Annotated in this window: 52 protein-coding genes (2 of these 52 only partly in view); 30 read left to right on the top strand and 22 right to left on the bottom strand. The window is 64.2% G+C overall.

Features of this window, described 5'->3' with window-relative positions:
* The 16 genes from AC6H0N_RS12765 to grxD form a co-directional block, all read left to right on the top strand.
* Positions 1–580: the final stretch of an ABC transporter ATP-binding protein gene (locus AC6H0N_RS12765; protein WP_497574491.1), read on the top strand. The gene continues 671 nt to the left of window position 1, outside the view; 580 of the gene's 1,251 nt are visible here — the last part of the coding sequence; its start codon lies off the left edge, out of view; the stop codon is at positions 578–580.
* Between the two features lie 9 nt (positions 581–589).
* The gene (locus AC6H0N_RS12760; RefSeq protein ID WP_497574490.1) at positions 590–1,198 is read left to right on the top strand and encodes a sulfotransferase family 2 domain-containing protein; all 609 of its coding nucleotides are present in this window, start codon (positions 590–592) and stop codon (positions 1,196–1,198) included.
* A 28-nt stretch (positions 1,199–1,226) separates the two neighbouring features.
* The gene (locus tag AC6H0N_RS12755; RefSeq protein WP_497574489.1) at positions 1,227–2,603 is read left to right on the top strand and encodes a hypothetical protein; all 1,377 of its coding nucleotides are present in this window, start codon (positions 1,227–1,229) and stop codon (positions 2,601–2,603) included.
* Entirely contained in the window at positions 2,600–5,842 is a 3,243-nt protein-coding gene (locus AC6H0N_RS12750) for a glycosyltransferase (RefSeq protein ID WP_497574488.1), read from the top strand. The genes AC6H0N_RS12755 and AC6H0N_RS12750 overlap by 4 nt, the downstream gene beginning before the upstream one ends.
* 74 nt (positions 5,843–5,916) lie before the next feature.
* The gene (locus AC6H0N_RS12745) at positions 5,917–6,780 is read left to right on the top strand and encodes an NAD-dependent epimerase/dehydratase family protein (RefSeq protein WP_497574487.1); all 864 of its coding nucleotides are present in this window, start codon (positions 5,917–5,919) and stop codon (positions 6,778–6,780) included.
* Between the two features lie 57 nt (positions 6,781–6,837).
* Positions 6,838–7,869: a GDP-mannose 4,6-dehydratase gene (locus tag AC6H0N_RS12740; RefSeq protein WP_497574486.1), complete on the top strand. Its 1,032-nt coding sequence runs from the start codon at positions 6,838–6,840 to the stop codon at positions 7,867–7,869.
* 42 nt (positions 7,870–7,911) lie between these two features.
* The gene (locus AC6H0N_RS12735; RefSeq protein ID WP_497574485.1) at positions 7,912–8,943 is read left to right on the top strand and encodes a GHMP family kinase ATP-binding protein; all 1,032 of its coding nucleotides are present in this window, start codon (positions 7,912–7,914) and stop codon (positions 8,941–8,943) included.
* 50 nt (positions 8,944–8,993) lie between these two features.
* Positions 8,994–9,524, top strand: a complete 531-nt coding sequence (locus AC6H0N_RS12730) for a D-sedoheptulose 7-phosphate isomerase (RefSeq protein WP_497574484.1) — start codon at positions 8,994–8,996, stop codon at positions 9,522–9,524.
* Positions 9,524–10,216, top strand: coding sequence for a nucleotidyltransferase family protein (locus AC6H0N_RS12725; RefSeq protein ID WP_497574483.1), 693 nt, complete (start codon positions 9,524–9,526; stop codon positions 10,214–10,216). The genes AC6H0N_RS12730 and AC6H0N_RS12725 overlap by 1 nt, the downstream gene beginning before the upstream one ends.
* Positions 10,216–10,761 carry a D-glycero-alpha-D-manno-heptose-1,7-bisphosphate 7-phosphatase gene (locus tag AC6H0N_RS12720; protein WP_497574602.1) on the top strand — a complete coding sequence of 182 codons (546 nt, stop codon included), beginning with the start codon at positions 10,216–10,218 and terminating at the stop codon, positions 10,759–10,761. Before AC6H0N_RS12725 ends, AC6H0N_RS12720 begins: the two co-directional genes overlap by 1 nt.
* A 157-nt stretch (positions 10,762–10,918) precedes the next feature.
* Entirely contained in the window at positions 10,919–11,647 is a 729-nt protein-coding gene (locus AC6H0N_RS12715) for an NAD-dependent epimerase/dehydratase family protein (RefSeq protein WP_497574482.1), read from the top strand.
* A 41-nt stretch (positions 11,648–11,688) separates the two neighbouring features.
* A complete protein-coding gene (locus tag AC6H0N_RS12710; RefSeq protein ID WP_497574481.1) occupies positions 11,689–12,261 on the top strand; it encodes a hypothetical protein in 573 nt (190 codons plus the stop codon).
* A gap of 573 nt (positions 12,262–12,834) precedes the next feature.
* Positions 12,835–14,088, top strand: coding sequence for a glutamyl-tRNA reductase (hemA, locus tag AC6H0N_RS12705; protein ID WP_497574480.1), 1,254 nt, complete (start codon positions 12,835–12,837; stop codon positions 14,086–14,088).
* A gap of 17 nt (positions 14,089–14,105) precedes the next feature.
* Positions 14,106–15,176, top strand: coding sequence for a peptide chain release factor 1 (gene prfA, locus AC6H0N_RS12700; RefSeq protein WP_497574479.1), 1,071 nt, complete (start codon positions 14,106–14,108; stop codon positions 15,174–15,176).
* 235 nt (positions 15,177–15,411) lie between these two features.
* A complete protein-coding gene (prmC, locus tag AC6H0N_RS12695) occupies positions 15,412–16,269 on the top strand; it encodes a peptide chain release factor N(5)-glutamine methyltransferase (RefSeq protein WP_497574478.1) in 858 nt (285 codons plus the stop codon).
* 132 nt (positions 16,270–16,401) lie between these two features.
* Positions 16,402–16,740, top strand: coding sequence for a Grx4 family monothiol glutaredoxin (gene grxD, locus AC6H0N_RS12690; RefSeq protein ID WP_497574477.1), 339 nt, complete (start codon positions 16,402–16,404; stop codon positions 16,738–16,740).
* Between the two features lie 47 nt (positions 16,741–16,787).
* Here grxD and AC6H0N_RS12685 read toward each other — a convergent pair whose 3' ends face one another.
* The gene (locus AC6H0N_RS12685; protein ID WP_497574476.1) at positions 16,788–17,696 is read right to left on the bottom strand and encodes a fructosamine kinase family protein; all 909 of its coding nucleotides are present in this window, start codon (positions 17,694–17,696) and stop codon (positions 16,788–16,790) included.
* Positions 17,697–17,700: 4 nt separating this feature from the next.
* Entirely contained in the window at positions 17,701–19,119 is a 1,419-nt protein-coding gene (gene argH, locus AC6H0N_RS12680; protein ID WP_497574475.1) for an argininosuccinate lyase, read from the bottom strand.
* A gap of 97 nt (positions 19,120–19,216) precedes the next feature.
* On the opposite strand from argH, the gene AC6H0N_RS12675 reads away from it, so the two are divergent.
* Entirely contained in the window at positions 19,217–20,233 is a 1,017-nt protein-coding gene (locus AC6H0N_RS12675; RefSeq protein ID WP_497574474.1) for a sensor histidine kinase, read from the top strand.
* A complete protein-coding gene (locus AC6H0N_RS12670; RefSeq protein ID WP_497574473.1) occupies positions 20,193–20,936 on the top strand; it encodes a LytR/AlgR family response regulator transcription factor in 744 nt (247 codons plus the stop codon). Before AC6H0N_RS12675 ends, AC6H0N_RS12670 begins: the two co-directional genes overlap by 41 nt.
* A gap of 75 nt (positions 20,937–21,011) precedes the next feature.
* Here the strand turns inward: AC6H0N_RS12670 and ppc are convergent, their stop codons facing one another.
* The gene (gene ppc, locus AC6H0N_RS12665) at positions 21,012–23,765 is read right to left on the bottom strand and encodes a phosphoenolpyruvate carboxylase (protein WP_497574472.1); all 2,754 of its coding nucleotides are present in this window, start codon (positions 23,763–23,765) and stop codon (positions 21,012–21,014) included.
* A 49-nt stretch (positions 23,766–23,814) separates the two neighbouring features.
* Complete coding sequence (locus AC6H0N_RS12660; RefSeq protein ID WP_497574471.1) at positions 23,815–24,309, bottom strand: thioredoxin fold domain-containing protein; 495 nt, start codon at positions 24,307–24,309, stop codon at positions 23,815–23,817.
* 133 nt (positions 24,310–24,442) lie between these two features.
* Between AC6H0N_RS12660 and hemC the strand changes: the two genes are divergently transcribed.
* The 4 genes from hemC to AC6H0N_RS12640 all read left to right on the top strand — a co-directional run bounded on the left by hemC (position 24,443) and on the right by AC6H0N_RS12640 (position 28,643).
* Positions 24,443–25,375: a hydroxymethylbilane synthase gene (gene hemC / locus AC6H0N_RS12655; protein ID WP_497574470.1), complete on the top strand. Its 933-nt coding sequence runs from the start codon at positions 24,443–24,445 to the stop codon at positions 25,373–25,375.
* Positions 25,376–25,452: 77 nt separating this feature from the next.
* On the top strand, positions 25,453–26,223 hold the full coding sequence (locus tag AC6H0N_RS12650) for a uroporphyrinogen-III synthase (protein WP_497574469.1): 771 nt from the start codon (positions 25,453–25,455) through the stop codon (positions 26,221–26,223).
* 25 nt (positions 26,224–26,248) lie between these two features.
* Positions 26,249–27,463 carry a uroporphyrinogen-III C-methyltransferase gene (locus AC6H0N_RS12645; protein WP_497574468.1) on the top strand — a complete coding sequence of 405 codons (1,215 nt, stop codon included), beginning with the start codon at positions 26,249–26,251 and terminating at the stop codon, positions 27,461–27,463.
* A gap of 10 nt (positions 27,464–27,473) precedes the next feature.
* Positions 27,474–28,643: a heme biosynthesis HemY N-terminal domain-containing protein gene (locus AC6H0N_RS12640; RefSeq protein WP_497574467.1), complete on the top strand. Its 1,170-nt coding sequence runs from the start codon at positions 27,474–27,476 to the stop codon at positions 28,641–28,643.
* 52 nt (positions 28,644–28,695) lie between these two features.
* On the opposite strand, the gene hemF is transcribed toward AC6H0N_RS12640, so the two are convergent.
* The 9 genes from hemF to AC6H0N_RS12595 all read right to left on the bottom strand — a co-directional run bounded on the left by hemF (position 28,696) and on the right by AC6H0N_RS12595 (position 38,745).
* A complete protein-coding gene (hemF, locus tag AC6H0N_RS12635) occupies positions 28,696–29,604 on the bottom strand; it encodes an oxygen-dependent coproporphyrinogen oxidase (protein WP_497574466.1) in 909 nt (302 codons plus the stop codon).
* An 11-nt stretch (positions 29,605–29,615) separates the two neighbouring features.
* Positions 29,616–30,893 (bottom strand): phosphoribosylamine--glycine ligase, encoded by a 1,278-nt coding sequence (gene purD / locus AC6H0N_RS12630; protein WP_497574465.1) that lies wholly within the window; start codon positions 30,891–30,893, stop codon positions 29,616–29,618.
* A 36-nt stretch (positions 30,894–30,929) separates the two neighbouring features.
* The gene (gene purH, locus AC6H0N_RS12625) at positions 30,930–32,501 is read right to left on the bottom strand and encodes a bifunctional phosphoribosylaminoimidazolecarboxamide formyltransferase/IMP cyclohydrolase (protein WP_497574464.1); all 1,572 of its coding nucleotides are present in this window, start codon (positions 32,499–32,501) and stop codon (positions 30,930–30,932) included.
* 48 nt (positions 32,502–32,549) lie between these two features.
* Complete coding sequence (locus AC6H0N_RS12620; protein ID WP_497574463.1) at positions 32,550–32,786, bottom strand: Fis family transcriptional regulator; 237 nt, start codon at positions 32,784–32,786, stop codon at positions 32,550–32,552.
* A complete protein-coding gene (gene dusB, locus AC6H0N_RS12615) occupies positions 32,783–33,805 on the bottom strand; it encodes a tRNA dihydrouridine synthase DusB (protein ID WP_497574462.1) in 1,023 nt (340 codons plus the stop codon). The genes AC6H0N_RS12620 and dusB overlap by 4 nt, the downstream gene beginning before the upstream one ends.
* Positions 33,806–33,995: 190 nt before the next feature.
* Complete coding sequence (locus AC6H0N_RS12610; RefSeq protein WP_497574461.1) at positions 33,996–35,129, bottom strand: FAD-dependent monooxygenase; 1,134 nt, start codon at positions 35,127–35,129, stop codon at positions 33,996–33,998.
* Positions 35,126–36,466 carry a Xaa-Pro aminopeptidase gene (gene pepP / locus AC6H0N_RS12605; RefSeq protein WP_497574460.1) on the bottom strand — a complete coding sequence of 447 codons (1,341 nt, stop codon included), beginning with the start codon at positions 36,464–36,466 and terminating at the stop codon, positions 35,126–35,128. Before pepP ends, AC6H0N_RS12610 begins: the two co-directional genes overlap by 4 nt.
* 565 nt (positions 36,467–37,031) lie before the next feature.
* Complete coding sequence (murU, locus tag AC6H0N_RS12600) at positions 37,032–37,721, bottom strand: N-acetylmuramate alpha-1-phosphate uridylyltransferase MurU (protein WP_497574601.1); 690 nt, start codon at positions 37,719–37,721, stop codon at positions 37,032–37,034.
* Positions 37,722–37,743: 22 nt separating this feature from the next.
* Positions 37,744–38,745: an aminoglycoside phosphotransferase family protein gene (locus tag AC6H0N_RS12595; RefSeq protein ID WP_497574459.1), complete on the bottom strand. Its 1,002-nt coding sequence runs from the start codon at positions 38,743–38,745 to the stop codon at positions 37,744–37,746.
* Positions 38,746–38,829: 84 nt separating this feature from the next.
* On the opposite strand from AC6H0N_RS12595, the gene AC6H0N_RS12590 reads away from it, so the two are divergent.
* From AC6H0N_RS12590 to AC6H0N_RS12570, 5 genes are all read left to right on the top strand, one after another.
* Entirely contained in the window at positions 38,830–41,181 is a 2,352-nt protein-coding gene (locus tag AC6H0N_RS12590) for an LPS-assembly protein LptD (protein ID WP_497574458.1), read from the top strand.
* Between the two features lie 22 nt (positions 41,182–41,203).
* Entirely contained in the window at positions 41,204–42,529 is a 1,326-nt protein-coding gene (locus AC6H0N_RS12585; RefSeq protein WP_497574457.1) for a peptidylprolyl isomerase, read from the top strand.
* Positions 42,529–43,515 carry a 4-hydroxythreonine-4-phosphate dehydrogenase PdxA gene (pdxA, locus tag AC6H0N_RS12580; RefSeq protein ID WP_497574456.1) on the top strand — a complete coding sequence of 329 codons (987 nt, stop codon included), beginning with the start codon at positions 42,529–42,531 and terminating at the stop codon, positions 43,513–43,515. The genes AC6H0N_RS12585 and pdxA overlap by 1 nt, the downstream gene beginning before the upstream one ends.
* Positions 43,508–44,284, top strand: coding sequence for a 16S rRNA (adenine(1518)-N(6)/adenine(1519)-N(6))-dimethyltransferase RsmA (rsmA, locus tag AC6H0N_RS12575; RefSeq protein WP_497574455.1), 777 nt, complete (start codon positions 43,508–43,510; stop codon positions 44,282–44,284). The genes pdxA and rsmA overlap by 8 nt, the downstream gene beginning before the upstream one ends.
* Positions 44,285–44,623: 339 nt before the next feature.
* Entirely contained in the window at positions 44,624–44,944 is a 321-nt protein-coding gene (locus AC6H0N_RS12570) for a hypothetical protein (RefSeq protein WP_497574454.1), read from the top strand.
* A gap of 216 nt (positions 44,945–45,160) precedes the next feature.
* Here AC6H0N_RS12570 and AC6H0N_RS12565 read toward each other — a convergent pair whose 3' ends face one another.
* The 7 genes from AC6H0N_RS12565 to AC6H0N_RS12535 form a co-directional block, all read right to left on the bottom strand.
* Positions 45,161–45,349, bottom strand: a complete 189-nt coding sequence (locus tag AC6H0N_RS12565) for a YgaP family membrane protein (protein ID WP_497574453.1) — start codon at positions 45,347–45,349, stop codon at positions 45,161–45,163.
* Positions 45,350–45,380: 31 nt separating this feature from the next.
* Complete coding sequence (gene xth, locus AC6H0N_RS12560) at positions 45,381–46,142, bottom strand: exodeoxyribonuclease III (RefSeq protein ID WP_497574452.1); 762 nt, start codon at positions 46,140–46,142, stop codon at positions 45,381–45,383.
* Positions 46,139–48,196: a M3 family metallopeptidase gene (locus tag AC6H0N_RS12555; RefSeq protein ID WP_497574451.1), complete on the bottom strand. Its 2,058-nt coding sequence runs from the start codon at positions 48,194–48,196 to the stop codon at positions 46,139–46,141. Before AC6H0N_RS12555 ends, xth begins: the two co-directional genes overlap by 4 nt.
* A 134-nt stretch (positions 48,197–48,330) precedes the next feature.
* A complete protein-coding gene (locus AC6H0N_RS12550) occupies positions 48,331–49,104 on the bottom strand; it encodes a DUF2189 domain-containing protein (RefSeq protein WP_497574450.1) in 774 nt (257 codons plus the stop codon).
* Between the two features lie 110 nt (positions 49,105–49,214).
* On the bottom strand, positions 49,215–50,468 hold the full coding sequence (locus AC6H0N_RS12545; RefSeq protein WP_497574449.1) for an MFS transporter: 1,254 nt from the start codon (positions 50,466–50,468) through the stop codon (positions 49,215–49,217).
* A 1-nt stretch (position 50,469) separates the two neighbouring features.
* The gene (locus AC6H0N_RS12540; RefSeq protein ID WP_497574448.1) at positions 50,470–51,405 is read right to left on the bottom strand and encodes a phosphoribosylaminoimidazolesuccinocarboxamide synthase; all 936 of its coding nucleotides are present in this window, start codon (positions 51,403–51,405) and stop codon (positions 50,470–50,472) included.
* A gap of 34 nt (positions 51,406–51,439) precedes the next feature.
* Positions 51,440–52,741 (bottom strand): DUF3422 family protein, encoded by a 1,302-nt coding sequence (locus tag AC6H0N_RS12535; protein ID WP_497574447.1) that lies wholly within the window; start codon positions 52,739–52,741, stop codon positions 51,440–51,442.
* Between the two features lie 167 nt (positions 52,742–52,908).
* Between AC6H0N_RS12535 and AC6H0N_RS12530 the strand changes: the two genes are divergently transcribed.
* Genes AC6H0N_RS12530 through AC6H0N_RS12520 form a run of 3 tightly spaced genes read left to right on the top strand, consistent with a single transcriptional unit; the run spans position 52,909 to position 55,897 of the window.
* A complete protein-coding gene (locus tag AC6H0N_RS12530; RefSeq protein WP_497574446.1) occupies positions 52,909–53,655 on the top strand; it encodes a glycosyltransferase family 2 protein in 747 nt (248 codons plus the stop codon).
* Entirely contained in the window at positions 53,655–54,392 is a 738-nt protein-coding gene (locus AC6H0N_RS12525) for a TVP38/TMEM64 family protein (protein ID WP_497574445.1), read from the top strand. The genes AC6H0N_RS12530 and AC6H0N_RS12525 overlap by 1 nt, the downstream gene beginning before the upstream one ends.
* The gene (locus AC6H0N_RS12520; protein WP_497574444.1) at positions 54,389–55,897 is read left to right on the top strand and encodes an ArnT family glycosyltransferase; all 1,509 of its coding nucleotides are present in this window, start codon (positions 54,389–54,391) and stop codon (positions 55,895–55,897) included. Before AC6H0N_RS12525 ends, AC6H0N_RS12520 begins: the two co-directional genes overlap by 4 nt.
* On the opposite strand, the gene AC6H0N_RS12515 is transcribed toward AC6H0N_RS12520, so the two are convergent.
* Positions 55,878–56,528, bottom strand: coding sequence for a YiaD family glycine zipper/OmpA-like lipoprotein (locus AC6H0N_RS12515; protein ID WP_497574443.1), 651 nt, complete (start codon positions 56,526–56,528; stop codon positions 55,878–55,880). The two genes, AC6H0N_RS12520 and AC6H0N_RS12515, sit on opposite strands and share 20 nt — an antisense overlap.
* 95 nt (positions 56,529–56,623) lie before the next feature.
* Positions 56,624–57,128, bottom strand: partial view of a TIGR04282 family arsenosugar biosynthesis glycosyltransferase gene (locus AC6H0N_RS12510; protein ID WP_497574442.1) — the 3' portion only. It continues 98 nt past the right edge of the window; the window shows 505 of its 603 coding nt (coding positions 99–603); the start codon falls outside the window, past its right edge; the stop codon is at positions 56,624–56,626.

The raw sequence follows: 57,128 nt of genomic DNA, 5'->3' as shown, positions 1-57,128 counted from the left end.
GCGGTCCATCTATCTGCAAAGCGGGGATGTCAAAGCCCAAGGCCGCACTGCGGAGCTTGCAGAGCTTTACTTCCGGGATATCCGCGACGAGCAGCGTCGGGCGCTCCATGGAACTCCAATGCTGACCAAGCCCTCCGTTACGGGTAGTGAATTGCCTGCGTTCGGGACGGAGCAGGGAGCGATTACTAGCGTCGGGTTTGCGCCGGGAGGGGGTAGTCAGACATGCATTGCGTCAGGTGAGACCTTGGTTCTGCAGGTGGGCTACGAGTATCAGAGCTCGCTTTCCTCAGTGTCGGTAAGCATGTTTCTTCATGATCAGAGAATGCTCGACGTTTCCGGGCGTTATTTTTTTGCCCGCCCGAGTTATGAGAAAGGCGATCGCCTTGGTGGAGAGCTGGAGATTGAGTTTGAAGCCAAGCTCAGGCCCGGTCGTTACTTCATAACGGTTCGGCTGGAAAGTGACAGGGTCGGAGAGTCCTGCTTCCCCGTGGACAAACAGCCGGCAGCGCTTTCTTTCGAGGTGGTACGTTCACAAGTGGATTTCCTCGGTACCGTGGACATGAACATCAGGGCGTTGTGATCGGACAGCATGATTTCTTCAAGATATAAATTCATCTACATACATATCCCCAAGACCGGCGGAAATTCGATTCAAGCAGCCCTTGAGTCCTATGCAGATGACCGCCTCGTATTTCGACCCAGTGTCGGCAGCGTAGTGGCTGAGGATGGCGAGCAAGGTCTGGATGTCTTCAATGACACGCTAGGTTTTGACGACCCAAAGCACAAGCACGCTTCGCTCCAGGACTATTTTGAAGCTCTGGGAGATGAAATCCGCTCTTACTTCATATTCACTTCGATTAGAAATCCATGGGATCGTGTGATCTCACAAACAGCATTTCTTACGCCTGAGGGCGTTTCGCCGCGCATTCTGCGTGTCGATGAGTTGATCCTTCCGTTGCCCATGCGCGATTACATCTGGCTTGACGACAAGCCTGGGTTTGACGACGTCATCAGGTTTGAGTCCCTGCAGGCAGACTTTGATCGAGTTTGCCGTCGCATCGGAATTTCCTGCCCTCCTTTGCCGCACAAGAACAGATCCCGCCGCGACGGGTACAAGAGCTACTACGACGACGCCTCCAAGGCTTATGTCGGGGAGCGGTTCAAGCAAGACATAGAGCTTTTCGAATATGGCTACTAGCAGAACCCTCGGTAGGCAGAGCGAAACTTTGTCGCGTACTGTCTTCGTGCACTCGCTGTTTCGCTCGGGAAGTACCTATTTCTTCAACGCATTGAAGCGCAGCGGGACTTGTCACGCCTACCACGAGGTGATGCACGACGTGCTTGCTTCGCTGCCCGAGCGAGCGAGCGAGCTGGCTGCCCGCGAGGGTGACGTGAAGAAACTGCTGAGGCACAGTTTTCTGAAGAGCGGCTATTTCGATGAATACCTCCCTCTGCTGCCCGCTATCGGAGAGCGGTTCCAGGTGCAGTTCGCGTTCGATCTTTTCTTTATGGCGGCAGACGAAGCCAGTCCTGAGCTTGAGTCTTATCTCGATATGTTGATCGAGAATGCGCAGCGCCTGCCTGTGCTTCAGTGCACTCGCACGATAGGCCGCATCGATTGGTTCAAGGCGCACTACCCGTCCAGCCACGTAGTGTTGATCCGCAATCCTTGGGATCAGTGGTATTCCTACATGGTGGATGCCTACATCGCATCCACGCCGCGTTTGATCTTTGCTCTGCAGAATTTGCCACCTGAGTTGAGTGGCGTGGCTGCTGGCAGTGGTGTCGAACCCCTTCAGGGCGATGATTTGCCGGCCCGGCTCGCATGGGCGCAGGAACATCCGCTGACGCCCCGCCAGGATTACTTCCTGTTCTTCGGCTTGTGGATATATGCCTATCTGGCCGGCGTGGAACGTAGTGATTTGTTTGTTGACATGGATGCGCTTGATGCGGAACCAGAGTATCGGACTGAGGTGATCGAAAGGCTCAACGAAGCGGGCCTCCCGAATGTCGACTTCTCGGACGTTGATCTGCACAGGGCGCAGTTCCTGGATGAAGAGCAGGGCTTCTTCGCGGAAGTCGAGGCGCAGGTGTTGGATGTCTTTGAGCGCAATGGGGTGGACGACGTTCGGCTGGCACCAGTGCGACAGTACTTGGATAAGGAACGGGCGCGTTCTTTCGTGGCGAGTACTTCCCTTGATGCTGATGTTGCAGGTGCAGTTGAGGATGCCTCACGGATGAGGAGTGTGTCGCGTGAACAGGGCGAGTGCAGCGTGATGGTGATTTCCCGCCTCCGCGACGAATATGTGCTGGTGGAGGCTGAGGTGGAGAATATTGTCCGGGAGCGTGATGAGGTCGTCCGTGAGCGCGATGAAGTGATTCATCAACTCGACGAACAGGGCCGCCAGTTGGTTGCGTGTGAAGGACGGTTGGCCCAGTACGAAGGCGACTTGCGGCGATGTATTGATGATTTGGCGGAGAGCAGAGCCAAGCTTGCTGCGGGAGACGAGGCGCTGCTCAGAATTCAAATGAGCACGTCGTGGAGAGTGACCTCGCCCTTTAGGGCGGTACGGCGATTGTTTCGCGGGAAAGTGAGCAAATGAGTTTGAAAACTGAGCGGGCTGCCGTTGCGGAGCCCGGTCCTGATGTCTTCTTCACGATATGCGCGAAGAACTTTCTCGCCCACGCGCGAGCCTTGTACTACTCGATCCGGCCGCATTATCCGGACGCCCGCTTTGTTGTTGCCTTGTGCGACAGGGTTGATGGACAGTTTGTACCGGGGGACGAGCCTTTCGAGTTCGTCTATTTGGATGATCTCGAACTCCCCGATTTGGAGGGGATGGCGTCGCGCTACAACATCACCGAGTTCAATACGGCCATCAAGCCTTTTGTTTTCGAGCGATTGATGCGTGACGGCGGGTGCTCTTCGGTCGTTTATCTGGATCCTGATCTATTTTTCGTTGATCGGATGACCGAGCTTGACGCCCTGCTGAATGAGGGGGCGGAGGCCGTGATGACTCCTCATCTCTTGCAGCCCGCAGAGCATGATCAGATCAGCGATCAAGATATGTTGAAGTTCGGGATCTACAACCTTGGGTTTCTTGCGTTGCGCAACACCCCGGCTGTGCGGAGTTTTCTCGCATGGTGGGGGCGACGCCTCGAGCATGAGTGCGTTATCCGCATTGAAGACGGCTTGTTCGTGGATCAGAAGTGGGCTGATTTGCTGCCCGCGTTTGTGCCTGGTTGCCGCGTTTTGCATCATCCCGGCTACAACGTGGCGTACTGGAATCTGCCGCAACGCAAAGTTGTCAAAACGGACGCCGGCTGGACTGTTAATGGCGCCCCGCTGCGCTTTGTGCATTTTAGCGGCAGCAAGCTGAATGATCCGGAAGTGTTTTCGCGGCATAGCCAGCAGGTTACGGTCGACAACATTGGTGATTTGCGCGAGCTCTTGGAGGCTTATCGAGCTGAGGTGTTCCAACAGGGGGATGCCTTCTATCGTGCTCTTCCGTATGCGTTCAGCTGGAACGGGGCCGCGGGCGTTAACCTGCATACGCCAGCTGAGCTTGATAGAGCTAATAGGAAGGCTGAGCCCTCCAGCCTGGAGCCCGGCGTGTCGGGAGGCGCAGGCTTGGTGACTGATTCTCGTCTCCTTCGCAGGGTTCAATTGATCAAAAGAGCCTTGCCGGTGGCCCGAACCCTGGCGGGGGGGTGGAAGTCGCTAGGGCGTCGAGCTTGGCGCGCCTACCGGCAACATGGTTGGCGTTACGTAAAGCAGAAAGTTGTAGAGCTCAGCCGCTATGCTGCACCGCCAGCTTCTATGGCGGCGATTCAAGTGAGGCAGTCAGGCGGCGGGCAGCGCCGCCTGCTTTACCTCGATTGGGAGATTCCCAAGCAAGACCGGGATGCTGCATCGGTGACGGCCTTCAACCTTCTAGAGATGCTGTCTTCGCTGGGCTATCAGGTGACCTTCCTTCCATGCAGCCTCAAGTACGAAGCCGGCTATTACGAAGCATTGGTTCAATGTGGCGTGCAAGTGCTGACTTATCCGCAAATTGAATCGGTTGAATCATGGCTGATGGATCACGCTGCAGACTTTGATGTGTGCGTGCTCTCCCGGGGGCCCGTGGTATGGCCGTACCTGAGATCGATTAAGTCGAGCGCGCCGGAGCTCAAGTTGATCTTCAATACGGTGGATGTCCATCACCTGCGTGAAATGCGTCAGGCGGAGCTTTCGGAGGACGCGTCTGCTATGAAAGCGGCACTAGTGACGCGGGATCAGGAGTTCGAGCTGATCGAGAAATGCGACCTAACGATCGTATTGAGCAGTGAAGAGCAGTACCTATTGCGTGAGCAGCTTCCCGAAGCTCCTCTTGCGGTGCTGCCTGTCGTATTCAAGGACATTCCAGGTAGCGCTCGTCCGTACGCGGATAGACGGGACATACTCTTCATCGGAAGCTTCCCGCATCAGCCAAATATTGACGCCGTGGTCTACTTTGCGAAGGAAGTGTTTCCATTGGTTCGCGAGAGGATCCCTGATCTCAATTTCAAAGTAATCGGCTCTTCGCCGCCGGATGAGGTCACGCGCTTGGCAGAAATTCCAGGGGTCCAGATTCTCGGTTATGTAGAAGATATTGCGCCAGTGTTCCAATCCATTAGGCTTTCCATCGCACCCCTGCGCTATGGGGCAGGTATCAAGGGAAAGATCGGTACGAGTTGTTGCTACGGCGTGCCCTGCGTCGCTACCCCGATGGCTGTTGAGGGCATGAATATGTCGCCGGGGCAGAATGTTCTAGTTGGTGCAGACGCCGAAGGTTTAGCTGACCAGATATTTCGGGCTTACACCGATGCAACATTGTGGCAAGGATTGAGTGACGCCTGCCATCGGTTTGCGCTTGAAAACTATTCTTATGAGGTGATCCGCGAGAAACTTGGCCGCATGGTACGCAATGTCGAGAGTGGTTGGGCGACTCTGCACTCTGCCGTGGAACTGAGCGATTGGAGTGCCTACTGTGACCATGTTGCACGTGCTTCCGACGAGATTGAGGCGCGTGTTCAAAAGGAGCTTTCGCTTTTGCCTTCCGATGGTACGGAAACCTTTGAGACGAGCGGGTATTGCGAGGTATGCAAGCGGGATGCGCGTTTTACCACAAGTTTTATGTATGCCCCCCCACCTGGAGCTGACGGCAGAAGAATGCCTAACTGGCGGGAGCACATGCAGTGCGAGCACTGCGGATTGGTAAACCGCGTTCGCGCAACGTTGCAGCTCCTGCATACGGCGGGAGACCCGAAGCAGGGTAGCCGCATGTACATTACCGAGCGGCTAACTCGAACTTACCAGTGGCTTGCAGACCGCTATCCCGGGCTTGTAGGTAGCGAGTATTTTCAAGGGGTTGAGCCGGGGGCGCTAGTAAATGGAATTCGCAATGAAGATGTAATGCGGTTGAGTTTCGCGGACGCATCCTTCGACTATGTTCTGTCACTGGATGTGTTGGAGCATGTTCCGGATCCTGATCAGGCCTTCCGGGAGATCTGTCGCGTCCTTCAGCCTGGCGGGATGGTCATATTTTCGGTGCCGTTCGCGGCGGACCAAAGGGATGACGTCATTCGCGCAGTGCTTAGTGATGATGGCACGGTCGAGCACCTCATGGAGCCAGAGTTTCATGGCAACCCGGTTGATCCTGAAGGGGGGGCTCTGTGCTACAGGTACTTTGGTTGGAGCGTGCTTGACCGCCTTCGCAGTCTGGGCTTTGGTAAAGCGGTAGCTGTGGCGTATTGGTCTGAACGTCAGGGTTATCTGGGTAGGGAGCAGTTCTTGTTTTGTGCAGTAAAGGCCGGCTAAAAGATTTAGTGCTGTTTGAACAGGATCATCCTGAGACGAGTTTCTTGCATGCAGAGACGAAGGTGGAGTTTGCAATGAGCAGCAACTCACGACTGATCGTGGTGGGCGGTGGCGGGTATGTCGGTCGCGCCGTCGTTGCCGCCGCTGACCAACGTTTTGTAGTGATAGCTACCTCTTCGTCATCGCGCGACGGAATGCTGACACTGGCTCTGGAGCGGCCCGAGCTGTTTGACTATGCGGCAATTCAGGAGGGGGACGTCGTGCTGTTGACCGCCGCCATTTCGGCTCCGGATATCTGCGCTTCGCAACCTGACTATGCGAGGGCTGTAAATGTGCTCGGCACCTCGGCGTTTGCCGAGCGTGTGATCGAACGCGGTGCAAAAGTCATCTTTTTTTCGAGCGATGCAGTGTATGGCGAGCACGCGGCAGAATTCGATGAACGCCTGGAATGCTCTCCGGCGGGTGATTATGCCGAGATGAAGTATGAGGTCGAGCGGCGGTTTGCCGACAATGAGGCGTTCAAGAGCATTCGGCTCTCCTACGTATTTTCACGCGAAGACAAGTTCACGCGTTACCTGATTGGTTGCGCAGAGAAGGGCGTTGAGGCCGAGCTGTTTCATCCGTTCTGCCGCGCAATCGTGCATCGTCAGGATGTGGTCGAGGGGGCGCTTGCGCTGGCGGAAAGATGGGACGATTTCCCGCAACGGTGTATCAATTTCGGTGGGCCTGAGGTGCTGTCGCGGCTCGATTTTGCGGAAGCTCTGCGGCAGGTGGCTTTGCCGGCTTTGAAGTATCGGAAGGTGGAGCCCGACGCGCAGTTCTTTGTGAACCGGCCGAGAGTCATCAGCATGCGCTCGGATGTATTGCCCCAGTTGCTGGGCAGGGCCTCGCGAACGTTGCGTGAAGCCGCGGCAATTGAATTTGACCGTGGCCAGTGAGCGGCTCGTATTGATAAGGAGTGTTGATGCCCGCCAGGCGGGCATTGCGGATGCTGAATGAAGAAGACGGTACTGATTACGGGTGTTACGGGGCAGGTTGGGTCGCAGCTGGCCGACTACATTCTGGAGAAGACGGATCTGGATGTCGTCGGGATGATGCGTTGGCAGGAGCCGCTCGACAACCTGATGCATTTGACCGAGAGGATCAATCACAAGGATCGAATCTCGCTGTTCTACGCTGATCTCAATGATCAGGCTTCGCTGGCGCGGATGCTGCGTGAGGTCCGGCCGGCGTATATCTCGCATCTGGCGGCGCAGTCGTATCCAAAGACCTCGTTCGATGTTCCGCTCGAGACGCTGCAGACCAATATCATCGGCACGGCCAGTCTGCTGGAGTGCATACGCCAGATGCGCGACGCTGATGGCTACGATCCGGTGGTGCACGTTTGCTCGTCCAGTGAGGTGTATGGGCGGGCTCGTCCGGGCGTGCCGCTGAACGAGGACACAACTTTTCACGGTGCCAGCCCTTACAGCATCAGCAAGATCGGTACGGACTATCTCGGCCGCTTCTATGGCGAGGCCTACGGCATGCGTACCTTCGTGACGAGGATGGGGACGCATTCGGGGCCGCGGCGCAGCGATGTGTTTTTCGAGAGCACGGTTGCCAAGCAGATTGCGTTGATTGAGGCGGAGCGGCAGGACCCGGTTATTCGTGTGGGCAATCTGGCCAGCGTGCGGACTTTCCAGGATGCACGCGATGCGGTTCGTGCCTACTTCCTGTTGATGCAGGCGAGTGAGCAGGGGCGCATCCCGTGCGGAGACTGTTTCAACATCGCCGGAGAAGAGGCGTTCCAACTGCCGGAAGTGATCGACATCCTGCTTGGCATGAGCTGGCGCAAGGACATCACTGTGGCGACGGATCAATCGCGTCTGCGTCCGATCGACGCGGACTACCAGATGTTCGACAACACCAAGATTCGTGCGGCGATCAACTGGAAGCCCGAGATTCCGGCGCGGCAGATGTTTGCCGACCTGCTGGAGCACTGGCGCGAGGAAATCGCCAAGGGGCGGATTCCGTTGAACCGCTAAGGCTCGCGGAAGAGTTTCAGGAATGAGAGGGTTTTGACCAACATGGCTACCATCAGAGCGCGCGCGCCGCTTCGCCTGGGCCTTGCCGGCGGCGGTACCGACGTTTCCCCCTATTGCGACATTCATGGCGGCTATGTGCTGAATGCGGCGATCGACCGCTATGCCTACGCGGTGATCAAGACGCTGGATGTGCCGGAAGTGCGTTTTGTGGCGACCGATCGCGAGATCGAGAAGGTCAAGGCCATTGACGAGCCGCTGGAACTGAACGGGCGGCTGGATCTGCACAAGGCGGTTTACAACCACATGGTCCGCCACTTCAACGACGGCAAGCCGATTCCGTTGGAGTTGAGCACCTTTTGCGATGCGCCGGTGGGGTCAGGCCTGGGTTCTTCGTCGACGTTGGTGGTGGCGATGATCAAGGCCTTTGTCGAGTTGCTCAATCTGCCGCTGGACGACTATGCGATTGCGCAGCTTGCCTATCGCATCGAGCGGGTTGATTGCGGCCTGCAGGGCGGGCGGCAGGATCAATACTCGGCAACTTTTGGCGGCTTCAACTTCATGGAGTTCTACGCCGACGAGCGTTCGGTGGTGAATCCGCTGCGCATCAAGAACTGGATTCTCTGCGAGCTGGAAGCGTCCTTGGTGCTGTATTTCACCGGTGTGTCGCGTGAGTCGGCGCAGATCATTTCGGATCAGAGTCGCAACGTACACTCAGGTGACCAGATGGCGCTGGAGGCGATGCATGGCATCAAGCATGAGGCGCTGGTGATGAAGGAGGCGCTGCTGCGTGGGGACTTCGCGGCAATCGTGGATTCCATGCGGCAGGGCTGGGACAGCAAGAAGCGTTCGGCCAAGGCGGTGTCGAACGCATCCATCGACGAAACCTACGACGCGGCGTGTCGGGCCGGCGCGCTGGCCGGCAAGGTGTCTGGTGCGGGTGGCGGTGGCTTCATGTGGTTCTTCGTGCCGGCAGAAAAGCGCATGGACGTGGTGCGCGAACTCAACCGCTTCGGTGGTCAGGTCAGCAATTGCCACTTCACAAAACATGGCTCGCAGGCGTGGAGGATTGCGTGAGGTCGATTATTGCATCCCAGATTGAAGGTGCGCGGCAGGTGATGGCGTCCATGCTGGCCGACGAGGCGCTGTTGGCCCGTGTTGAGGCGGCGGCGCAGACCTGCATTGACTGCATGAAAGCGGGCAACAAGATCCTGCTGGCGGGCAATGGTGGCAGCGCGGCGGATGCGCAGCATATCGCTGCCGAATTCGTGAGCCGCTTTGCCTTTGATCGGCCTGGCCTGCCAGCGATCGCGCTGACCACCGATTCTTCGATCCTGACCGCAATCGGCAACGATTACGGTTACGAGCGGTTGTTCACACGCCAGGTCCAGGCGCATGGTCAGCCCGGCGATGTCTTCATTGCCTACTCCACCTCGGGCAAGTCGCCGAACGTACTCGCGGCCATGGCCGAAGCCAAGTCGATGGGGTTGGTGTGTATCGCGATGACGGGTAATCGCGGTGGGCCGATGCGCGATCTCGCCGATCATTACCTTGATGTGCCCAGCGCCGACACGCCGCGGATTCAGGAGGGGCATGCAGTGCTTGGCCATATCCTGTGCGGGCTGGTGGAGAGCACTTTGTTCGTGGCGCCGGCCTGATGGAGGCGATCGTTCTCGCGGGGGGCTTCGGTACGCGTCTGCGGGCAGTGGTTGCGGATGTGCCAAAGCCGATGGCGCCAGTGGCAGGGCGCCCGTTCCTTGAAATTCTGCTGGGCTCGCTGGCGGGCAAGGGGTTTTCGCGGGTTGTCCTGTCGCTGGGCCACATGGCGGAGAGTGTGACTTCGCACTTCGGAGAGCGCTTTGCCGGCATGGAGCTGGACTACGTAGTCGAGGACGTGCCTCTGGGCACCGGCGGCGGCGTTCGATTGGCCATGGAGCGGCTGCGTACGGACCACACCTTCGTGTTCAATGGCGACACATTTCTGGCCCTGGAGGCAGCTGCCGTGGAGTCCGTCTGGCAGCGCAGCAAGCGCCCCCTGATCGTGGGGTGCGAGGTGCCAGACGCTTCGCGTTACGGTCGTGTGCTGGTCGAGGGTGATCGTGCCGCTGGTTTCGCTGAAAAGGGCGTTGCCGGCCCGGCAGTGATCAACGCCGGGTGCTACGTACTGGCGCGCGGGCAACTCGACGCGTTCGCGCCCGGTCAGGCCTTTTCGCTCGAGCGCGACTACCTAGAGCCGGCAACGGCCGAAGGCAGGTTTGACGTATTTGTCAGCCGCGGGATGTTCATCGATATCGGCGTGCCGGAAGACTATCTGCGTGCTCAGACCTGTCTTGCCGGGTATGTGGCGTGATGCAGCCGGCCTTGTTTCTGGATCGCGATGGCGTGGTTAATGTGGACCACGCCTATGTTCATCGCGTGGATGATTTTGAATTCGTTCCGGGTATTTTCGAGCTGGTGAAAAGGGCCAACGAACTGGCCTACAAGGTCGTGATCGTCACCAATCAGGCCGGCATCGGACGGGGCTACTACTCCGAGCAAGACTTTCTCGCGCTGATGATGTGGGTCGGCCAGCAGTTTGCGGCGCACGGCGCCCACATCGACCGGGTGTACTTCTGCCCGTTTCACCCTGAACACGGAATCGGTGCCTACCGGCGTGAAAGCGCGCATCGCAAACCTGGCCCCGGCATGTTCCTCGATGCCGAGCGCGAGCTTGGGCTGGACCTGTCAGGTTCAATCATGTTGGGCGACAGCCTCACCGACATCGAGGCCGCTCAAAGTGCAGGCGTGGGCACGCGTTGGCTGCTGACCGACGGGGAGGCCCCCGCTGAATGCCGGCGGGTAGGGAGCCTGTTCGAGGCCGCGCTTGCACTCGAACTCCACGCATCGCGCAGATGAAGGGCGCTGTTGTGATGCGGGAGGTGGAGTAGTGACAAAGGTCGGCGTACTTGGCGCATCGAGTTTTGTCGGGCAGCGCGTGCTTGCGTGCTTGTCTGCCGACGGGGCTGCTTCGCTGGCATTTTCCCGAAGCCCCCCGAGCGCTGAAGACGGGCAGGTGTGGCGCAAATTGCCAACTGAGCCGGATGGCGAATTGCCTTGGTGGATTTGCGTTTCCCCGATCTGGACGGTTGCCGACCATTTGCCGCTGATGGCGGCCAGCGGTGCGCGCCGAGTCGTCGCGCTGTCTTCGACAAGCCGCTTCACCAAGGCCGCTTCGAGTGACAGCAAAGAGATGGCGGTGGCCGCCAGCCTCGCGAATGCCGAGGAGCGGGTGGCGAGCTGGCTTGCGGAGCGCAATATCGAATGCGTGATTCTGCGGCCGACCTTGATCTACGGCTTCGGTGCCGATCGCAATGTCGCGGATATCGCGCGCTTCATTCGCCGGTTCGGGGTCTTTCCGGTGTTGGGCGCGGCGGCCGGCTTGCGCCAGCCGGTTCACGCAGATGATGTCGCAGGAGCTTGCGTGGCTGCTTTGCGGGCCCCGACTGCGGGGCCCGCCTACAACCTGTCGGGTGGCGAGACCTTGAGTTACCGCGAGATGGTCGAGCGCGTGTTCGAGGCGCTGGGGCGCAGGCCGCGCGTTATCACGGTACCGGCCGGGCTCATGCGGGTCGCCGTGCCGCTGATGCGATCTCTGCCGCGCTACCGGCACCTCAGCATGGAAATGGCCCTGCGCATGAACCGCGATCTGGTCTTCGACCACGGTGATGCCGAGCGCGATCTGGGCTTCTCGCCGCGCCCTTTCAAACTCTCGGCGGACGATGTTTCGCCGCCCGTGTTGTAACAAGCCCTTTCACCCGTCTCGCCTTCGTACTACGATGCCACATGGCTGGGATCGGCCTGCAAGGCGCGCTTGACCTTGGTCTCCGGGCTCGGGCCGGTAAATTGTTGCTGAGCCTGTTTATGCCGGACACATTGCATTCGGCTGAATCGAGAAGTTTTTTTGAAAGGGGATTTGTCATGAAATTTGTGAGACTTGCACTGCCCGTGGTCGCCATCGTGTTTGCGGCTGGTTGCGCATCGACCCAGGACATGGAGCGCCTGCGCGCCGACGTCGAGGAGCTGAAGGCGGCGACGACGGCCAATGCTCAGGCTGCCAAGAGCGCAAGCGATGCGGCCGCCGTGGCCACCAAGCAGTCGCAGCAGGCCGCAGCAGTGGCGCTGAATGCCGATCAGGTGAGCCAGGCTTCGGCACAGGACGCGGCAGTTTCGCGCGCCATGAGCGAATCGGCCGCAGCGGATGCCAAGGCGTCGAGCGACGGCGCGCTGGCCGCGGCCAAAGAAGCCGAAACCATTGCCTACGACGCCAAGTCGGTGGCCTACAAGCTGCGTTCGGATCTGGTCAGCAAGGACGTGATCCCGAGCGAGACGTCCAAGGCAGCCGCCGGCACGAAGTAATCCGGCGCTGTTCTGAAGAAACCGCGGCATGGAGACATGCCGCGGTTTTTTTATGTCCGCGGATTTTCGATTTGCGGCTGGCGAGATCTATCGCCCTCGTGGCCGATAGTCTCGGCTCCGCAGGCAGCGAGCGTGTCCCTGAACGAGTCCCGCGCAAGCGGGCCGGAACCCTTGCGGCGCCCCCTTGAAGGGAGGGATGCCGGGAATTGCGGCGGGTGCGGGATGCGGGATGCGGGATGCGGGATGCGGGATGCGGGATGCGGGATGCGGGATGCGGGATGCGGGATGCGGGATGCGGGATGCGGGATGCGGGGTGCGGGGTGCGGGGTGCGGGATGCCCCAGGCGTCTGACGTCCCCGATGAATCGCTCCTCCCCCTTCAAGGGGGAGGCCGGGAGGGGGATGGGTTACACGTGAAGGCCCCCGGCCCCAGCGTCAGCATGTGCGGGCGATCTCCCGCCCTCCACAGGGGCGTGCAGCAAGTGTGCGCAGATGCCCGGAATGCCTGATTTCATGCGGCATTTGCGGGCATGGGGGGTGATATAATGCGCCGTCTCTCCGCCCCGTCTTCCGCATGCAACTCTATGCCCTCGGCCTGAATCACCTCACCGCGCCGCTCGCCATCCGCGAACGCGTGGCGTTTCGGCCTGACCTGCTGGGCGACGCGCTGCACGATCTGACGCACGCGGGGCCGGTGCGCGAAGCGGCGATCCTGTCGACCTGTAATCGCACCGAGCTGTATTTCGCGGCCGAGCAGCCGCAGGTGGCGGCTGACTGGCTGGCGGGTTTTCACCAGTTGCCGCTGGCTGAGGTGTCGCCTTACCTGTATGCCTACCCGCAGCGCGATGCGGTGCGCCACATGTTCCGTGTGGCCTCGGGGCTGGATTCGATGGTGCTGGGCGAGCCGCAGATTCTCGGTCAGGTGAAGGAGGCCGCGCGCTGTGCCGAAGAGGCCGGCACGCTTGGCACCTTGCTGCACAAGCTGTTCCAGAACACCTTCGCGGTCGCCAAGGAAGTGCGCTCGACCACGGCTATCGGTGCCAATGTGGTGTCGATGGCGGCGGCTTCGGTGCGGCTCTCCGAGCGTATTTTCGACACGCTGGCGCAGCAGCGCGTGCTGTTCATCGGCGCGGGCGAGATGGTGGAGTTGTGTGCGGCGCACTTTGCGGCGGCCAAGCCGGCGCAGATGGCCGTGGCCAACCGCACCGAGGCGCGCGCGCAGGTGCTGGCCGGGCGCTTTGGCGCAGAGGTGATGCGGCTCGACGCCATTGCCGATGCGCTGCCGCAGTTCGACATCGTGGTGTCCTGTACCGCCGCGCCCCTGCCCATCGTGGGCTTGGGCATGGTCGAGCGTGCAATCAAGGCGCGTCGCCACAAGCCGATGGTGATGGTGGATCTGGCCGTGCCGCGCGACATCGAACCGGAGATCGCCAAACTCGACGACGTGTTCCTGTACACCGTCGACGACCTCTCGCAGATCGTCCATGCGGGGCTGGAATCGCGTCAGCAGGCGGTGGTCGAGGCCGAAGGCATCATCGATCAGCGTGTGGATGGGTTCCTGCACTGGGTGCAGGGGCGCGAGGCAGTGCCGACCATCCGCGCGCTGCACGGCCACGCCGAGGCCCTGCGCGCAGCCGAACTCGAACGTGCCCGCCGTGCGCTGGCGCGTGGCGAAGACCCCGAGGCGGTGCTCGACATGCTCTCGCGCGGGCTCGCACGGAAGCTGCTGCACGCGCCGGTGCATTACATCAACCGCGCCGACGGTGAGCAGCAGGCCGACGCTAGCCGCGTCGTGCGCAGCATCTTCAATCTCGACAACCAGGACTGAGCGCAAACCCCAGCCCGATGAAGCAAAGCATCCGCGACAAACTCGAACACCTCGCCGCCCGGCTGGAAGAGCTCGACCGCGAGCTGTCTTCGGGCGACGTCGAATCCATCCGCGATCTGGGCCGCGAGCGCGCCGAGATCGAGCCAGTGGTGACGCTGTATCACGACTACGTGCAGACCGAACGCGAAACCGCCGGCGCCCGCGAGATGCTGGGCGACCCCGAAATGCGCGAACTGGCCGAGAGCGAGATCACGGCGGGTGAGGCGCGCATCGAGGCGCTGGAAGCCGATCTGCAGCACGCGCTGCTGCCGCGCGATCCGGACGATGGCCGCAACTTGTTTCTCGAAATCCGCGCGGGCACGGGTGGGGACGAGGCCGCGCTGTTCGCCGGCGACCTGCTGCGCATGTATTCGCGCTACGCCGAGCGCCTGCGCTGGAAGGTGGAGATCGTGTCGGCCAGCGAATCCGATCTGGGCGGCTACAAGGAAGTCATCGTGCGCGTGGTCGGGCAGGGCGCGTACGCCCGGCTCAAGTTCGAGTCCGGCGGCCACCGTGTGCAGCGTGTGCCGGCCACCGAAACGCAGGGCCGCATCCATACCTCGGCCTGCACCGTGGCAGTGATGCCCGAGGCCGATGAGCTGGCCGAAGTCGCCATCAACCCGGCCGATCTGCGCATCGACACCTATCGCGCCTCCGGTGCCGGCGGCCAGCACATCAACAAGACGGACTCGGCCGTGCGCATCACGCACATCCCGACCGGCATCGTCGTCGAATGCCAGGACGACCGCTCGCAGCACCGCAACAAGGCCCAAGCCATGAGCGTGCTGGCGGCGCGCATTCACGACCAGCAAGTGCGTGCGCGCCAGTCGGCCGAGGCCGCCACGCGTAAGAGCCTGGTGGGCAGCGGCGACCGCTCGGAGCGCATCCGCACCTATAATTTTCCGCAGGGCCGCGTAACCGACCACCGCATCAACCTCACGCTGTACCGCCTCGACGCGGTCATGGAGGGCGATTTGGACGAACTGGTCGACGCACTCACACTCGAATACCAGGCCGACCAACTGGCCGAACTGGCGGGGGAAACATGATCCTGGAAACCGCAGTTGATCGCTCGCATTTCCCCGGGAAGCTGCTGGGTGCTGAAGTGATTTTTTTTAAAGAAGCTCACCTGAGCGGTGGGTACGCTACACGTCCGATTGCACGTCTGGCGCGCCGCCTGGCTGCGTTGCTCCTCGTTGCAGGGAGTGACCATGCGGCCTCGTCGCGCCTTGCCAGACAACGCGCCCGACGCACACTCGAACTCGCCCAACCACGGTTTCCAGGATGATCGACGCCACCACTCCCGACGTATCCGGCGCCCTCGGTTGGGCGCGCGAGCACATCGAGCCTGCCGAGGCGCGCATTCTGTTGCGTCGCGTACTGGGCTGTACGGCTGCACGGCTGGTGGCGCACCCGGAAGCGCCGCTGCAGGACGCAGAGTGGGAAGAATTCCGCCACGTCGTTACGCGCCGTGCCTCGGGCGAGCCGATTGCCTATCTCACCGGCGAGCGTGAATTCTTCGGCTACAGCCTGATCGTCACGCCGGCGGTGCTGATTCCGCGCCATGAAACCGAGTTGGTGGTGGAACTGGCGATTGCCCATTTCAGCGGCCGCCCCAAGGCGCGGGTGCTCGACCTGGGCACCGGCAGCGGCGCGTTGGCAGTGGCGATTGCCAAGGAATTGCCCGAGCCTGACGTGACCGCGGTGGACCGCTCGCGTGAAGCCTTGCTGGTGGCCATGGCCAATGCCGCGCGGCTGCGCGTGTCGGTGTCCTTCGTGGTGTCCGACTGGTTTTCAGCGCTGGAAGGCGACCGCTTCGACCTCATCGTGGCCAACCCGCCGTATGTGGCCTCGGCCGATCCGCATCTGGGCGAGGGCGACGTGCGCTTCGAGCCGCAGACCGCGCTGGTGTCCGGCCCCGAGGGGCTGGATGACATTGCCGGCATCGTTGCGCATGCGCCGTATCACCTGGAGTCGGGTGGCTGGATCTTCATCGAGCACGGCTACGACCAGGCTCATCGCGTGCGCGGTTTGCTGGCGGATGCCGGCTTTGCCGGCATTGCCTCATGGCGCGATCTGAGCGGCATCGAGCGCGTGTCGGGCGGGCAGTGGCTCGGCCGCGGCGGCGTGGCGGGCAAGTAAATGCACAGCGGTGGGCGCACTGTATCGGGTGCGCTGCGGATGGGGGCGAGCCGCACGGCTTGACGCAGTGCAGCGTGATTCATAGAATATCCGACCAATTAACTCTGGCATTTGCCCGTCGGGAAGCCACACATGGACATGCAGGAATTCATTCGCGAACAGATCAACACCCATTCGGTGGTGCTCTTCATGAAGGGCACGCCGCAGTTTCCGCAGTGCGGTTTTTCGTCCACCGTGATCCAGATTCTCAAGCAGTCCGGCCTGACCAAGGTTGCGGCCTTCAACGTGCTGGAGAGCGAAGATCTGCGTCAGGGCGTCAAGGAATTCTCGAACTGGCCGACCATCCCGCAGCTGTACATCAACGGCGAATTCGTCGGTGGCTGTGACATCGTCAAGGAACTGTTCGAGACCGGTGAGTTGCAGCCGATGCTGGCCGCCGCCGATCCCGAAGGTGCTGCGCCGCAGGCCTGATCGGCCGCGTGCAGGCTAAAAAAGGCCGCTCTTCGGAGCGGCCTTTTTCATTCGCTGCGGGTGCCGAGCTCGAAGTCGAGCTTGGTGACCAGGCGCTCGGCCTCGCGCAGGTAGCTGCGGCCGAACAGGTTGAGGTGGTTGAGTACGTGGTACAGCGCATACAGCGGCTTGCGCGTTTCAAAGCCGTCGTTGAGCGGCCATGCGTGGCGGTAGGCTGAATAGAAGGCGGGCGGAAAACCGCCGAAGAGTTCGGCCATGGCCAGATCGGATTCGCGGTCGCCGCGATACACGGCCGGGTCGAACAGTGCTGGCTGGCCGTCGGCGGTCATGGCCGCGTTGCCGTGCCACAGGTCGCCGTGCAGCAGGCTGGGCTGCGGGCGGTAGTCGAGGAACATCGCAGCCAGGCGGTCGATCAGGCGCCTGCCATGGCGTTGCAACTCGCCGTCGAAGCCGTTTTCCTTGGCGCGTGCAAGTTGCGGCGCGAGGCGCTGCTGACCGAAGAACAGCGCCCAGTTTTCGCTCTGCGTGTTGTCCTGCGGACTGCGGCCGATGAAGTTGTCGCGCGACCAGCCGAAGCACTCCCCGGTGTGCTGATGCAGCTCGGCCAGCGCTTCGCCGAAGCGGGTGCCGTCTTCGGCTGAGCCAAGCGGCGTCAGTTCGAGGTGTTCGAGGACCAGGCAGGCGCCGTCGTCGTCCGAGCCGAGTGCGATGACGGCCGGCACGCGCACCGCGCCGGTCTCGGCCAGTGCGGCCAGGCCGTCGGTTTCGGCTTCGAACATCTCGCGGGTGTCTGCGGGGCCGTGCTTGACGAAGTAGCGCACGCCGCCGCCGGAGACGCTCAGCGCGCGGTGGGTGTCGCCGCCCGAGATGGCGCGCGAATCGGTGATGCGAAAGGCGTTGCCGTTGGCTTCGCGGATTGCGCGCTCGATGCGCGTGAGCGTGCCGAGCGCGTTCATGACATCAGGCCTTGAGACGGGCGCGGGCGGCGGCAATTGCCTTGCGCACCTGTTCCGGCGCGGTGCCACCGATGTGATTGCGCGAGGCCAGCGAGCCCTCGACGGTGAGCACCGCGAACACGTCCTCGCCGATGCGCTCGACCGCGCCCGGTACATGGGCCATGGCAATGCGCAGCTCGTCGAGCGTGCAATCGGGCAGGTCGCAGCCCTTGATTTCGGCCGCCCGCACGGCCAGCGCCACGGCTTCGTGTGCGTCGCGGAAGGGCAGGCCCTTCTTGACCAGGTAGTCGGCCAGATCGGTGGCGGTGGCAAAGCCCTGGGTCAGCGCGCTCTTCATGGCTTCGGGCTTCACGCGGATGCCAGTGACCATGTCGGCGTAGATGCGCAGCGTGTCGATCACCGTGTCGGCGGTGTCGAACAGCGGCTCCTTGTCTTCCTGATTGTCCTTGTTGTAGGCCAGCGGCTGGCCTTTCATCAGGGTCAGCAGCGCGATCAGGTTGCCGTTGGTGCGGCCGGTCTTGCCGCGCACCAGCTCGGGCACGTCGGGGTTCTTTTTCTGCGGCATGATCGAGCTGCCGGTGCAGAAGCGGTCGGCCAGATCGATGAAGCCCACGCGCGGGCTCATCCACACGATCAGCTCTTCGGACAGGCGCGACAAATGCGTCATCAGCAGCGCGGAAGCGGCGCAGAATTCAATCGCGAAGTCGCGGTCGCTCACCGCGTCGAGCGAGTTGAAGCACACCTCGTCAAAGCCCAGCTCGCGTGCGACGAATTCGCGGTCGATCGGATAGCTGGTGCCGGCCAGCGCGGCGCTGCCCAGCGGCAGGCGGTTGGTGCGGCGGCGGCAGTCGGCAAAGCGCTCGGCGTCGCGGCGCAGCATCTCGTGATAGGCCATCAGGTGGTGGCCAAAAGTCACGGGTTGCGCGACCTGCAGGTGCGTGAAGCCGGGCAGGGCCGTGTCGGCGTGGGCTTCGGCCACGTCGAGCAGGTTGTGCTGGAAGTCGCTGATCAGACCAAGGATGTTGTCGATCGCGTCGCGCAGCCACAGGCGGATGTCGGTAGCGACCTGGTCGTTGCGGCTGCGGCCGGTGTGCAGGCGCTTGCCAGCGTCGCCGACGAGCGCGGTAAGGCGCTTCTCGATGTTCAGATGCACGTCTTCGTCGTCGAGGTTCCACGCGAATTCACCGCGCTCGATCTCGCCCGCGATCTGCGTCAGGCCGCGTTCGATGTCGGCCCGGTCGGATTCGGCGATGATGCCCTGGCGTGCCAGCATCTTCGCGTGCGCGAGCGAACCGCGGATGTCCTGGGCGGCCATGCGCTGGTCGAAGAAAACCGAAGCGGTGTAACGCTTGACCAGATCGGATACGGGTTCGGAAAAACGGCCGGACCAGGCCTTGGGGGCTTGTGCGGAAGTGTCTGTCATAATGGACGCGGCTTGCGGGTTGGGGCGCCGACCGATCGGCGCTGGACGGCGGGGGGCAAAAAGCGTGCAAAGTATAAAGCAAAAGCCGGGCAGGCCCTTGCCGCGCCGCCACCTGCCCGACTTCCGCAACCTCGGTGTGGTGTTGCGCGTGCTGCTGCTGGTCAATGTGCTGGCCCTGGTGACCGCGCTGGTCGGCGAGCCCGATCTGCGGCGTCTTGGCGAGACCTTCCTGCTGATGCTCGGACGCGTGCAATTGCCGCTGTTCGTCGTCGTACTGCTGCTGTTCTTCGCGTCGCCTCTGCTCGCTCGCCTGCCTTATCGGGTCGGTGCGGGCGTCGTGCTGGTGGCGTCGGCACTGGCGGCGCTGGGCATTTTCCCGCTGCTGGCTGCGCCCGATGAACACTCCTGGCGCTGGGTGTTGTGGGCGCTTGGAACGGCGTGGGCGGTGCTGAGCTATTTCGAACATCTCGCGCGCCGCCTGACGCCTTCGGTGGTCGAGGCGCGCTTGATGGCGCTGACTTCGCGAATCCGACCGCACTTCCTGTTCAACGCACTCAACGGCGTACTCGGCGTGATCCGTTCCGACCCGCGCCGTGCCGAGCGTGCGCTGGAAGAGTTGGCCGAGTTGTTCCGCGTGCTGATGCGCGAGAACCGCGAACTGGTAGCGCTGGGCGACGAAATCGCGCTGTGCCGGCGTTATCTCGACATCGAGTCGCTGCGCCTGGGCGAGCGGCTGACCGTGCACTGGGATATTGAAGCCGGTACCGAGCGCGTGCGGGTGCCGCCGCTGATGGTGCAGCCGCTGCTCGAGAACGCCATCTACCATGGCATTGAGCCGATGGCCGAGCCGGGCGAAGTCTGCGTGCGCGTGGTGCGCAGCGGTGCCGAACTGCTCATCGAGGTCGACAACCCGGTGCCGCCGAGTGCGCTGCCGCATGCCGGCAACCGCATCGCGCTCGATAACATCCGTGAGCGTTTGCTGCTGTTCTTCGATCTCGAAGCGCGGCTCGACAGTGCAAGCGAAGGTGGGCGTTACCGTGTCACCATTCGCTTGCCTTTCCGGAGGAGTCCCCATGCAGGCCAAGACACCGTTGCGGGTGTTGATCGCGGATGACGAAGCGCCGGCGCGCAGCCGGCTGCGCGATCTGCTCGGCGACATCGCGGCCGAGCAGCCCAACGAGATTGTCGGTGTAGCCGCCAACGGCATCGAAGCCCTGCGTCTGCTCGACGTGCAGGCGGTTGATGTGGTGTTGGCCGACGTGCGCATGCCGGCCATGGATGGCGTGGAATTCGCACGTCAGGCGGCCCGTTTGGCGCATCCGCCTTGCGTGATCTTCACCACCGCCTACGACGACTATGCTGTGGAAGCCTTTGAGTTGGCCGCCACGGATTATCTGGTGAAGCCGGTGCGTGCCGAGCGGCTGGCCGAGTCGCTGGCGCGCGTGCGCATGCTGCTCGACAAGAACACCGGAGCGCCGCGCCAGCATTTCAGCGTGACCGAGCGCGGGCGCATCCTGCTGCTGCCGGTGGCCGACGTACTGGTGCTGAGGGCCGAACTGAAATACGTCACCGCCATCACGCTCGAGCGCGAGTACGTGCTGGACGAATCGCTGGTGCACATCGAAGAGGAATTCCCGCTGCGCTTCCTGCGCGTGCACCGCAACTGCCTGGTGGCGCGCGATGCGGTGGCCGGCGTGGAGCGCGCCGGCGAGGATGCTGGCGAAGCGCACTGGGACATCGTCGTGCGCGGCAGCAGCGAACGCCTGCCGGTGAGCCGCCGGCAATGGCCGGCGGTCAAACAGGCCTTGAAGCTGTAGCGCATGCTGCGTTGGAGCGAAAAAAAGGGCGTCCCCGCGTAAGGGACGCCCTTTTTGTGTGGCGCGCGCAGCGGATCAGCCGCTGTTGCGAAGGCCCGCTGCGACGCCGTTGATCGACAGGTGGATGCCCAGCCGGATGCGCTCGTCTTCGGGGTTTTCGCGGTGGCGACGCAGCATCTCGATCTGCACGTGGTTGAGCGGGTCGAGATACGGGAAGCGGTTGCGGATCGAGCGCTTGAGCAGCGGGTTGCCGTCGAGCAGTTCTTCCTGCTCGGTGATGGCCAGCAGCATGTTCACGGTCTCGTGCCATTCGGCCTGGATGCGGCCGAAGATGGCGTCGCGTAGCTCCACGTCCTTGACCAGTCCGGCGTAGCGCGAGGCGATGGCCAGATCGGTTTTGGCCAGCACCATGTCCATGTTCGACAGCAGCGAGGCAAAGAACGACCACTCGCGGTTCATCTGGCGCAGGCGCTCCAGGCCGTCTTCGGGGTGAGCCTCGACGAACTTGCGCGCGGCCGTGCCGAAGCCGTACCAGCCCGGCAGCATCAGGCGGCACTGCGACCAGCTGAATACCCACGGAATGGCGCGCAGGTCTTCGATGCGCTGACCCTTCTTGCGCGAGGCCGGGCGCGAACCGATGTTGAGCTCGGAAATTTCCGAGATCACGGTGGATTCCCAGAAGTACTTCTCGAAACCGTCGGTCTCGTACACCAGACCGCGATACGCCGAGAAGGCGTTGTCGGACAGCGTCTGCATGGTGTCGAGGAACTCGGCGCGCGGCGCCGGTGCGTTGCCGGACAGCAGCGTGGCTTCCAGCGTAGCCGCGACGATGACTTCGAGGTTGCGGAAGCCGACTTCGGGGTTGTCGTACTTGGCGGCGATGACTTCGCCCTGCTCGGTCAGGCGGATCTGCCCCTGCACGGCGCCACCCGGCTGCGCCAGGATGGCCTGGTAGCTCGGGCCGCCGCCGCGGCCGACAGAGCCGCCGCGGCCATGGAACAGGCGCAGGCGCACGTCGTGCCGGGCGAACACTTCGACCAGACCGATCTCGCCCTTGTACAGCGACCAGCCCGAGGTCAGGAAGCCGCCGTCCTTGTTGCTGTCGGAGTAGCCCAGCATGACTTCCTGGGTGCGGTTGCGCGCGCCGGCCAGCAGCTTCATGTACTGCGGCATCGAGAACAGCGCGTCCATGATGCGCGGCGCGTTGGCCAGATCTTCGATGGTCTCGAACAGCGGAATGATGTTGCCGTCGAGCGCGCCTTCGTGCGGACGCAGGATGCCGGCTTCCTTGAGCAGCAGCGCCAGCTCGAGCAGGTCGGAGACGCTGTCGGTCTTGGAGATGATGAAGTTGGTGATGGCAGCCGTGCCGAAACGCTCGTGGACGGCGCGGGCGGCGCGGAAGATCGCCATCTCCGATTCGCTCTGCTCGGAATACTTCACGTGCGGCGACAGCAGCGGACGCGGCGTCTCGATCTCTTCGATCAGCAGCGCGATGCGGGCGTCTTCGTCGAGCGCGAGGTAATCGGCCTCGACGCCGGCGGTGGCCAGCAGTTCGGCGACCACGCGTTCATGCACGTCGGAGTTCTGGCGCAGATCGACCGGTGCCAGGTGGAAGCCGAAGATCTTCACCGCGCGGCGCAGCAGGCGCAGCTTGCCGCGGGCCAGCGTGGCCGAGCCATTGGCGACCAGCGAGCGGTGGATGGTGTCGAGATCTTCGAGGAACTCGGCCGGCGTGGCGTAGGGCTCGCCCTCCATCAACACCTTGCGCGGCGTCGGCTTGCCGAGCAGGGCCTGGAAGGTGCCGGCCAGACGCTCGTAGATGCCGATCATGGCGCGGCGGTAGGGCTCGTCGGTGCGCTGGCGCGAGGCGTCGCGCGACTTGGCGGCGAGTTCGCGCACGGCGTCCGACACATTCACCAGGCCTTCAGCCAGCGACAAACGGCTGCCCAGCGTCTGGATTTCGTCGAGGTAGTAGTCGAGCGCGGTTTCGGCCTGCAGCGACAGCGTGCTCTGCAGCACGTCGGCGGTGACGAAGGGGTTGCCGTCGCGGTCGCCGCCGATCCAGCTGCCGATCTTCATGAAGGCCGGCAACTCGGTGTTGCTCAGCGCCGGGTCGCGTTCAGCCAGATGTTCTTCGATGGTGGCGTAGAGCTTGGGCAGCTGGCGCAGGAAGGTGATGTCGAAGTAGGACAGGCCCATCGACACTTCGTCGACCACCGACGGACGCACCGGACGCAGCATGCGCGTCTGCCACAGCGTGAGCACGGCGCGGCGCATTTCCTCTTCCGACAGCACCACTTCATCGGGCGTCATCTCGATGCGGTCGCGGTCGTCGAGCTGACGGGCGATGCGCATCTGCGAGTTGAGGATGCTGCGGCGCTGGACCTCGGTGGGGTGCGCAGTGAGCACCGGCGAGATCATGGCGGAATCGAAGAAGCCAGCCAGTTCGCCGGGCGTGATGCCGCGCTCGAGCGCGTCGTCCATCGCCCGCGGCAGCGTGCCCCGGCGCGGCGCCGAGTGCATGCGCAGGTGGTAGCGACTGCGGCGGATGTGGTGCTGGTCTTCGGCGATGTTGGCCAGGTGCGAGAAGTAGCTGAAGCCGCGCACGACCTGAATGGTCTGTTCGCGGGCCAGCGCGTCGAGCAGTTCTTCGAGCTCGCGCTTGGCGGAATGGTCTTCGTCGCGGCGGAAGCGCACCGAGGTCTGGCGGATCCGTTCGATCAGCTCGAAGGTGGCCTCACCCTGCTGCTCGCGGATGGTGTCGCCGAGCAGGCGGCCGAGCATCCGGATGTCGTCGCGCAGCGGCGCGTCCTTGTCCTGAGTGGTCATGGAGGGGTTTCCTGCGTGTTGTCGTTTTTGGGCGTGCCGGGCTGCGCCGTCAGAGGCGAGCGTCTGCACTGCGATTCAGGGAAGCCAGTCGTCCGGGCAGACCATGCAGCGGTGCAACATCGGCCGCTTGAGCCCGTCCTGCGTTCAGCCGGGCGCGCGCCTGGGCAATCGCCCGCTGAACCTGTTCGGCATAAAAATCGATGGCGCCCATGCCCACGATAGGCTCCGTCAGCCGCTGGCCGGAGGGCCCATAGATTACCAGCATTGGCGTGAAGCGTATGGCTTCGTCCCGCGCAAAGCGGCCATGGGTGGTGCCGAGGCCGGCGAAATCCACCAGCGGTGTGGCTTGATCGATGTCGATCTGCGCGAAGCGCGCGCCGACGTCCGGCTGATGCGATAGCGGCACCAGCTGGCTGCGTGCGCGATCGCACCAGCTGCAGTTGTCCTGACTGTAAAGAACCACCAGCGGCAGGCCGTCGAGCGACATCGCGCGACCCGCCGCAGCCAGGTCGGTGGCGCTCGGCAACGCGCCGGCTGAGGCCACGGGCGGTGCGGGGGCCCATGCTAGAATGAGCGCCGTCACGAAGGCCGCGGCATGTCTTGCGGTCACAGCGAAATAACTTTCGATCATCGTTTTCCGGGGTTTTCTGCCCCGCCGTCCAGAGTAGCCACGATCCATGAATCCGAGCACGCCCGAGCGCATCATCATCGCCACCCGAGAAAGCCGTCTGGCCCTGTGGCAGGCAGAACATGTGCGTGTGCGACTGCAGCAATTGTATCCCGCCTGCACCGTCGAACTGCTCGGCATGACGACGCGTGGTGACCAGATTCTCGATCGTCCGCTGGCCAAGGTCGGCGGCAAGGGGTTGTTCATCAAGGAGCTTGAGACCGCGCTGCTCGATGGACGTGCCGATATCGCCGTGCATTCAATGAAAGACGTGCCGATGTCGATCGAACCCGGCTTTGCGCTGGCCTGCATCACGGATCGCGGCGCCGCGCTCGACGCCTTCGTTTCCAACCGCTACGACAGTCTCGACGACATGCCGCCGGGCGCGGTGGTCGGCACCTCGTCGCTGCGTCGTCAGGCGCAGATCTGCGCGCGTTTCCCGTATCTGTCGGTGAGCAGCCTGCGCGGCAACCTCGACACGCGCCTGCGCAAGCTCGATGAAGGTCAGTACGACGCCATCATCCTGGCCGAAGCCGGTCTGCGCCGTCTTGGCATGGACGAGCGTGTGCGCTCGGTGCTGCCGGCCGAGCAGTCGCTGCCGGCCGTCGGGCAGGGCGCGCTGGGCATCGAATGCCGCGCCGACCGCTCCGACCTGTTGAAATGTCTGCAGCCTTTGCACGATGCCGAAACCGCCGCCCGCGTAACCGCCGAGCGTGCCGTTTCGCGGGCGCTGGCCGGCAGTTGCGAAGTGCCGCTGGGCGCCTATGCCCTGCTGCGCGACGGCAAGCTGTGGGTGCGCGGCTTTGTTGCGATGCCGGACGGCTCGCGGATGGTCAGCGCCGAGCGCGAAGGATTCCCAGAGCAGGCCGAGGAGATTGGCCTGGCGTTGGCCGAGGAACTGCGCGCCCAGGGCGCCGAAGAAATCCTCGCCGCACTCGACTGAGAGCGCGCCGCCGGCAGGCGGATCTGGCGCAGGGAGAGATTCAGGTGCAGCACACGCTGGCGGGCAGAAGGATTGTCGTGACGCGCCCTGCGGGGCAGGCCGAGGCGCTGTGCGAGGCGATCGAGGCGCGCGGCGGGCAGGCTGTGCGCTTTCCGGTGCTGGGCATTGCACCGGCGGCGGATGAAGCGCCTTTGGCCGATGTCACGGCGCGTCTGGACGATTTCGACCTGGCCTTTTTCGTCAGCCCCAATGCCGTCGATTTTGCGCTTGGCTACATTCTTGATCGGCGCGAATGGCCAAGCGGCCTGGACGTTGCGACGGTGGGTGGCGGCAGCGAGCGTGCACTTCGCCGCATGGGTTTCGCCCATGTGATCGCCCCGATCGCTGGTTTCGACAGCGAGGCCGTACTGGCACTGCCCGAGTTTTCGGCGAGCGCGGTGCGCGGGCGCAAGCTCGTGGTGTTTCGTGGCGATGGTGGGCGCGACCTGCTTGGGAAGGTACTGAGCGAACGTGGCGCCGACATCGAATACGTCACCGCCTACCGCCGCTATTGCCCCGACACCGACAGTCGCGAACTGATCGCCGCTGCACAAACCGGTGGGCTGGATGCCATCGTGCTGACAAGCAGCGAAGGTGTGCGTAATCTGCAGACAATGCTCGGATCCGACGGAGTTCGGGCAATGTGCGAGGTGGCGGTGTTTGCGCCGCATCCGCGCATTGCCGGGCGCGCTCTGGAGGCCGGCTTTCACTGCGTCGTCGAGACCGATGCGGGCGATGCCGGTATCGTGTCCGGGCTCGAGCGCCGTCTCGCGCCACGCTCCGCCGCCGGTGCCGGCGGCTCACTTTGAACCAGTCTCGGTTAAACTTCCGGCCATGGACAAACAGACTCCCGCGCTCACTCAGCCCCCTCCGAATGCCAGCGAAGAAGCCCGCGCAGACGACGCGGCCGGCGTCGCTGCGCCGCCTTCCGGCGGCGATCAGGGCAAGCCCCCTGCAGCGACCCCCGATGCTCCACGCAAATCCGGCAAGCTCGCGCTGAGCCTGTCGGTGCTGGCGCTGATCGGCGTCGGTGTGATCGGCTGGCAAGTCTATGAGTTGCGCAAGGGCGCCGGCGATCTGCGCGGCGAGGTTGCGCAGCGCCTGGCAGAGGCCGATTCGCGCGCCACCGAGATTCGCGCGCTGTCGCGTCAGGCGCAGGAATCCATCGCCACGCTGCAGGGCCGCTTCGGCGCCCTCGAATCCAAGGTGGCCGCCACCGAAGGTCAGGCCGCTGCGCTTGAATCGCTGTATCAGGAATTCTCGCGCACCCGCACCGACCGCGTGCTGGCCGAAGTTGCGCAGGCCGTCACCATCGCCGCACAGCAACTGCGGCTGGCCGGCAATTACGAATCCGCGCTGATCGCGCTGCAGAGCGCCGAAGCGCGCCTGGCCGCGCCGGAGCTGGGTCATCTGCATGATCTGCGTCGTGCGCTGATGAAGGACATCGACGCCGTCAAATCGCATCCGCAGATCGACGTCAGCGGCGTATCGCTGCGCCTTGAACTGCTCTTCAGCCACATCGACCGGCTGCCGCTGGCCTATGCCGTCGAGCCCATCGACAGGGCGCCGGCCATGGACGACTTGCCCGAGGTGGCGCCGGGCGAGGGTGACCCGCGCTGGTGGAACAAGGCGCTCGGCTTCCTGCATGCGCTCAGTTCCGATGCCTGGAACGAGGTGCGCGGCATGATCCGGCTGGAGCGCATGGACCGCGCCGATCCGGCTCTGCTGGCGCCGTCGCAAGGCGTTTATCTGCGCGAGAACGTCAAGATCCGCCTGCTCACCGCGCGGCTGGCCTTGCTGGCCAGCGACGTGCGCACTTACGGCACTGACCTGACCATGGCGCGCGAGTGGCTGGAGCGCTATTTCGATACCGGCGATGTCCACGTGCAGCGGGTGCTCGGCGAGCTTGAACAACTGGCTGCGATCGACATGAACGCTGACGCACCGACCCTGACCGATACCTTTGCCGCGCTTGGCATGGTGCGTGGCCGCAGCGGCGCCGAGCCGGTAGCCGCGCCGGCGGCTGCGCCTGCCGGCGAAGCACGCTAAGGGGCCGCGCATGCGTGCATTGATCTGGATTCTCGCGATCTTCGCCGTGGCTGCTGGCGTGGCCATGATGGCCGGTGCCAACGAAGGCTATGTGCTGATCGTCTCGCCGCCGTGGCGTGCGCAGGTTTCGTTGAACCTCGTCATCGTCGTGGCCTTGCTGTCCTTCGTGCTGTCCTACGCGCTGATTCGTGTGTTGCGCAAGACGCTCGGCCTGCCCGGCCGTGTCGCCCACTACCGCGCCCGTCGCCGTGAGAACAAGGCGTCAACGGCGCTGCACAACGCGCTGCGCGCCTTGGCAGAAGGGCGCATGTCGGATGCGCTCACTCACGTCAAGGCGGCTGAATCGGTCGATCGTTCGTATGAGATCGCGCTGCTTGGTGCTCGCGCGGCGCATGGTTTGAACGACGCCAAGCGCTGCACCGAATGGCTGGACAAGGCCGAGCGTTATGACGGCCGTGTCCCGCGCCTGCTGGCCGAGGCCGGCTTCGCGCTGGAGCGGGGATCGCTCGACACGGCGCAGAAGGCCCTCGATGCGTTGCGCGACAGCGGCCACCGCAGTGTTGCCTCGCGCCGGTTGGAGCTTGAGTTGGCGCGCCGCCAGGGCAGGTGGGCTGAGGTGGCAGAGGCCGTGCATAAGCTGCAGGCTGATCGCGCCATGCCGGCCGAAGAAGCGCGCAGCCTGCTGCGCGCTGCGCGCCTGGAGGCCATGCGGGCATGTGCCGGCAATGACATCGAGGTCGCGGCTTGCTGGCGCGACCTGCCCAAGGAAGATCTGGCCGATCCGGCCATGCTGGCGGCGGTGCTGCCCTTGTTGGCGCAGACCGGCCAGGGTGCCCTGGCGCGACGTGCAGTCGAGCGTCTGCTTGATGAAAAGTGGGATTCGGAACTCGTGCGCCTGTACCACTTGTGTGCGCAGGGCCATGACGCGCGCGACGGCCTCGCACGCGCAGAGAAGTGGCTGGTCGCACACCCGGATGATGCTGGCCTGCTGGCCTCGCTGGGACGTCAGTGTGTCGCCGCGCAGATCTGGGGCAAGGCGCAGAGCTATCTGGAAGAATCCCTGGCGCGTGAGCCGCGCGCGGATGTGCACATCACGTTGGCCGGGCTGTTCGAGAAGCTCGAACGCCCTGATGATGCGGCTGAGCAGTACCGGCTCGCGGCGAAACTGCGCGCAGTCTGAGGTCGCCTCAGCCAGCAAAAAGCCGCACTTTCGAGTGCGGCTTTTTCTTTGTTCATGCCCAGTCCTGGGGCTTGAGGTATTTGTCGTACAGCTCGGCTTCGGCTGAACCGGGTTCGGGCGTCCAGTCATAGCGCCACTTCACGATCGGCGGCAGCGACATCAGGATGGATTCGGTGCGCCCGCCCGACTGCAGGCCGAACAGCGTGCCGCGGTCGAAGACCAGGTTGAACTCCACGTAACGACCGCGCCGGTAGGCCTGGAAGTCGCGTTCGCGTTCGCCATACGGCGTGGCGCAGCGACGTTCGATGATCGGCAGATAGGCTTCGAGGAAGGCGTCGCCGACCGAGCGCGTTAGGCCGAAGGCCTGCTCGAACGGCGTGTTGCCGTCGGCACCCAGATCGTCGAAGAACAAGCCGCCGACGCCGCGCGGCTCGTCGCGGTGTTTCAGGTGGAAGTAGCGATCGCACCACTGCTTGAGCCGGGTGTACTCGGCTGCACCACCGAAGGGCAATACGGCGTCGCGGCAGGTGGCGTGGAAATGGCGCACGTCCTCTTCGGCCGCGTAATACGGCGTCAGGTCCATGCCGCCGCCGAACCACCACACCGGCGGCTTGCCCGGAGCGCTGGCAACAAAGCAGCGCACGTTCATGTGTACGGTGGGGCAGTAGGGGTTGCGCGGGTGCAGCACCAGCGACACGCCCATGGCCTCGAAACCGCGTCCGGCCAGCTCCGGCCTGTGGGCGGTGGCCGAGCCGGGCATGGACTCGCCGGTGACGTGCGAGAAGTTCACTCCGCCGCGCTCGAAGAAATGCCCTTCCTCGATGACCCGGGTCAGCCCGCCCCCGCCGCCGGGACGATCCCAGCCGTCGGCGCGAAAAGGCGTGCCGTCGAAGGCTTCCAGCTGCGTGACGATGCTTTGCTGAAGCCCCGTGAGGTAGGTTTTGATCGCGTGGATATCCATGCGGCGCTGGCTCAGCTCTTGCGCGCCAGCGCGCGGAAGCCGATGTCGCGACGGTACTGGGCACCGTCAAAGCGGATCGCATCGGCAACAGCGTAAGCCTTGGCCTGTGCGGTGCGTACGCTCTCGCCCAGCACGGTGACGCACAGCACGCGGCCACCGGAGGTGACGACATCGTCGCCCTTCATCACCGTACCGGCGTGGAAGACATGAGCGTCGTCGGTGGAGGTGGCGGGCAGGCCGGTGATGATGTCGCCCTTGCGCGGTTTCTCGGGGTAGCCCTTGGCAGCCATCACCACGCCGAGTGCGAAGCGGCGGTCCCAGTCGGCTTCGATCAGGTCGAGCTTGCCTTCGAGCGCGGCTTCGATGAGGTCGGTGAGGTCGCTTTTGAGCCGCATCATGATCGGCTGCGTCTCGGGGTCGCCCATGCGGCAGTTGAATTCGACTACGCGCGGACGGCCTTCATCGTCGATCATCAGGCCGGCGTACAGGAAGCCGGTGTAGGGCGTGCCTTCAGCCTTCATGCCGGCGAGCACCGGATAGATGATCTCGCGCATGACGCGGGCGTGTACTTCGGGCGTTACCACCGGGGCCGGCGAGTAGGCCCCCATGCCGCCGGTGTTGGGGCCTTCGTCGTTGTCCTTGAGGCGCTTGTGGTCCTGACTGGTGGCCAGCGCCAGCGCGTTGGTGCCGTCGGCCATGACGATGAAGCTGGCTTCTTCGCCGCGCATGAACTCTTCGATGACCACGCGTGCCCCCGCATCGCCCATTTTGTTGTCGAGCAGCATCATGTCGATGGCGGCATGCGCTTCGTCGAGCGTCATGGCCACGACCACGCCCTTGCCGGCAGCCAGGCCATCGGCCTTGATGACGATGGGCGCACCTTCGCGCTCGACATAGGCATGGGCCTCGGCGGCGTCGGAGAAGGTCTCGTATTTCGAGGTCGGAATGCCGTGGCGCACCATGAAGCGCTTGGCGAAGTCCTTGGACGATTCGAGCTGGGCGGCAGCTTTTACCGGGCCGAAGATCGGCAGGCCGGCTTCACGGAAGGCATCGACCACGCCCTCGGCGAGCGGTGCTTCGGGGCCGACCACGGTGTAGACCACCTCTTGCTTGCGCGCGAGCTCGATCAGATCGGGGATTTTCGTGACATTGACGTTATCCACCTGAGGTTCGAGCGCGGTGCCTGCATTGCCGGGCGCGACGAGGACGCGGGTGACCTTGCCGGACTGCACGAGTTTCCAGGCCAGAGCGTGTTCGCGGCCGCCGGAGCCGATGACGAGAACTTTCATGTTGAGGGATTCAGTCGTTGTGGGGTTGCAGGGCGCTCAGTGGCGGAAATGACGGAAGCCGGTGAACACCATGGCTACGCCGTGCTCGTCGGCAGCCGCGATGACTTCGGCGTCACGCATCGAACCGCCCGGCTGGATGACCGCCGTGGCGCCGGCGTTGGCGAGCACGTCGAGTCCGTCGCGGAACGGGAAGAACGCGTCCGAGGCAACGACTGAACCGCGGATGTCGAGGCCGGCGTTCTCGGCCTTGATCGACGCGATGCGGGCGGAATCGACGCGGCTCATCTGGCCGGCGCCGACGCCCACCGTCATACCGTCACGGCAATACACGATCGCGTTGGATTTCACATACTTGGCCACACGCTGCGCAAACAGCAGATCGGCCAGCTCGGTCGGGGTCGGTGCGCGCTGCGTGACGACCTTGAGGTCGCCGATCTGGATGTGCGCGTCGTCCGCGCTCTGCACCAGCAGACCGCCGCCGACGCGTTTGAAGTCGAGCGCGCCGCCGGTCTTGCCGAGCGGACATTGCAGCACGCGCACGTTTTTCTTCTCGGTCAGCAGGGCCAGCGCGTCCGGCGCAAAGGCGGGCGCGATCAGCACTTCCATGAACTGCTTGGAGACGGCTTCGGCGGTGACGCGGTCGACCTCGCAGTTGAAGGCGATGATGCCGCCGAAGGCCGAGGTCGGGTCGGTCTGGAAGGCCTTGGCGTAGGCGTCCGCAGCGTTGGCACCGAGCGCCACACCACACGGATTGGCGTGTTTGATGATGACGCAGGCAGCGGTATCGAAGGCCTTGACGCATTCCCACGCCGCATCGGCGTCGGCGATGTTGTTGTACGACAGTTCCTTGCCCTGTAGTTGCGTGTAGCGCGAGATGCTGCCTTCCGGCGCATGCGGCTCGCGGTAGAAGGCCGCGCTCTGGTGCGGGTTCTCGCCGTAGCGCAGGTCCTGCACTTTGTCGAAGGCGATCTGGAAACGCTCGGGAAAAGCCGCCCGGCTGCCGTCTTCGGCCAGCGAGGTCAGGAAGTTGGAGATGGCCGAGTCGTAGCGCGCGGTGTGCGTGTAGGCTTTGGCGGCCAGCGCGAAGCGGGTCTTGTACGACAACGCGCCGCCGCTGCTCTTGAGCTCTTCGACGACGGCCGCATAGTCGTCCGGGTCGGTCACGATGCCGACGCCGGCGGTGGCGTCACCGTGGTTCTTGGCCGCCGCACGCACCATGGCCGGGCCGCCGATGTCGATGTTCTCGATGGCGTCTTCCAGCGTACAGCCCTCTTTGGCGATGGTCTGCTCGAAGGGATAGAGGTTCACCACGACGAGGTCGATGCGCGTGATGCTGTGCGCAGCGATGGTGTCCATGTGTTCGGGCAGGTCGCGGCGCGCGAGGATGCCGCCGTGCACTTTTGGGTGCAGCGTCTTCACGCGTCCGTCGAGCATCTCGGGGAAGCCGGTGTGCTCGGATACGTCGGTAACCGGCAGGCCGGCTTCGCGCAGCAGCGCGGCGGTGCCGCCAGTGGACAGCAGGGCGACGCCGAGCGCGTCGAGCGCGCGGGCGAGATCAAGAACGCCGCGCTTGTCGGAGACGCTCAGTAGGGCTTGGGTGACTTTCATGGATTCGATTGATGCAGCGGAAAAGGCGCGCCCGGCGGGCGCGCGGGGTCACAGCAGGCCGTGTTCGGACAGCTTGCGGCGCAGGGTATTGCGATTGATGCCGAGCATTCGCGCGGCCACCGACTGGTTGCCGCCGGCGCGTTCCATGACACAGGCCAGCATCGGGCGTTCGACATGCTGGATCACCATGTCGTAGATCGCCGACGGCTGTTCGCCATCGAGGTCGCGGAAATACTGGTCGAGCGTGCGACGCACGCATTCTCCGATGTCATTCTCGCGACTCATGCGGCGAGCTCCTGCAAGGGGTCTTCTTCGTAGTGCAGTCGGGTGTCGTGCTCGGCGAGCAGGCCGAAGAACTCGTCTACGGCTGCCGTCTGGCTGTCGATGTCGCCCAGCGTGTTCATCATCTTGCGGAAGGCTGCCGAGCCGGCCAACCCCTTGGTGTACCAGGAGATGTGCTTGCGGGCGACTTTCAGTCCGGTTTCCTCGCCATAAAAACCGTAGAGGTCGGCAAGGTGCTCGCGGCAGACCGTGTGGATTTCGGTGACGAGCGGCGGCGGCAAGATTTCGCCGGTGGCCAGGAAGTGCTCGATCTCGCGGAAGATCCACGGCCGGCCCTGCGCTGCGCGGCCGATCATGACGCCGTCGGCTTTGGTGTACTCGAGCACGAAGCGGGCTTTTTCGGGCGTGGTGATGTCGCCATTGGCGATCACCGGAATCTTCACCTGCGATTTGACCAGCGCAATGGTGTCGTACTCGGCGTCGCCGGTGTACTGGTCTGCGCGCGTGCGGCCATGGATGGCGATGGCGCGGATGCCCGATTCTTCGGCGATGCGCGCGATGAGCGGGGCGTTCTTGTTCTCGCGGTTCCAGCCGGTACGGAATTTGAGCGTGACGGGTGTGTCGGGCACGGCCGACACCACGGCTTCGAGAATGCGTGCGACCAGCGGCTCGTCCTGCATCAGCGCCGAGCCGGCCATCACGTTGCACACCTTCTTGGCCGGGCAACCCATGTTGATGTCGATGATCTGCGCACCGCGATCGGCGTTGTACTTTGCGGCCTGAGCCATCATCGACGGGTCGGCGCCGGCGATCTGCACCGAGATCGGGTCGACCTCGCCGTCATGGTTGGCGCGGCGCTGGGTCTTGGCGCTGCCGTACAGCAGCGAGTTGGACGTGACCATCTCGGAAACCGCAACGCCAGCGCCCAGCTTCTTGCACAACTGGCGGAACGGACGATCGGTCACGCCGGCCATCGGTGCCACGAACAGGTTGTTGCGCAAATTGAAGCCGGCGAACTGCATGGGCGACGAAATTCCGGGTGGGGGCGGGAAGGGCGTCATTCTACCGCAGCGACCGGCCTGCGTGGCCGACCGAGTAGGTGTCTGGCTCACATAAACAACGCCGGGCGGCGCGCGTTTGGCGTTGGGCGCCTCAGCTCGAGCGACGGCGCGGTGCCCAACGAACGTCGCAAGCGCTTGTCTGGCCGTGGCTTCATGGCCACGCGCGTGCGCCGAACATCATGCGTCGCGCGACGAAGCTGCGCAGTGGGCTGCATAGGTCCAGCGCCGTAAGCCCCAGGCCGCGCGCCACTGACAGCGGCCCGAAATCGTTGGCGAAGACGCGGATCAGGCCGTCGGTGAAACCGATCGTGCCGGCGCGGTCGAGTCGGCGGCCACGCGCCCACGCCGCGAGTAGCGTCGGGTCGCCCGGGTCGGATGCATCGCGCAGCGCGGCGGCGAGCGTGTGCACGTCGCGCAGCGCAAGGTTGAAGCCCTGGCCGGCGACCGGGTGCAGGGTTTGTGCGGCATTGCCGAGCCATGCGGTGCGCGGCCCGACTGCGCTTTCGCGGTAACGCAGCGCCAGCGGGTAGCGCAGACGCGGGCCGACCGAGGCGAGCGCGGTGCGCCCGCCGATGGTCTGCTGCAGGTGTGCCAGGTAGGCGGTGTCATCGAGTGCGGACAGGCGATCGGCGGTGTCGCCCGAGACCACCAGTACGCTGGCGTAGCCGTCGCCGAACGGCAGCAGGGCGAGCGGGCCTTCCGGCGTGAAGCGTTCGAAGGCCAGCCGGCCGTGCCCGTCGCGCGGGTGCACCGTGGCGATCAGCGCGTGCTGCCCGTAGTCGCGGCTCTTCACTGCTTCGCCTTCGCCGGGGGCGCCTTCGGCGCGCACGATCAGTTGCGCGCTGAATGGTTCATCACCGTTGAGCGGCACGGTGATACGGGCGCCGTCGGGCGTGGCGTCACCGACGCTGGTGTGGTCACGTACTTCGATGCCTGCGGCCTCGACGGCGGCGCGCAATGCGCCGGTCAGCACGCCAGCCGAGACGACATGGCCAAGTGCCGGCACGCCGAGTTCGGCCGCACGCAGCACGGTGCGGCCGAAGCCGCCGCGTTGCGAGACATGGATGGTTTCGATCGGTGTCGCGGACAGCCCGTGCCACACGCCGAGGCGTTCGAGGATCAGGCGTGAGCCGTGGGCCAGCGCGAGGGCGCGCGGGTCGGTCGTGGCGGCTTCGCGGTCGCGCCCATCGGCCACGACAATGCGCTGGCCCGAGTCGGCCAGCGACAGCGCCAGAGCAAGTCCTGCCGGCCCGCCGCCGACGATGAGCAGGTCTGCTTCGCTCATGCCCCGTCGCGCATCAGCGCTTCGATTTCGTCGGCCTCGCGCGGCACGCCGTCGGTGAGGTACTCGCAGCCGTCAGCCGTGATGACGGCATCGTCCTCGATACGGATGCCGATATTCCAGAAGGCCTCCGGCACATCGTCGGCGGGGCTGATGTAGCAGCCCGGTTCGATGGTCATGACCATTCCCGGCACCAGCGTGCGCCACTCGCCGTCCTGCTTGTACTCGCCGGCGTCGTGCACGTCGCGGCCCAGCCAATGACCGGTACGGTGCATGTAGAAGCGGCGGTAGGTGTGCTGATCCATCACCTCGTCGAAGCTGCCGCTAAGCAGGCCCAAGTCGAGCATGCCTTGGGCAAGCACTTCCACAGCGGCTTCGTGCGCGGCGTTCCAGTGCTGGCCGGGGCGGGTTTCGGCGCGCGCCGCGTGCTGCGCGGCCAATACCAGCTGGTAGACGTCGCGCTGGGCGCCAGAAAAGCGGCCGTTGACCGGCAAGGTGCGTGTGATGTCCGACGCGTAGCCGTCGAGTTCGCAGCCGGCGTCGATCAGCAGCAGATCGCCGTCGGCCATGCGACGGTCGTTCTCGACGTAGTGCAGGATGCAGGCGTTCGGTCCGCTGGCAACGATCGACGGATAGGCCGGAAACTGGCTGCCCGCGCGGCGAAAGGCGTGCAGCAGTTCGGCGTCGATCTCGTATTCGAAACGACCCGGCTGCGTTGTACGCATCGCGCGGCAGTGAGCTGCGGCCGAAATTTCACCGGCGCGACGCATGATCGCGAGTTCCGAGGCGTCCTTGATCAGGCGCATCTCATCGATTTCGGCCAGCACGTCGCGGATGCTGTGCGGCGCCGTCGAGCCGGCGCGGGTCTTGGCGCGCACGGCATTGAGCGCGCGGGTAATGCGTGCGTCCCACGCGTCGTCGTAGCCAAAGCCGCACCACAGCAGCGGCTGGTCGACGAGCAGTTCGGGCAGCTTCGCGTCAAAGTCGTCGATTGCGTGTGCAGCGTCGAAACCGAAGGCTTCGCGCGCCGCATCCGGCCCCCAGCGACGGCCGTCCCAGATTTCACGTTCCTGGTTTTTTTCGCGGCAGAACAGCACGCTCTTCGGCGTGTCGCCGGCGATCAGCACGACGATGGCCTCCGGCTCGCCGAAGCCGGTGAGGTAATGGAAGCGGCTGTCATGACGATACGGGTAGTGCGTGTCGCTGTTGCGCGTGCGCTCCGGCGCGGTGGCCAGCACGGCCACGCCACCGGCGGCGGCCTGCATGCGCGCAATCAGGCGCTCGCGGCGGCTGCGGAACGGGGCGATGTCGGGTTTGAGACGTTCGATGGCGGTGTTCATGGCGTGATTATGGCACTGCCGGCAGGGGTTTGTTTGGGGCGGAGGTGGTTGCTTCGGTTGGCGTGCGTTGGCCGGGACTCGCCCCGGCGGGCGACCTACTTTCTTGTCGCGCGACAAGAAAGTAGGCAAAGAAACGCGCCCCGCCGTCTCGCCGGCTTCGCCGGTTCCCTCGCTCCGGGCGGTTTCACCGGCCGGTCCTGAACTCGCTTCGCTCAGACAGCAGGACCGGACTTCCCCGGCGAAACCACCCTCCACTCGGCGAGCCAGAGGGGATGAGGGTGCCAGGTGAGCCGCCAAGCTTGTGACTGTTCGCCACTTTGGGGTACGGCTTGTTTACCTCTCCCTTCTGAGCCGCTGAGCGGAGAGTGCTCACGGCGGGGCCTTCCGGCCTTGCTGTTTGAGCGAGAGCGAGTTCGCAAGGCCGGCCGCCGGGAGTGCTTGCAGCGAAGGGACCCCGAAGGGGCGGCGAGGAGGGTGCACTTCTTTGCCTTCTTTCTTGTTGCACTACAAGAAAGAAGGTCGCCCGCCGGGGCGAAATCCCGGCCGGTCGAGGCATGCACGGGCGCTATCCAGTGACTCCAGACGGCGGCGTCCGCAAGCTGCGATCCAGTTCCTCCAGCCGCTCCGGCGTACCCACGTCGATCCACTGCCCTTCGTGCAACGCGCCGGAGACGCGTCCTTGCGCGATGGCTGCGCGCAGCAGGGGCGCAAGCCGCGCCGGCTCGCCAGCAGCGAGGTCAGCAAACAGGGCCGGATGGTAGGCACCGATGCCGGAGAAGGTCAGCGCGGGAGCGTCTTCAACGATGCGGCTATCTGCGAGCGCGAAGTCGCCGGTTGGGTGGTGCTGGGGGTTGGCGACCAGCACGAGGTGGGCGAGGTCGCCGTCCGCGCTTAGATGCGCGGCCGCTGCATGCACCGCGGAAAGGTCGGCGTCGCAGAAGATGTCGCCATTGACGACGACAAAGGGCTCCGGCCCTAGTAGCGGCATTGCCTGACGGATGCCGCCGGCGGTTTCGAGCGCGACGGCTTCGGGCGAATAACGGATAGCCACGCCGAGGGCCGCGCCGTCGCCCAGTGCGGCTTCGATGCAATGCCCCAGGTGGGCGTGGTTGATGACGAGGTCGACAAAGCCGGCGTCGCGGAGGCGCTCGATCTGCCACACGATGAGTGGCTTGCCGCCGGCTTCGAGCAGTGGTTTCGGGCAGGTGTCGGTCAACGGACGCATGCGCTCGCCGCGGCCGGCGGCGAGGATCATAGCGCGGGTCATCGGCGCGCCATCAGAAGGTGTAGCCGACAGCAACGGCTTCGGGTTCGAGTCGGTCGAGCAGCCTGAGCAGCGGCTTGAGGTCGCCGTAGCGCGCGCAGACTCGGCGCAGATGCGTGCGCACCACCGGAATGTCGTTGAGGTAGCCCGTCTTGCCGTCACGATGCGCGAGCCGCGCGAAGATACCCATGACCTTGAGGTGTCGTTGCACGCCCATCCACTCGTAGTCGCGGTGAAAATCCGGGAAATCGGCACGCACCGGCAGACCGAGCTTGCGGGCAGCTTCCCAGTAGCGGATCAGCATGTCGAGCTCGAACTGTTCTTCCCAGTGGATGTAGGCGTCTTTCATCAGCGAGACGAGGTCGTAGCTGATCGGGCCGTACACGGCATCCTGGAAATCGATGATGCCCGGATTGCCGTCGGCGACGCGCATCAGGTTGCGCGAATGGTAGTCGCGGTGCACGAAGACCTGTGGCTCGGACAGATTCACGGCGAGCACCCGGGCGTAGACCTTTTCGAGCGCTTCGCGGCCGGCGGTGTCGAGCTCGGCGCCCAAGTGGCGGCCGATGTACCACTCGTCAAACAGCCGCATCTCGCGTTCGAGCAGTTCACGCGAGTACTCGGGCAGCACACCGGGGCAGCTGGCGAGCTGGATGGCGGCGAGGCTGCCCAGTGCGTCGGCATACAGCGACGGCGCGTTGTCGGCGGTGAGCGCCTGCAGATACGTGGTGTCACCCAGATCGGACATCAGAATGAAGCCCTGCTCGGTGTTTTCGGCGACGATGTGCGGCACATTCACGTTTGCCGATGCAAACAGCCTTGCAACCGAGAGCCATGGTCGGCAGTCTTCGTGCTCGGGTGGAGCGTCCATCGCGATCAGACTGGGCGCTTCGGCGGTGCCGCGTACGCGGAAGTAGCGGCGAAAGCTGGCGTCGGCCGAGGCCGTGTCGAGTTCGATCGTGCGATCGGGCAGTGCCGAGGCAAGCCAGGTTTCGAGCTGAGCGCGTCTATGCACGGGTTCTCCGCAATGCTGGTGTAGAATTTTGCAAGTTTATCAAAGGGCCTGGCCAGACCGAACATGAGCGAGAGGGAACAGCGCTTGCGCGATAGCACTATCGAAGGTCGGCGGCCCAGGGTACTTGCCCTGCTACTGCTCATGTTCCCCGGCCTGACCCACGCCGGCGCGATGGTGCCATTGCGTGTGGATCCGTCGTTGCTCGGCGAGCGCGCCATCATTGCGCCCGCGGCGACGGCCGGCGGGGCGCTGGCCCCGGCGATGAGTGTTCGCCCCGAAATCAGTGACGGCCGCACCACGGTGCGCGCCCAGAGTATTCGCGGCCTGCGTTCGGTCGAAGTCATTGCCGAAGGGCAGGCCGAGATCGTCCGCGAGGACGACTTCAAGCTTACCGCTGACCGCCTCACCTACAACGAACTCACCGACGAGGTTTCCGTCGACGGCAACGTCCGTCTGGAGCAGGGTGATGACGTCATCACCAGCGAGCGCGGTCGCTTGGTGGTGTACGAGCAGACCGGCGAGTTCGTGGCGCCGGAATACGCCTTCACGACCCAGTCGGTGTCCAAGGAAACCGGCGCCGAGCGCACAATCGTCGGCCGCGGTGACGCCTCGATGCTGCGCTTCCAGGGCGAGAACAAGTACGTTCTCGAGAACGCGACCTGGACCACCTGCAAGCCGGAAAGCTCGGACTGGTATATCAAGGCTGGCTCCATCGCCCTCGACTACGACACGCAGGTAGGGGTCGCCAAATCCACCTCGCTGGTGTTCAAGGGCGTACCGCTGTTGTACTGGCCGAGCATGAGCTTCCCGCTGGGCGACCAGCGCAAGTCGGGCTTCCTGGTGCCCACGGTGGCGGCCTCCGAGAAGACCGGTTTCGATCTGGCCGTGCCGTATTACTTCAACATCGCGCCGAATTACGACGTCACGCTGGTGCCGCGCCTGATGACCAAGCGCGGTCTGCAGCTGGGTGCCGAAGCGCGTTACCTCGGCGACAACTACGAAGGCCAGACGCGCCTGGAGTGGCTGGCCAACGACAAGATCACCGGCGAGGCGCGCGGTCTGGCGTCGATTCAACACCGCCACAACTTTACCGATCGCCTGCGCGCGTCGCTGAATTTCAACGGCGTTACCGACGACGAGTACTTTGAAGATCTCAGTTCCACCCTGCAGGTGTCGTCACGGCGCAACCTGCTGCGTGAAGGGCGGATTGATTACTACGGCGGCTGGTGGAATGCCTCGGCGCTGGCGCAGAGCTATCAGACCCTGAGCGACGACATCGACTCACCCTACAAGCGCCTGCCGCAACTCACGCTGAACGCCCGTCGTGCCGACCTGCCGGGCGGTCTGGAGGTGGGCTTCGAGAGCGAATACGTAAACTTCCAGCATCGCGACGACGCCTTCAGTCAGGGCAAGCGCATGAGCGCCTACCCGCACATCGCGCTGAATATCCGCCGGCCAGGCTGGTACATCAAGCCCAAGATCGGTGCGCATTACACGCGCTACGATCTGGATGAGCCACTCAATCCCGGTGGTCCGACGTCGATCACCCGTTCGCTGCCGATCTTCTCACTCGACGCCGGCATGTATTTCGATCGCGAGTCCACGCTGTTCGGGCGCAACACGCTGCAGACGCTGGAGCCGCGCCTGTACTACGTGCGCATCCCGTACGAGGATCAGAGCGACATTCCGGAGTTCGATACCGCGCGTTATGACTTCGGCTTTGCGCAGATATTCTCCGAGAACCGCTACTCGGGGATCGACCGGATCGGCGACGCCGATCAGATCACCGCGGCGCTGACGACGCGCTTTATCGAAAATGACACGGGTATTGAGCGTCTGCGCGCGACCGTGGCGCAGCGCTTCTATCGCGAGGATCGTCGCGTCGGCCTGAGCGATGAGGTCATCAACAACTTCGGCCGCACTGATCTGCTAGCCACATTTTCGGGCCGCATCTCGCGCTCGGTGTCGCTTGATCTTGGCACCCAGTACAGCCCGCAAAACAAGACCACCGAGCGCACCAATGTGCGCCTGCGCTTTCAGCCCGAGCACCTCAAGGTCGTGAACCTCAGCTATCGATATCGGCGGGGCGACGGAGCGGATATCGACGACATTCGCGACGTCGACCTGTCCGGTCAGTGGCCGCTCGGCGGACGTTGGTACGGCGTGGGTAGGGTGACGCGCTCGCTCGAAGAGAAGCGCACCACCGAGGCGCTGCTTGGCCTCGAATATGTCAGCCGCTGCGGCTGCTGGTCATTGCGCACGGCCGTGCATCGTTTTGCGATCAACCCGAACGACGTCAACACGGCCTTGTTCTTCCAGCTCGAGCTGACCGGACTGGGCGGCCTCGGTTCCAACCCGGACAGCCTGATCCGGCGCAGTGTGCCGGGCTATGGCGTCATCAACGAGCCAGTGTCCGATCCGTATTTCGGTAATTGAGGCCAACAGATTGCTGTTTCCAATGAACATTCAAGCTACCTTCGTCCGCGTTTTCTCCGTCCTTGTTGCGGCCACTTGTCTCTATGGCCTACTGCATGCCGGTCCCGCATCGGCGCAGCGCGCCGTTCCGGTCGATCGGGTGATTGCGGTGGTCGGAGACGAAGTCATCACCTACGTTCAGCTGCGTGCCGCTATGGAGCGGGTCGTGCAGCAACTGCGTGCCCAGAACATCGAGCGTCCGCCGAACAACGTGCTGGCCGAGCAAGTGCTTGAACGCATGATCAACGAGCGTGCCCAGTTGCAGAAGGCTCGCGAGTTGGGTATCCGGGTGGAAGAAACCACCATGTCGCGTGCGGTCGGCCGGGTGGCGGAGAACAACGGGCTGACGGAAGTGGAGTTGCGCGAGGCACTTGAGCGCGAGGGAATTTCCTGGCGGGCTTTCCGCGAGAGTCTGCGCAACGAAATCCTGATCTCCCGGCTGCGCGAATCCGAGGTCGACAGCAAGATCGTCGTCACCGAAGCCGAAATCGACAACTTCATCGCCAACAACCCTGATGCGTTCACCGGCAACGAAGTGCTTGTCGCCCACGTCCTCATCCGCGTGCCCGAGGAAGTCAGCGAAGGTGACTTCAAGGCCCTGGAGGCCAAAGCGCAGGAAGTGCTGCGACGCCATGCGGCGGGGGAGCCTTTCGAGCAGCTGGCCGCAGAGTTTTCCGACGCGCAGGACGCGACCGAAGGGGGCGTGATCGGCTGGCGTACCCGCGACCGCCTGCCCGCATTGTTCGCCGATGCCGTGCGCACGCTCAAGCCGGGCGAAGTCTCACCGGTCATGCGCAGCGCCGCCGGCTTGCACGTCGTCAAATTGGTGGATACGCGCGGCGGCGGCGCGCAGGTTACCGAGAAGGTCGACCAGACGCGCGCGCGCCATATCCTGATCAAGACGTCCGAGATTTTGCCCGACTCCGAAGCCGAGGCGCGCCTGCGTGCGCTGCGTGAGCGCATCGTCTATGGCGACAGCTTCGAGGAGCTGGCGAAGGTGCACTCCGAAGACCTGTCCTCGGCCCGCGGCGGCGATCTCGGCTGGGTCTACCGTGGCGATACCGTGCCCGAGTTCGAGCGTGCGATGGACGCGCTGGAAGTCGGAGAAATCAGTCAGCCGGTGCGCTCGCCGTTTGGCTGGCACCTGATTCAGGTGCAGGAGCGGCGCGTTCAGGACGTGACCGAAGAGCGTACCCGGGCGCTGGCGCGTAATTCGCTGCGAGAGCGCAAAGCCAACGAGGAATACGAAAACTGGCTGCGCGAGGTGCGCGACTCCACTTACGTCGAGATTCGTCTGGATCGCGAGTGATGGCCCGCGGCGGCCCCGTCATTGCCGTAACGGCCGGCGAGCCTGCCGGCATCGGTCCCGAACTGTGTGCGCACCTGGCCCTGAATGACTGGGGCGTGCGTCCGGTGGTCATCGGTGACCTCCCCTTGCAGCAACAAAGGCTCGGTGCGCTGGCCGATCGAGTACGCGTGCGGGCGTATCAAATCGACGCAGCGCGCGAACCTGGCGTGCTCGAAGTCCTTCATGTGCCCCTGGCAGCGTCGTGCCGTGCCGGTACCACCGATCCGGTCAACGCCGCTCACGTGCTTGCCATGCTCGACCGCGCCATCGACGGTTGCCTGGCCGGCGAATTTGCCGCGATGGTCACCGCGCCGGTACACAAGGCCGTCATCAACGAGTCGGGCATCCCGTTCTCCGGCCATACCGAATACCTCGCAGAGCGTACCGCCACACCGCGGGTCGTGATGATGCTGGTCGGCGGTGGTCTGCGCGTGGCGCTGGTCACCACCCACTTGCCGCTGTCCGCCGTGCCCGCCGCAATTACGCCGGGCGTGCTGGAAGACACGCTGCGCATCCTGCATCGCGATCTGGTCGGACGCTTCGGCATTGCCAATCCGCGCATTCTCGTCGCAGGGCTCAACCCGCATGCGGGCGAGGGCGGTCACATGGGGCGTGAAGAGATCGAGGTCATCGAGCCGGTGCTGCAGCGCCTGCGTTCCGAAGGCATGCAACTGCTCGGCCCCTTGCCGGCGGACACGCTGTTCGTGCCGCACACCCTTGAGGGGGCAGACGCCGCGCTGGCCATGTATCACGACCAGGGCCTGCCGGTGCTCAAGCACGCGAGCTTCGGCGGGGGCGTGAACGTCACCCTGGGCCTGCCCATCGTGCGCACCTCGGTCGATCACGGCACCGCGCTCGATCTGGCCGGCACTGGCCGTGCGGATCCGGGCAGCCTGTTCGCCGCCATGCAACTTGCCGTCGACATCGTGGGCCGCAGCCATGTCTGAACACCGCGCGCGTAAGCGCTTCGGCCAGAACTTCCTGTCCGATCCGAACATCATCCGCCAGATTGTCGACGCCATCCGTCCGCAGCCGAGCGAGACCATGGTCGAGATCGGCCCGGGTCTGGGTGCAATGACCGACCCCATCGTCGAGCGCCTCGGCCATCTGCACGTTGTCGAGATCGACCGCGACCTCATCGCCCGCCTCAAGCAGCGCTATGGCCCGGACAAACTCACCATTCACGAAGGTGATGCACTGGCCTTCGATTTCGGTGCCCTCGGCGCAGATCTGCGTGTCGTCGGCAACCTGCCCTACAACATCTCCACCCCGCTGTTGTTCCATCTCGCCACCTTCGCTGGCGGCGTGCGCGACATGCACTTCATGCTGCAGAAGGAAGTCGTCATGCGCATGGTGGCCGAGCCCGACACGCCCGATTACGGCCGTTTGTCGGTGATGCTGCAGGTGCGCTTCGCGATGGGCAGCATTTTCGACGTCCCGCCCGGCGCCTTCCGCCCCGAGCCCAAAGTCACGTCCAGCATCGTGCGCATGGTTCCGCTGCCCGCCGACCGCCCCAAGCCGAACGACGAAGCCCTGTTCGGACGCATCGTGGCCGCAGCATTCGGCCAACGCCGCAAAACCCTGCGCAATACCTTGCGCGACTTCCTCTCCGATGCCGATTTCGAGGCGCTGGAACTCGACCCCGGCCTGCGCGGTGAACGCCTCACCGTCGCCGACTACATCGCCATCGCCAATCACGTCTGCCGCGCCCGATAGCAAGCACGTCGCACGTCCTGTCGAGGAAATCTGACAGCACGGTTGTTATGCGCGTTGGGCTCGGATACGCTGCCTAACATGCGCACCGGGTACGATTTTCGCGCTTTGAAAGCGGCTCCCGCTGCTTCCTGCGTAAAGCACTCGTTGCGTATGCGTATTTGCTGAATTGGACCGCAGTAGTCGTAGATCGCAGTGCTGTTGGATTGCTATGGATGTGCCGCGCATACGCTGTGCGGAGTAACGCGATGGTTGTTTCAGGCCTGATCCGTCTGTCGCTTCACGAAAGCCGGATCAGGGTTGTGTTTTGACAATCTTTATCTATAGGGACGGAGACAGAACATGAATACTCAAATCAAAAGAAAACTGCTCGGACTGGCTGCAATTGCAGCAATCGGCATGGCCGCCACTGCCGCAACGGCGCAGTCCAAGGACGCCGCGATCTCCTTCACCACGGACGACAAGGGCGTTGCGCCTTACGTTCTGGACAGCCGCCAGGTGATCACGACCAGTGGTTCCGGCCTGTGCTGGCGCACCGGTTTCTGGAGTCCGGCAGCGGTCCAGACGGCCTTTTCCGGCAGCTACCCGGCGGGCTGTGTATGTGACAAGGACATCGTTCCGGCGGACATGTGCAAGGCGCCGGACTGGAACAAAGCCAAGTAAGCGGTTTCTTTGTTGGCAGCGGCCGTTGAACTGGCGGCCGGTTATTGCGAGGGGGTAACGCTGCGATGGGCATGGCTCAAAGCAGAGTTGCCCCCTTGTGTTACTGGGGGGGCTGAAGCCGTTCTTGATAGGCAGCCGATTGAAGCGGCTAACGATTCTGTTGCGCCGAGCCGAACATGTGCCCGACCTTTGGCGCGTTCTAGCCGTCGGGAGGTTTCAATCCTTCGGGCAGGTATTTACCCCGAACAATGCATAAGCCGGACAAGTCCCCATCAGCCCCGTAATGAGCGGCAAGACCCCGATCCAGGTCCAGGGTGTGCCCACGTCCATGATGGCGAGGGCAATCAGGATCAGGCCGGCAACGATGCGGATGGTCTTGTCGATGGAGCCGACATTTCTGGTCATGGTGATTCTCCGGTCTCGCGCGGCTGATGTTTCAGAGATTGAAATCGGCGACGACGGGTGCGTGGTCCGACGGGCGTTCGAGCTTGCGAGGGGTCTTGTCGACGCTGCAGGCGCTGCAATGCTCCGCCAGCGCCGTGGTGACCAGGATGTGGTCGATTCGCAGACCGAAATTGCGGCGGAACGCACCCATGCGGTAATCCCACCAGGAAAAGCTTTTCTCCGGCTGCGCGAACAGCCGGAAGGCGTCTTTCAGACCGAGAGCCTCAAGGCGGAAAAAGGCGGCGCGTTCGGGCTCGGAAACGTGGATTTCGTCGCTCCAGTCAGGGTGAGCGTCGCGGTCTTCGGGGGCGACGTTGAAATCGCCGACCAGCGCGAGCCTGGGATGCGCGGCGATTTCGTCCTTGAGCCACGTGGTGAGGGCTTCTAGCCAACGCAGCTTGTACTCGAACTTGTCGGAGCCGACCGCCTGGCCGTTGGGGAAATAGCCGCAGATCACGCGCACGCCGTCGATCGTGGCGGCGATGATGCGCTTCTGCTCGTCACCCAGTTCGGGAATGTCTCGCACTACGTCCTGCGCCTCGGCGCGCGTGAGAAGGGCGACGCCGTTATAGGTCTTCTGGCCGTTGAACACTGCGTGGTAGCCAGCAGCTTCAAGCTCGGCCAACGGAAAGCCCTTGTCCTCGCATTTGAGTTCCTGCAGGCCCAGCACGTCGGGCTGGTTGGCGGCCAGCCAGTCGAGCACGTGGGGCAGGCGTACCTTGAGCGAATTGACGTTCCAGGTGGCGATCTTCACGCCGCCACCATGCCGCTGTGGCGCAACAGCGCGTCGACCTTGGGTTCGCGCCCGCGGAAGGCCTTGAAGGATTCGATGGCCGGGCGGCTGCCGCCAACGGCCAGGATCTCGCGCCAGAAGCGCTCGCCGGTGATCGGGTCGAGCAGCGTTCCGCCTTGCGCGCCAGCCTCTTCAAACGCCGAGAAGGCATCGGCGGACAACACCTCGGCCCACTTGTAGCTGTAGTAGCCGGCCGCGTAGCCGCCCGCGAAGATGTGCGAGAAGCTTTGCGGGAAGCGGTGCCATTCGGGCGGGGTCATGACCGAGACCTCGCGCCGCACGTCGGCCAGAACCTGCATCACGCGCTCGACCGGCACCGTGTCGCCCTCGGGCTGAAGCTGGCTGTGGATGAGCAGATCGAACAGCGAGAACTCGAGCTGACGCACGGTCTGCATGCCGCTCTGGAAGTTCTTTGCGGCGATCATCTTGTCATACAGCGCGCGCGGCAGCGGCTCGCCGGTGTCGACATGGGCGGTCATGCCGCTGAGCACGTCCCATTCCCAGCAGAAATTCTCCATGAACTGGCTGGGCAGCTCGACCGCGTCCCATTCGACGCCGTGGATGCCGGACACGGCGACCTCGTCGACCTGCGTGAGCAGGTGGTGCAGGCCGTGGCCGCATTCGTGGAACAGGGTCTGCACGTCGTCGTGGCTGAAGGTGGCGGGCTTGCCCTCGGACGGGCCGGAGAAGTTGCATACCAGATAGGCGATCGGCGTCTGCATGCCTTCGCGCGATTGCATGCGGCTGCGGGCGGAATCCATCCATGCGCCGCCGCGCTTGGTTTCGCGGGCGTGCAGGTCGAGGTAGAAGTGGCCGATGGTGTTGCCGTTGCGCTCGATGCGGAAGAAGCGTGCTTCAGCGTCCCAGGTCGGTGCCTGGTCGGGGAAGATGGTGACGCCATACAGGCGCTGGATCACACCGAACAGGCCTTCGAGCACACGCGGCTCGGGGAAGTACTGCTTCACTTCCTGCTCGGAGAAGTCGTAGCGTGACTGGCGCAGCTTTTCGGACGCATAGCCGACGTCCCACGGCTGCAGGTCATCCAGCCCCAACTCGCGCGCGGCGAAAGCGCGCAACTCGGCCAGATCGCGCTCGGCGAAGGGCTTGGCCTTGGCAGCGAGTTCGCGCAGGAAATCCAGCGCCTCGGCGGGCGATTCGGCCATCTTCGCGACCATCGAAACATCGGCAAAGCTGGTGTAGCCAAGCAGGTTCGCTTCCTCAGCGCGCAGCGCAAGGATGCGGCCCATCAGCGGGCCGTTGTCGAGCGCGGCATCGCCGAACTCGGAGGCACGCGTGGCGTAGGCGCGATACATGCGTTCGCGCAAGGGGCGGCTGTCGGCGTACTGCATCACCGGCAGGTAGGACGGCATGTGCAGCGTGAACTTCCAGCCCGGCTTGCCGGCCTTCTCGGCGGCAGCGCGCGCGGCGTCGACGACATCGTCCGGCACGCCAGCGAGATCCGCTGCGTCGGCGATCCACTCGGCGTGAGCATTGGTGGCATCGAGCAGGTTTTCGGAGAACTTCGCGCCGAGCGCGGATTGTTCTTCCTGAATCTGCTTGAAGCGCGGTTTGTCGGCATCGGGCAGTTCGGCGCCGGCAAGCCGGAAATCGCGTACTTCGTGATCGAGGATGCGCTGGCGCACCGGCGACAAGGTTGCGTACTCGGCGCTGTCGCGCAGCGCGCGGTACTTCTCGAACAGCGCCAGGTTCTGGCCGATGTCGGCGTAGAAGCTGGAGATCTCCGGCAGCATGTGGTTGTAGGCCTCGCGCCATTCCGGCACGTCGAACACGCTGTGCAGATGGCCGACCACGCCCCAGGCGCGGCCAAGGCGCTCGCCGGCTTCGGTCAGCGGAGCCACGAAGCCGTCCCAGCTTGGTGCGGTCGGATCGGAAACCTTTTCGTCAATGAGGCGGCGGTTTTCGTCGATCAGTTCGCGGATGGCGGGTTCGACATGTTCCGGACGGATGGCGTCGAAACGGGGCAGGGTGGAGAAATCGAGCAGCGGATTGGACATGGGGCCTCGGACGAACGGAAATGAACACAGACTGCGACCGCTGCGGGCAGCAGCGGTTCGCAGGTTCATTCTAACCGGGGCGAATCGGCTGCGGGGCAGCCGGCCAGACGGAGAGGCGGGCGCCTCCCCGAGATTTACTCGATCAGTTCGCGGTAGGCGTGCCAGCTGGCATAGCCGAGAACGGGCAGGATCACGCTCAAGCCGATCAGGAAGGTCGCGAAGCCGACCGTGATCAGCGCCACGATGAGGCCGGCCCACAGCGCCATGGCGCGCAAATTGCCCGCGACGGCACGTGCGCTGGACATCATCGCGGTGACGATGTCGGTGCCGCGGTGCATCAGCATCGGGATGGCGACTGCCGACAGGGCAAACACCACGACCGCGAACATGCTGCCGATGATGATGTAAGCGGTGATGAACTCGACTTGCGCGCCGGACACGAAGATGTCGCGGAAGAAGTTGCCGATCATGGCCGACTCGCCATGCCCGAACAGCGCAAACAGGATGGCGGAGAGGCGTTCCCAGACCAGCAGGGTGAGCGCCAGGAACACGCCAAAGAACATTAACTGGTCGCCGTGTCCGCGCAAGCCTCGCAGCGAATCGACGAAGCCGATGGACTCGCCCTGCTCCTCGCGCCGCGCGATCTCATACAGCCCTGCAGCCGCGATCGGGCCGACCAGGAAGAAGCCCGACACCGCCGCGACGAAGAGATAAGGCTTGCCGTCGGCCAGACTCAGGATCAGACCGCCGACGAGTGCCAGCACGATGCCGTAAGTGAGGCTGGCGACGGGGTTGTTACTCATGTCGTGCCACCCCATGCGTAGCCATGCGATGGGGCGGGAGGGCTCAATGTGGCGGATCTGTGGAAGATGGAAATGCTGGTCGAGCGGGTTGGTGTGCTGTTCCATGGCGCGATCCTCCTGAGCCGAAGCGTCGATGCGCACAGCGATGTGCCATCTGCTTTCAACATAGATCGTGGCGGTGCAAGTTGCGACCGGGAAATGCGTGGGAACAGGCCCTAGATCTCGGCCCAGATATTGCGGCAACGCGTTTCACGCAGGAACAGCGCGGCCAGCGTGCCGCATGCCGCGATGGCGGCCAGCAGCGCGAGCGCCGGAGTGAAGGTGTCGGGCGCGTACTGGCGCACGCCGGCCAAGATACTGCCGTCCCAGCCGCGGTCCATGATGAGCCCGACGACAGGCTGCAGCAGGGCGGCCGAAACGAAGCCGCCCATGTTCACGACACTGGTGCTCATGCCCGACAGATGCGGCGGATTGACCTCCTTGACGCAGGCCCAGGACAGCGTGAAGGCTGCCGTGGTGACGCCCATCAGCCCGAACAGTGTGAGGCTGGCGGCGACCGGCATGCGTACACCCGACAGCCACACCAGCCAGATCGTGCAGCACAGCAAGCCGGCGCAGAACAGCACTGGCTTGCGTCGGCCGATGCGGTCGGACAGCGTACCGATCAGCAGGCAGCCGATGGCAAAGCCGCCGAAATACAAGGAGATGTGGTTGGCGGCGGCGATGCGGCTGAGCTCATGTACCGACATCAGATAGGGCGTGGCCCATAAGCCGCCGAAGGCGAAAAAGCTGCCGCACAGACCGAAGTTGACCATCACGGCCGGCCAGGTGAAGCGGTTCCTGATCACGTTCAGCAACCCCTCGACGATGGCCGTACGGTCAAACCCCGCTGCACGTTCGCGCGGCACTTCGCGCACCAGCACCCACGTGGCGACCATCAACAGCAGCGAAATGGCCGCAGTGCCGACGAATACGGTACGCCAGGAAATCAGCTCGGACAGCGCTGCCAACGGCGTGCCGGCCAGCATCGAACCGATGTTGCCGAGCAGCATTGAAAGGCCGACCACGCTGGCGAAGCGATTCTCCGGAAACCACAGCGCGATGAGCTTGAGCATGGCCACGAAGACCACCGCCACACCCAGGCCGATGATGGTGCGCCCGATCATGGCCGTGCCCAGATCGGGCGCCAGTGCGAACATCAGGCTGCCGATGGCGGCCAGCAGACTGCCGCCGAGCAGCGTGCGGCGCGGGCCGACCGTATCGACCAGGATGCCGGTGGGAATCTGCACCAGCGCGTAGACGTAGAAGTAGGTCGCAGCGAGCACGCCGAGCGAAGCGGCGGTGGTCTGGAAGGCGGCTGCGAGGTCATCCGCCACGCCGGCTGGCGCGAAGCGGTGAAAGAAAGACAGCATGTAGGCCGCAATCACCACCCCGAGGGCGAGACTGCGGCCCGATGCCGTGCTGCTCATGTCAGTCCAGCGTGCTGCCGGTGATGCGCTCGAAGGCCTCGCGGTACTTGGCCGCGGTTTTCTCGATGACGTCCGGCGGCAGTTCCGGGCCCGGGGCCTTCTTGTTCCAGTCCAGCGTTTCGAGATAGTCGCGCACGAACTGCTTGTCGAAGGACGGCGGGCTGATGCCGACGCGGTAGCTGTCGGCCGGCCAGAAACGCGAGGAATCGGGCGTCAGCGCCTCGTCGATGAGATGCAGCGTGCCGGCCGAATCGATGCCGAACTCGAACTTGGTGTCGGCGATGATGATGCCGCGCTTCTGGGCGTGGAACGCCGCTTCCATGTACAGCGCAGTCGCCACCGCGCGGGCCTGCTCGGCCAGTTGCGCGCCGGTCTTGCCAGTGCCAGCCAGGGCGCCGGCGAGTGCCTTGTCGCAGGCCACGCAGGCTTGCTCGAAGGAGATGTTCTCGTCGTGATCGCCGACTTCGGCCTTGGTTGCCGGCGTGAACAGCGGAATCGGCAATTGCGTGGCCTGCTGCAGGCCCGCTGGCAGCGGAATGCCGCACACCGTGCCGGTCGTCTTGTAGTCGTTCCAGCCCGAGCCGGCGAGGTAGCCGCGCACCACCGCTTCGATGGGTAGCGGCGTGAGGCGCTTGACCACCAGCGCGCGGCCGCGCACCTGCTCGCGCTCGTCCGCGGACACAACGCTCTCGGGGTCAATCCCGGTGAGCTGGTTGGGGACGATGCTGGCGAGCTTTTCGAACCAGAAGTTGGCGGTGGCGGTGAGCACGCGACCCTTGTCGGGAATCGGATTTGGCAGCACCACATCGAAGGCCGACAGGCGATCGGTGGTGACGATCAACAACTTGTCGTCGCCGACGGCATAGATGTCGCGAACCTTGCCGCGCGCAATCAGGGGCAGGCTGGTGATCGACGAATTGAACATCGGGATGGCCACGGCACAGGACTCCGGTTGGGGCGAAAAGCGCGAATTATACGCGTCCGCCGCCGCTCTCCGCGGCCAGCCTTTTGCGCATGCGCCGCAGGCTCAGCGACACCAGTCCGGCAATCACCGGGATCGCGACGGCTGTGGCCACTTCCGGCGTAACTGGGGCGATTTGCGCCTCAAGTCCCTTGGCGACGTAATTAACCAACTGCGAGCCGTAGTAGGTGATGGCCACCACCGACAAGCCCTCGACGGTCTCCTGCAGCCGTAGCTGCAGCTTGGCCCGGCGGTTCATCTGTTCGAGCAGTTGCTGGTTCTGGCGCTCGAGCTCGATTTCGACGCGCGTGCGCAGCAGCACCGAGTTGCGCGCAATACGGCCGGACAGGTCTTCCTGCCGCTGCGCGATGGTGGCGCTGGTGTCCATGGCCGGCTGCAGGCGTCGCTCCATGAACTCGCGCAGGGTCGGGAAGCCCGTCACGCGGATTTCGCGAAGCTCCTCGATGCGCGCACGCACCAGGCCCCAGTAAGCGGCGCCTGCACCGAAGCGGTAGGTGTGCGTGGCGACCGACTGTTCGACGTCGGCGGCGAGTTTGGTCAGCCGCCCCAGCACGCGTTGTTCGCCCTCGGCGGTTTCGGCGCGCCCCATGCGATGCACGAGGTCGGCCAGTTCGTCTTCGGCGCGCGAGAGCAGGCGTGCAACCTGTTTGGCGACCGGGAAGGCCAGCAGCGCGATGACGCGGTAGGTCTCGATCTCGGTCAGTCGCTGCACGGTGCGGCCAGCCTGACGTGGGGTGAGTGAATCGTTCACCACCAGAAAGCGCGAGAAGCCATCGGTGATACGGAAGTCGGTGAACACCCAGCCGGCGCCGTGCGAAATCCTCGACACCACCATCTGTGTGGTGCCGGCCAGATGCTGGGCGACCAGCGCCTCCGGGTCGACCTCGCTCTTCGGGCGCACCACCACATGGGTGGCGACCACCAGCTGGCCGGGGATGTCGCGTCGCCATTCTTCCGGCACGGCCTGCAGGGCATGGTCGTCAGCCATGTCGCTGCCAGCGTCGGCCTTGCGGAAGAAGGTGTAGCTGGAGAACTCGTTGTGGCGCTCCCACTTGAAGCGGAACTCGCCTGCGTCGATGAAGACATGGCCGGAGTCGGTGGCCGGCTCCGGCAGGCCGAGGCTGTCGGCCAGTGCGGCCAAATGGCGCGGCTCGCGTCCGGCGCTGCCATCGTGGTGCAGGAAGGCCAGATAGGTCACCGTCTCCGGTGAATGCAAAGGCACTGGCGGGCGGGCGTGCACCTCGTCGTTGAGCGTCAGGCGCAGCGGGTGTTGTTCAAATGGCACGGGCATGGGCAAACGTGGTTCCTCTGCGGCTGCGGGGCGGGCCTGCAAACAGCCCGCTTCGTATAATACTGATACATATTGACGTTTGATTGACTGTGAGGCGAAGACAATGCGCGCCCCGGTCGTCGAACCGGGTCACGTCGAACGCTTCCGTCTGAATTGCAGCCGAGCTTATGCCTGACTCTTCCGCCGCCATCCTCGCTCGTCCCTGTTTGTCAGTGGTCATTCCGGCCTTCAACGAAGTCGACAATGTCGGCCCGCTGGTGGCGGAGCTGGCCCGCGTGCTTGACGGTCTGGAGGGCGGCTTCGAGATTCTCGTTGTTGATGATGCCAGCACCGACGGTACGGGCGATGCGCTGCGAGCCCTTGATCACCCAGCCTTGCGCGCGATATTCCATCGCATCAACTGTGGTCAGAGTGCAGCGGTGGCGAGCGGCTTTCACGCAGCGCGTGGTGAGTGGGTGGCCACGCTGGATGGCGACGGCCAGAACGACCCGGCCGACCTTCCCGCGATGCTTGCGCGTGCTCTTGCCGACGGCGCGGACTGCGTGACCGGCGTGCGCAAGCGGCGCCAGGACAACCTCGTGCGCCGCTTCTCGTCGCGTGTGGCCAATGGTTTTCGCAACTGGATCACCGGTGATTGCGTTACCGACAGCGGCTGCGGCGTGCGCGTGGTGCGGCGCGCGGCCTTGCGCGAGGTGCCGGTCTTCAACGGGATGCACCGCTTCCTGCCGACCTTGCTGCGCGCGCAGGGCTTTTGCGTCATCGAGCATGAGGTCAATCATCGCGAACGTCGCTCCGGCGTGTCCAAGTACGGGGTCGGTAACCGGCTGTGGCGTGGCATCCGCGACTGCTTTGGCGTGCGCTGGTATCTGCGGCGCGCGTTGCGGGGCGATCGCGTTGCGGGAGGTCGGCGGTAATGGATCGCGAGCTCCACGCTCCGCTGGATGCCGGGGCCGTGCCGCGAGGGGCCGAGGAGGTCAGGCACGCCGCCGCGAGCGGTTCGCGCAAGCTGTTGATCTTGCTCGCCATTGCCCTGATTCTGTTCGGTTTCTTGCACTTCACCGCACTTGGCCAGCGCCTGCATGACGGGCCGGAGATGCGCGCCCTGCTCGAAACCGGCGACCTTGAGGCCGCGCTGTGGTTTGTCGGAGCGACGATCCTGCTGATGTCCATCGGCACGCCACGCCTGCTGTTCTACGCCTTGGGCGGCTTTGCCTTCGGCTTCTGGGCGGGACTGGGCCTTTCGCTGCTTGCGAGTCTGCTCGCTTCGTTCATCGTGTTTCGTGTTGCGCGCTGGGGCGGGCGTGATTGCCTGAGCCAGCGTTTCGGGCAACACGGTCTGTTCTCCCGCATCGTGGCGGTACAGCCCACGGTGCTGTCCGTGGCGCTGGTGCGCTGTCTGCCGGTCAGCAACCTCGTCATCAACATCGCACTGGCATTCAGTACGGTGCGCAACCAGGCCTTCGTGTGGGGAACCCTGATCGGCTTCCTGCCGCAGGGAGTGGTGGCGGTGCTGCTCGGCAGCGGTGTCGCAGATGATGTCGCGCTCGAAGGCGCTGTTCAGCTGGTGGCCGCCGGTGTCATCGCGCTGCTTTTTCTGGGCTATTCGCTGTGGCGCCGCCGAACGACGCGCACAGAAGAGGCGAAGGGATGATGCGTTCGCGCGGTGCCTGGTTGATGGTGCTGACGGCACTGGTGATGCTGGTATTCCTGATCCGCATCACAGGCCCGAGCGATCTCGAAGGCTACGCCCAGCACCGCAACGTCGGTTACGTCATGGACCTGATGTGGGGCAGCGGCAGCTGGCTGACACAGCACGACATCCAGGGGCGCATCCTGTCGAAGCCGCCGCTGCATACCTGGACGATTGCGCCATTCGCCGCACTCCTCGGGGTAGACCGCCTGGCCATGAGCCTGCCCTCGCTGCTGGCGGTGCTGGCACTCGGTTTGCTGGTGTTCGAGGCCGGGCGGCGGCGTTTCGGCTTGCTCGCCGGTGGCATGGCCGGAGTGGCGATGGTCATGGCGCCACTCATTTCCAAGCACGTTGCCCTGGTGCGCTCGGATGCGCTGTTCACACTGCTGATCACCATCGCTGCACTGGCCGCCTGGCACGCCTGGGACAAGGGAGATGGAAACTGGCGTGGCTGGACGTTGTTCTGGATCGCCGGTGCGCTGGCCACGCTCACGAAGGGCCCGTTGGCGCTGGTGCTGGCCTCCGCCGGTCTGCTGGCGGTGTTCTGGGAGATGAGGGCCGATCCCGCCACCCCGCGCCCTCGCGGCACCCATGTGCCAGGGCTGCTGGCCTTTTTTGCCATCACGCTGGGCTGGCTTCTGCTGGCGCTGCTGGAGCAGGGCCAGGACCTGATCAACAAGATGTTCCTGCACGAACTCGTTGGCCACGCGACGGGTACGACCCGGCCTGGCAGCAGTGGCAGTCCGGGCGAGAACCTGATCAAGCCGAGCATCTACCTGCTGTTGCGCTTCCTGCCGTTTTCCCTGTTCTTCTTCTACGGTCTATGGCGCGTGTTCCGACGCCCGGCGCAGGATATCGTCGAGCGGCGCTTCGAGCGCTTCCTGACCTGCTGGATATTGACCGGGCTGCTGATCTTCTCGCTGGCGGCTCACCACCGGCCCGATCTGCTGCTGCCGCTGTGGCCGGCCTGTGCACTGTTGAGCGGGCGCGAAATGGCGCGGCTTGCCATGCGCATCGGCGTGCGGTGCTTTGGGGTATGTGCGGGGGCGGTCGTGCTGCTATTGCTGGTAGGGCTGTTTGCTCAGTATCACGTGACCTGGGGCGGGCGCGCCGAAAATACCGAGGTGTCGCAAAGCATCCGTGAAGCGGTTGAGGCGTTTTCTGCAAGTGGTCTGGATGCCCAGGCGCTGGAACACTACGGCACGCCGGTGACTTTCCAGATGCATCTGCATACCGTGCGCAGATGGCGCACGCCGGCAGAAATCGAAACCCTGCTTGACGCTGCTACGCAACCGGTGCTGATCGCGCTCGGCTACAAATCGTATACCGACCCCAAGCTGGAGGCTCCGGGTCGGGTCGTCGAGGAAGTGTTCCAGTGGCCGACGGGCTCACGCGATGAAGCGGTGGTGCACATCTACCGCGTCTCGCCCGTCGTGGAATCCGCGCTTACTGCGCCTGCGGAATGATCAGCACTTCCACGCGGCGGTTGAGGGCGCGTCCGGCGGTGGTGGCGTTGTCAGCCACCGGGCGGCTGAAGCCGTACCCCGTGGCCTGGATGCGGCCTGCGGACACGCCGCGTCCGATCAGATAGCTCGACACGCTCTTGGCGCGGTTTTCCGACAGCGTCTGGTTATAGGCGGCCGAGCCAGTCGAGTCGGTATGGCCTTCCACGCGCACGACGGTGCCGGGGTATTGCGCGATGCTGTTGGCGATCTGGTCGAGCACCGGACGGAACTGGGACTTCACGTCGGCGCGGTTGGTGTCGAAGGTGATGTTGTCGGGTGCCTGCAGGCGGATGGTGTCGCCGTCACGCACCACGTCTACGCCGGTGCCTTGCATGTCACGGCGCAGTTCGGATTCCTGTTTGTCCATCTGACGACCGATCAGGCCACCCACCGTGGCGCCGACAGCTGCGCCGATCAAGGCGCCCTGGCCGCGATCGCTGCTGCCCGAGACACCCACGCCGAGAATGGCGCCAGCACCAGCGCCAATCGTTGCGCCGGTCGCGGTCTTGCGGTTTTCACCGGTGTAGGGGTTGTTTGCGCAGCCAGCGACCAAAAGGGTGGCGGCGAGAATGGCGAGCGATGCATTTTTCATGATGGATTCCTCTGGAGGTTGAAGGCGTCTGGATTTTGCGTCCAGTATTCCTGCCCCGGCGAGTCGCGGCGGAGCGTTCTTTGTAAGCGCCTGCGTCAGCGGCCGGCGCGCCAAAGCACGAGGTCGGAGGGAAGGTCCACGTCATGCAGGGTAGCACCCAATGCCAGGGTCCAGCCAAGTGCCTGGATGCGCGCGCGGGTCTCGGCTGCGACGGACGAGGTGCTCCATGCGATGCCCTCGAACAGCGAAGGCTCAAAGTGAGTGAGGCCCAGCAAGGCGTAACCGCCATCGGTGGTGGGGTACAGGCATGCGTCCGCCGACTCCAACGTATGGGCCGCGGCGCGCAGCAGTGCTGCGCTCATCTCCACGCAATCCGTTCCGCTCAGCAGTACGCGCTGCCCCTTATCGAGGCTGCGTCGGGCAGCCCGCGCCATGCGCTGGCCCAGATCGCCCGCGCCTTGCGCCGTCTGCGCGATGCCGGCCGGCAGCGGGATGCCGGACCAGGCTTCGTCCTCTGGCGCCGGATCCATGCACAGTTCGACTTCGCCGCACTGCGCTTCCAGGGCAGCAGCCAGCGTGTGTTCGAGCATTTCGCCGGCC

The sequence above is a fragment of the Pseudazoarcus sp. NS34 genome (assembly GCF_059703725.1).
This window is presented reverse-complemented; position numbering and strand designations above follow the sequence as displayed.

Coding starts and splice junctions, on each gene's coding strand:
- hemF (WP_497574466.1), bottom strand. CDS start 29,604: ATGGATATCCACGCGATCAAAACCTACCTCACGGGGCTTCAGCAAAGC.
- AC6H0N_RS12720 (WP_497574602.1), top strand. CDS start 10,216: ATGCAGCCGGCCTTGTTTCTGGATCGCGATGGCGTGGTTAATGTGGAC.
- AC6H0N_RS12550 (WP_497574450.1), bottom strand. CDS start 49,104: ATGGAACAGCACACCAACCCGCTCGACCAGCATTTCCATCTTCCACAG.
- hemA (WP_497574480.1), top strand. CDS start 12,835: ATGCAACTCTATGCCCTCGGCCTGAATCACCTCACCGCGCCGCTCGCC.
- AC6H0N_RS12710 (WP_497574481.1), top strand. CDS start 11,689: ATGGCTGGGATCGGCCTGCAAGGCGCGCTTGACCTTGGTCTCCGGGCT.
- purH (WP_497574464.1), bottom strand. CDS start 32,501: ATGAAAGTCACCCAAGCCCTACTGAGCGTCTCCGACAAGCGCGGCGTT.
- purD (WP_497574465.1), bottom strand. CDS start 30,893: ATGAAAGTTCTCGTCATCGGCTCCGGCGGCCGCGAACACGCTCTGGCC.
- AC6H0N_RS12620 (WP_497574463.1), bottom strand. CDS start 32,786: ATGAGTCGCGAGAATGACATCGGAGAATGCGTGCGTCGCACGCTCGAC.
- AC6H0N_RS12545 (WP_497574449.1), bottom strand. CDS start 50,468: ATGAGCAGCACGGCATCGGGCCGCAGTCTCGCCCTCGGGGTGGTGATT.
- pdxA (WP_497574456.1), top strand. CDS start 42,529: ATGGCCCGCGGCGGCCCCGTCATTGCCGTAACGGCCGGCGAGCCTGCC.
- AC6H0N_RS12670 (WP_497574473.1), top strand. CDS start 20,193: ATGCAGGCCAAGACACCGTTGCGGGTGTTGATCGCGGATGACGAAGCG.
- hemC (WP_497574470.1), top strand. CDS start 24,443: ATGAATCCGAGCACGCCCGAGCGCATCATCATCGCCACCCGAGAAAGC.
- AC6H0N_RS12760 (WP_497574490.1), top strand. CDS start 590: ATGATTTCTTCAAGATATAAATTCATCTACATACATATCCCCAAGACC.
- AC6H0N_RS12520 (WP_497574444.1), top strand. CDS start 54,389: ATGATGCGTTCGCGCGGTGCCTGGTTGATGGTGCTGACGGCACTGGTG.
- AC6H0N_RS12610 (WP_497574461.1), bottom strand. CDS start 35,129: ATGAGCGAAGCAGACCTGCTCATCGTCGGCGGCGGGCCGGCAGGACTT.
- AC6H0N_RS12645 (WP_497574468.1), top strand. CDS start 26,249: ATGGACAAACAGACTCCCGCGCTCACTCAGCCCCCTCCGAATGCCAGC.
- rsmA (WP_497574455.1), top strand. CDS start 43,508: ATGTCTGAACACCGCGCGCGTAAGCGCTTCGGCCAGAACTTCCTGTCC.
- AC6H0N_RS12740 (WP_497574486.1), top strand. CDS start 6,838: ATGAAGAAGACGGTACTGATTACGGGTGTTACGGGGCAGGTTGGGTCG.
- murU (WP_497574601.1), bottom strand. CDS start 37,721: ATGATCCTCGCCGCCGGCCGCGGCGAGCGCATGCGTCCGTTGACCGAC.
- AC6H0N_RS12535 (WP_497574447.1), bottom strand. CDS start 52,741: ATGCCCGTGCCATTTGAACAACACCCGCTGCGCCTGACGCTCAACGAC.
- grxD (WP_497574477.1), top strand. CDS start 16,402: ATGGACATGCAGGAATTCATTCGCGAACAGATCAACACCCATTCGGTG.
- AC6H0N_RS12685 (WP_497574476.1), bottom strand. CDS start 17,696: ATGAACGCGCTCGGCACGCTCACGCGCATCGAGCGCGCAATCCGCGAA.
- AC6H0N_RS12730 (WP_497574484.1), top strand. CDS start 8,994: ATGCTGGCCGACGAGGCGCTGTTGGCCCGTGTTGAGGCGGCGGCGCAG.
- AC6H0N_RS12725 (WP_497574483.1), top strand. CDS start 9,524: ATGGAGGCGATCGTTCTCGCGGGGGGCTTCGGTACGCGTCTGCGGGCA.
- AC6H0N_RS12570 (WP_497574454.1), top strand. CDS start 44,624: ATGAATACTCAAATCAAAAGAAAACTGCTCGGACTGGCTGCAATTGCA.
- AC6H0N_RS12525 (WP_497574445.1), top strand. CDS start 53,655: ATGGATCGCGAGCTCCACGCTCCGCTGGATGCCGGGGCCGTGCCGCGA.
- prmC (WP_497574478.1), top strand. CDS start 15,412: ATGATCGACGCCACCACTCCCGACGTATCCGGCGCCCTCGGTTGGGCG.
- dusB (WP_497574462.1), bottom strand. CDS start 33,805: ATGCAGTTCGCCGGCTTCAATTTGCGCAACAACCTGTTCGTGGCACCG.
- AC6H0N_RS12515 (WP_497574443.1), bottom strand. CDS start 56,528: ATGAAAAATGCATCGCTCGCCATTCTCGCCGCCACCCTTTTGGTCGCT.
- ppc (WP_497574472.1), bottom strand. CDS start 23,765: ATGACCACTCAGGACAAGGACGCGCCGCTGCGCGACGACATCCGGATG.
- AC6H0N_RS12555 (WP_497574451.1), bottom strand. CDS start 48,196: ATGTCCAATCCGCTGCTCGATTTCTCCACCCTGCCCCGTTTCGACGCC.
- AC6H0N_RS12565 (WP_497574453.1), bottom strand. CDS start 45,349: ATGACCAGAAATGTCGGCTCCATCGACAAGACCATCCGCATCGTTGCC.
- prfA (WP_497574479.1), top strand. CDS start 14,106: ATGAAGCAAAGCATCCGCGACAAACTCGAACACCTCGCCGCCCGGCTG.
- AC6H0N_RS12640 (WP_497574467.1), top strand. CDS start 27,474: ATGCGTGCATTGATCTGGATTCTCGCGATCTTCGCCGTGGCTGCTGGC.
- argH (WP_497574475.1), bottom strand. CDS start 19,119: ATGACAGACACTTCCGCACAAGCCCCCAAGGCCTGGTCCGGCCGTTTT.
- AC6H0N_RS12750 (WP_497574488.1), top strand. CDS start 2,600: ATGAGTTTGAAAACTGAGCGGGCTGCCGTTGCGGAGCCCGGTCCTGAT.
- AC6H0N_RS12735 (WP_497574485.1), top strand. CDS start 7,912: ATGGCTACCATCAGAGCGCGCGCGCCGCTTCGCCTGGGCCTTGCCGGC.
- AC6H0N_RS12585 (WP_497574457.1), top strand. CDS start 41,204: ATGAACATTCAAGCTACCTTCGTCCGCGTTTTCTCCGTCCTTGTTGCG.
- AC6H0N_RS12530 (WP_497574446.1), top strand. CDS start 52,909: ATGCCTGACTCTTCCGCCGCCATCCTCGCTCGTCCCTGTTTGTCAGTG.
- pepP (WP_497574460.1), bottom strand. CDS start 36,466: ATGAACACCGCCATCGAACGTCTCAAACCCGACATCGCCCCGTTCCGC.
- AC6H0N_RS12745 (WP_497574487.1), top strand. CDS start 5,917: ATGAGCAGCAACTCACGACTGATCGTGGTGGGCGGTGGCGGGTATGTC.